45 protein-coding genes, 1 pseudogene and 1 riboswitch (2 of these 47 running past the window's edge) are annotated in these 57,671 nt (G+C 66.4%); of the genes and pseudogenes, 21 read left to right on the forward strand and 25 right to left on the reverse strand.

The annotated features are described in order from the left end of the window. On the reverse strand, window positions 1–3,075 hold the 5' portion of the coding sequence (locus HG421_RS17880; RefSeq protein ID WP_169707526.1) for an efflux RND transporter permease subunit. The gene continues 123 nt to the left of window position 1, outside the view; the window shows 3,075 of its 3,198 coding nt (coding positions 1–3,075); its start codon is at window positions 3,073–3,075; its stop codon lies beyond the left edge, outside the window. Between the two features lie 140 nt (window positions 3,076–3,215). Here HG421_RS17880 and HG421_RS17885 point away from each other — a divergent pair, with 140 nt between their 5' ends. Beyond that, window positions 3,216–3,353, forward strand: coding sequence for a hypothetical protein (locus HG421_RS17885; RefSeq protein ID WP_168968116.1), 138 nt, complete (start codon window positions 3,216–3,218; stop codon window positions 3,351–3,353). Between the two features lie 262 nt (window positions 3,354–3,615). Here HG421_RS17885 and HG421_RS17890 read toward each other — a convergent pair whose 3' ends face one another. The 5 genes from HG421_RS17890 to rsmG all read right to left on the reverse strand — a co-directional run bounded on the left by HG421_RS17890 (window position 3,616) and on the right by rsmG (window position 10,396). After that, entirely contained in the window at window positions 3,616–4,887 is a 1,272-nt protein-coding gene (locus HG421_RS17890) for an efflux RND transporter periplasmic adaptor subunit (RefSeq protein ID WP_169707527.1), read from the reverse strand. Window positions 4,888–5,090: 203 nt separating this feature from the next. Next, window positions 5,091–6,356, reverse strand: coding sequence for a TolC family protein (locus tag HG421_RS17895; RefSeq protein WP_169707528.1), 1,266 nt, complete (start codon window positions 6,354–6,356; stop codon window positions 5,091–5,093). 56 nt (window positions 6,357–6,412) lie between these two features. Then, entirely contained in the window at window positions 6,413–6,796 is a 384-nt protein-coding gene (locus HG421_RS17900; protein ID WP_169707529.1) for a hypothetical protein, read from the reverse strand. Between the two features lie 296 nt (window positions 6,797–7,092). Continuing rightward, window positions 7,093–8,907, reverse strand: a complete 1,815-nt coding sequence (locus HG421_RS17905) for a DUF885 domain-containing protein (RefSeq protein ID WP_169707530.1) — start codon at window positions 8,905–8,907, stop codon at window positions 7,093–7,095. Between the two features lie 850 nt (window positions 8,908–9,757). Then, on the reverse strand, window positions 9,758–10,396 hold the full coding sequence (gene rsmG / locus HG421_RS17910; protein ID WP_169707531.1) for a 16S rRNA (guanine(527)-N(7))-methyltransferase RsmG: 639 nt from the start codon (window positions 10,394–10,396) through the stop codon (window positions 9,758–9,760). Window positions 10,397–10,541: 145 nt separating this feature from the next. Here rsmG and HG421_RS17915 point away from each other — a divergent pair. After that, window positions 10,542–10,730: pseudogene (locus HG421_RS17915) on the forward strand (alkaline phosphatase D family protein); the annotation flags it as partial. Here HG421_RS17915 and HG421_RS17920 read toward each other — a convergent pair. Continuing rightward, the gene (locus tag HG421_RS17920; protein ID WP_266103409.1) at window positions 10,715–11,305 is read right to left on the reverse strand and encodes a 4'-phosphopantetheinyl transferase superfamily protein; all 591 of its coding nucleotides are present in this window, start codon (window positions 11,303–11,305) and stop codon (window positions 10,715–10,717) included. The pseudogene HG421_RS17915 and the gene HG421_RS17920 overlap by 16 nt on opposite strands. Window positions 11,306–11,437: 132 nt before the next feature. Between HG421_RS17920 and HG421_RS17925 the strand changes: the two genes are divergently transcribed. Then, on the forward strand, window positions 11,438–11,689 hold the full coding sequence (locus HG421_RS17925; RefSeq protein WP_169707533.1) for a GlsB/YeaQ/YmgE family stress response membrane protein: 252 nt from the start codon (window positions 11,438–11,440) through the stop codon (window positions 11,687–11,689). A gap of 70 nt (window positions 11,690–11,759) precedes the next feature. Here HG421_RS17925 and HG421_RS17930 read toward each other — a convergent pair whose 3' ends face one another. From HG421_RS17930 to HG421_RS17955, 6 genes are all read right to left on the reverse strand, one after another. Continuing rightward, window positions 11,760–12,197, reverse strand: coding sequence for a GFA family protein (locus HG421_RS17930; RefSeq protein ID WP_169707534.1), 438 nt, complete (start codon window positions 12,195–12,197; stop codon window positions 11,760–11,762). After that, window positions 12,194–12,973, reverse strand: a complete 780-nt coding sequence (gene xth, locus HG421_RS17935) for an exodeoxyribonuclease III (RefSeq protein WP_169707535.1) — start codon at window positions 12,971–12,973, stop codon at window positions 12,194–12,196. Before xth ends, HG421_RS17930 begins: the two co-directional genes overlap by 4 nt. A 79-nt stretch (window positions 12,974–13,052) precedes the next feature. Next, on the reverse strand, window positions 13,053–13,208 hold the full coding sequence (locus tag HG421_RS17940; protein ID WP_169707536.1) for a hypothetical protein: 156 nt from the start codon (window positions 13,206–13,208) through the stop codon (window positions 13,053–13,055). A 178-nt stretch (window positions 13,209–13,386) separates the two neighbouring features. Further along, window positions 13,387–15,114, reverse strand: coding sequence for a cation acetate symporter (locus HG421_RS17945; protein WP_169707537.1), 1,728 nt, complete (start codon window positions 15,112–15,114; stop codon window positions 13,387–13,389). Continuing rightward, entirely contained in the window at window positions 15,111–15,428 is a 318-nt protein-coding gene (locus tag HG421_RS17950; protein WP_169707538.1) for a DUF485 domain-containing protein, read from the reverse strand. Before HG421_RS17950 ends, HG421_RS17945 begins: the two co-directional genes overlap by 4 nt. A gap of 69 nt (window positions 15,429–15,497) precedes the next feature. Further along, a complete protein-coding gene (locus tag HG421_RS17955; RefSeq protein WP_169707539.1) occupies window positions 15,498–16,889 on the reverse strand; it encodes a DcaP family trimeric outer membrane transporter in 1,392 nt (463 codons plus the stop codon). A gap of 295 nt (window positions 16,890–17,184) precedes the next feature. Between HG421_RS17955 and acs the strand changes: the two genes are divergently transcribed. From acs to HG421_RS17980, 5 genes are all read left to right on the forward strand, one after another. Then, complete coding sequence (gene acs / locus HG421_RS17960; RefSeq protein ID WP_169707540.1) at window positions 17,185–19,128, forward strand: acetate--CoA ligase; 1,944 nt, start codon at window positions 17,185–17,187, stop codon at window positions 19,126–19,128. Window positions 19,129–19,386: 258 nt separating this feature from the next. Beyond that, window positions 19,387–19,533: a hypothetical protein gene (locus tag HG421_RS17965; RefSeq protein WP_168968118.1), complete on the forward strand. Its 147-nt coding sequence runs from the start codon at window positions 19,387–19,389 to the stop codon at window positions 19,531–19,533. Between the two features lie 68 nt (window positions 19,534–19,601). Then, window positions 19,602–20,270: a response regulator transcription factor gene (locus HG421_RS17970; RefSeq protein ID WP_104542417.1), complete on the forward strand. Its 669-nt coding sequence runs from the start codon at window positions 19,602–19,604 to the stop codon at window positions 20,268–20,270. Between the two features lie 585 nt (window positions 20,271–20,855). Continuing rightward, window positions 20,856–21,419, forward strand: coding sequence for a peroxiredoxin family protein (locus HG421_RS17975; RefSeq protein WP_211161867.1), 564 nt, complete (start codon window positions 20,856–20,858; stop codon window positions 21,417–21,419). Window positions 21,420–21,422: 3 nt separating this feature from the next. Further along, entirely contained in the window at window positions 21,423–21,626 is a 204-nt protein-coding gene (locus tag HG421_RS17980) for a hypothetical protein (protein ID WP_005922076.1), read from the forward strand. Here the strand turns inward: HG421_RS17980 and HG421_RS21350 are convergent. After that, the gene (locus HG421_RS21350) at window positions 21,611–22,111 is read right to left on the reverse strand and encodes a hypothetical protein (RefSeq protein ID WP_248279407.1); all 501 of its coding nucleotides are present in this window, start codon (window positions 22,109–22,111) and stop codon (window positions 21,611–21,613) included. The genes HG421_RS17980 and HG421_RS21350 overlap by 16 nt on opposite strands. Before the next feature lie 33 nt (window positions 22,112–22,144). After that, window positions 22,145–22,351: a hypothetical protein gene (locus tag HG421_RS17990; protein ID WP_248279408.1), complete on the reverse strand. Its 207-nt coding sequence runs from the start codon at window positions 22,349–22,351 to the stop codon at window positions 22,145–22,147. Window positions 22,352–22,608: 257 nt separating this feature from the next. On the opposite strand from HG421_RS17990, the gene HG421_RS18000 reads away from it, so the two are divergent. From HG421_RS18000 to HG421_RS18020, 5 genes are all read left to right on the forward strand, one after another. Then, window positions 22,609–23,619, forward strand: a complete 1,011-nt coding sequence (locus tag HG421_RS18000) for an aldo/keto reductase (protein WP_169707543.1) — start codon at window positions 22,609–22,611, stop codon at window positions 23,617–23,619. After that, window positions 23,616–24,488, forward strand: coding sequence for an amidohydrolase family protein (locus HG421_RS18005; protein ID WP_169707544.1), 873 nt, complete (start codon window positions 23,616–23,618; stop codon window positions 24,486–24,488). The genes HG421_RS18000 and HG421_RS18005 overlap by 4 nt, the downstream gene beginning before the upstream one ends. Beyond that, window positions 24,485–25,255, forward strand: a complete 771-nt coding sequence (locus tag HG421_RS18010; RefSeq protein ID WP_169707545.1) for an SDR family oxidoreductase — start codon at window positions 24,485–24,487, stop codon at window positions 25,253–25,255. The genes HG421_RS18005 and HG421_RS18010 overlap by 4 nt, the downstream gene beginning before the upstream one ends. A gap of 213 nt (window positions 25,256–25,468) precedes the next feature. After that, entirely contained in the window at window positions 25,469–26,326 is an 858-nt protein-coding gene (locus tag HG421_RS18015; protein ID WP_169707546.1) for a fumarylacetoacetate hydrolase family protein, read from the forward strand. 268 nt (window positions 26,327–26,594) lie between these two features. Then, window positions 26,595–27,917, forward strand: coding sequence for an L-fuconate dehydratase (locus HG421_RS18020; protein ID WP_169707547.1), 1,323 nt, complete (start codon window positions 26,595–26,597; stop codon window positions 27,915–27,917). A 453-nt stretch (window positions 27,918–28,370) separates the two neighbouring features. On the opposite strand, the gene HG421_RS18025 is transcribed toward HG421_RS18020, so the two are convergent. Both HG421_RS18025 and fucP read right to left on the reverse strand, forming a co-directional pair. Further along, the gene (locus tag HG421_RS18025) at window positions 28,371–28,730 is read right to left on the reverse strand and encodes an L-fucose mutarotase (protein WP_169707548.1); all 360 of its coding nucleotides are present in this window, start codon (window positions 28,728–28,730) and stop codon (window positions 28,371–28,373) included. A gap of 2 nt (window positions 28,731–28,732) precedes the next feature. Then, entirely contained in the window at window positions 28,733–30,034 is a 1,302-nt protein-coding gene (gene fucP / locus HG421_RS18030; RefSeq protein WP_169707549.1) for an L-fucose:H+ symporter permease, read from the reverse strand. 178 nt (window positions 30,035–30,212) lie between these two features. Here fucP and HG421_RS18035 point away from each other — a divergent pair, with 178 nt between their 5' ends. After that, a complete protein-coding gene (locus tag HG421_RS18035) occupies window positions 30,213–30,986 on the forward strand; it encodes an IclR family transcriptional regulator (RefSeq protein ID WP_169707550.1) in 774 nt (257 codons plus the stop codon). A 223-nt stretch (window positions 30,987–31,209) separates the two neighbouring features. Continuing rightward, a riboswitch (yybP-ykoY riboswitch) is annotated at window positions 31,210–31,376 on the forward strand. Between the two features lie 6 nt (window positions 31,377–31,382). Further along, on the forward strand, window positions 31,383–31,964 hold the full coding sequence (locus HG421_RS18040; RefSeq protein ID WP_169707551.1) for a manganese efflux pump MntP family protein: 582 nt from the start codon (window positions 31,383–31,385) through the stop codon (window positions 31,962–31,964). Window positions 31,965–32,201: 237 nt separating this feature from the next. On the opposite strand, the gene HG421_RS18045 is transcribed toward HG421_RS18040, so the two are convergent. The 3 genes from HG421_RS18045 to HG421_RS18055 form a co-directional block, all read right to left on the reverse strand. Continuing rightward, window positions 32,202–35,651: a hybrid sensor histidine kinase/response regulator gene (locus HG421_RS18045; protein WP_169707552.1), complete on the reverse strand. Its 3,450-nt coding sequence runs from the start codon at window positions 35,649–35,651 to the stop codon at window positions 32,202–32,204. 319 nt (window positions 35,652–35,970) lie between these two features. Beyond that, a complete protein-coding gene (locus HG421_RS18050) occupies window positions 35,971–38,370 on the reverse strand; it encodes a GH36-type glycosyl hydrolase domain-containing protein (RefSeq protein ID WP_211161745.1) in 2,400 nt (799 codons plus the stop codon). A 2-nt stretch (window positions 38,371–38,372) separates the two neighbouring features. Further along, a complete protein-coding gene (locus HG421_RS18055) occupies window positions 38,373–39,755 on the reverse strand; it encodes an MFS transporter (RefSeq protein WP_169707553.1) in 1,383 nt (460 codons plus the stop codon). A 157-nt stretch (window positions 39,756–39,912) separates the two neighbouring features. On the opposite strand from HG421_RS18055, the gene HG421_RS18060 reads away from it, so the two are divergent. After that, window positions 39,913–40,500, forward strand: coding sequence for a gluconokinase (locus tag HG421_RS18060; protein WP_169707554.1), 588 nt, complete (start codon window positions 39,913–39,915; stop codon window positions 40,498–40,500). A gap of 524 nt (window positions 40,501–41,024) precedes the next feature. Continuing rightward, complete coding sequence (locus HG421_RS18065) at window positions 41,025–42,755, forward strand: PQQ-binding-like beta-propeller repeat protein (RefSeq protein ID WP_169707555.1); 1,731 nt, start codon at window positions 41,025–41,027, stop codon at window positions 42,753–42,755. A 162-nt stretch (window positions 42,756–42,917) separates the two neighbouring features. Here the strand turns inward: HG421_RS18065 and HG421_RS18070 are convergent, their stop codons facing one another. The 3 genes from HG421_RS18070 to HG421_RS18080 are packed head-to-tail and all read right to left on the reverse strand — an operon-like array spanning window position 42,918 to window position 44,014. Next, on the reverse strand, window positions 42,918–43,145 hold the full coding sequence (locus HG421_RS18070) for a hypothetical protein (RefSeq protein WP_169707556.1): 228 nt from the start codon (window positions 43,143–43,145) through the stop codon (window positions 42,918–42,920). Further along, the gene (locus tag HG421_RS18075) at window positions 43,126–43,575 is read right to left on the reverse strand and encodes a 3-dehydroquinate dehydratase (RefSeq protein ID WP_169707557.1); all 450 of its coding nucleotides are present in this window, start codon (window positions 43,573–43,575) and stop codon (window positions 43,126–43,128) included. The genes HG421_RS18070 and HG421_RS18075 overlap by 20 nt, the downstream gene beginning before the upstream one ends. Before the next feature lie 10 nt (window positions 43,576–43,585). Continuing rightward, window positions 43,586–44,014: a hypothetical protein gene (locus tag HG421_RS18080; protein ID WP_169707558.1), complete on the reverse strand. Its 429-nt coding sequence runs from the start codon at window positions 44,012–44,014 to the stop codon at window positions 43,586–43,588. Between the two features lie 247 nt (window positions 44,015–44,261). Here HG421_RS18080 and HG421_RS18085 point away from each other — a divergent pair, with 247 nt between their 5' ends. Genes HG421_RS18085 through HG421_RS18095 form a run of 3 tightly spaced genes read left to right on the forward strand, consistent with a single transcriptional unit; the run spans window position 44,262 to window position 49,190 of the window. Continuing rightward, on the forward strand, window positions 44,262–45,953 hold the full coding sequence (locus HG421_RS18085) for a hypothetical protein (RefSeq protein ID WP_169707559.1): 1,692 nt from the start codon (window positions 44,262–44,264) through the stop codon (window positions 45,951–45,953). A 28-nt stretch (window positions 45,954–45,981) separates the two neighbouring features. Beyond that, on the forward strand, window positions 45,982–47,673 hold the full coding sequence (locus tag HG421_RS18090; RefSeq protein ID WP_169707560.1) for a molecular chaperone HscC: 1,692 nt from the start codon (window positions 45,982–45,984) through the stop codon (window positions 47,671–47,673). Then, on the forward strand, window positions 47,670–49,190 hold the full coding sequence (locus tag HG421_RS18095; RefSeq protein WP_169707561.1) for a hypothetical protein: 1,521 nt from the start codon (window positions 47,670–47,672) through the stop codon (window positions 49,188–49,190). Before HG421_RS18090 ends, HG421_RS18095 begins: the two co-directional genes overlap by 4 nt. Before the next feature lie 175 nt (window positions 49,191–49,365). Here the strand turns inward: HG421_RS18095 and HG421_RS18100 are convergent, their stop codons facing one another. Further along, the gene (locus tag HG421_RS18100; RefSeq protein WP_169707562.1) at window positions 49,366–53,217 is read right to left on the reverse strand and encodes a translocation/assembly module TamB domain-containing protein; all 3,852 of its coding nucleotides are present in this window, start codon (window positions 53,215–53,217) and stop codon (window positions 49,366–49,368) included. Next, complete coding sequence (locus HG421_RS18105; protein WP_169707563.1) at window positions 53,214–54,995, reverse strand: autotransporter assembly complex protein TamA; 1,782 nt, start codon at window positions 54,993–54,995, stop codon at window positions 53,214–53,216. Before HG421_RS18105 ends, HG421_RS18100 begins: the two co-directional genes overlap by 4 nt. Before the next feature lie 174 nt (window positions 54,996–55,169). Between HG421_RS18105 and HG421_RS18110 the strand changes: the two genes are divergently transcribed. Next, a protein-coding gene (locus HG421_RS18110; protein WP_169707564.1) for a TonB-dependent receptor domain-containing protein crosses the window boundary here: on the forward strand, window positions 55,170–57,671 show its 5' portion. It continues 258 nt past the right edge of the window; only the first 2,502 of its 2,760 coding nucleotides appear in the window; its start codon is at window positions 55,170–55,172; its stop codon lies beyond the right edge, outside the window.

Consider the following 57,671-nt stretch of genomic DNA (forward strand, 5'->3'; position numbering starts at 1 on the left):
GGCCAGCGGGCGCTGCACCTCGGCACCGGCGCCGACGTTGAAGGCCATCGGCACGAAGCCCAGCGCGGCGACCAGTGCGGTCACCAGCACCGGCCGCAGGCGGGCGAGCGCGCCTTCGCGCAATGCCTGCTCCAGCGGCATGCCCTCGGCCCGCAGGCTGCGGATAAAGGCGATCATCACCAGGCCGTTGAGCACCGCCACGCCCGACAACGCGATAAAGCCCACGCCGGCCGAGATCGACAGTGCCAATCCGCGCGCGGCCAGGGCCACCACGCCGCCGGTCAGCGCCAGCGGTACGCCGCTGAATACCACCAGCGCATCGCGCAGCGAGCCGAACGACCAATACAGCAGTGCGAAGATCAGCAGCAAGGTGCCCGGCACCACCCAGGCCAGGCGTTGGCTGGCGGAGATCAGTTGCTCGAAGGTGCCGCCGTAGCCGATCCAGTAACCGGTGGGCAATGCGACCTCCGTCTGCACACGCTGGCGCACCTCGGCCACGAAGCTGCCCAGATCGCGCTCGCGCACATTGGCGGTGATCACGATGCGGCGCTTGCCGTCTTCGCGGTTGATCTGGTTCGGGCCGAGCACGGTCTCGATCCTGGCGACCTCACGCAACGGCACGGTGGTCGGCGCGCCGCTACGCCAGCCGGCCACGCGGCTGGATTCGTCGACATCGCCGCGCTCGCCATCGCCACGCAGCGGGATCGGCAGGTCCGCCAAGGCGGCCGGGTCCTGACGCAGGTCCTCGGGTAGCCGTACCACGATGTCGAAACGGCGGTCGCCTTCGAACAATTGCCCGGCCTGCTGCCCGCCCACCGCGGCGGCCACGGTGTCCTGCACCACACCGGGATTGAGCCCATAGCCGGCCAGCGCGGCGCGGTCGGGCACCACCGCCAGCATCGGCAGGCCGGTGGCCTGTTCCAGGCTGACGTCGGCGGCGCCGGGCACCGCACTGGCGATGGCCTGCACGCGTTGGCCCAGTGCGAGCAAGGTGTCCAGATCGTCGCCATAGACCTTGATCGCCACGTCCGCACGCACGCCGGAAATCAGCTCGTTCATGCGCATCTGGATCGGCTGGGTGAACTCGTAGTTGTTGCCGGGTAGTTGCTTCACCGCCTGCGCGATCTCGGCGAGCAATTGCGCCTTGGGCTTGCGTGGATCCGGCCATCGATCACGCGGATGCATGATCAAAAACGTATCGGCCACCGATGGTGGCATCGGGTCGGTCGCCACTTCGGCAGTGCCGAGCTTGCCGAACACATGCGCCACTTCCGGAAACTGCTTGATGCGTTGTTCCAGCGTGGATTGCATGGTGATGGCCTGATCCAGGCTGGTGCCGGGAATGCGCAAGGCATGCAGCGCTACATCGCCTTCGTCCAGGTTGGGGATGAACTCGCTGCCCAGCCGCGTGGCCAGCACGGTGCATAACGCCACCGTCGCAAGGGCCGCAATACCGATCCAGCGTCCGTGGCGCAGCGCGCGATCGAGCAACGGCGCATACACACCGCGCGCCCAGCGCATCGCGCGGTTCTCATGCTCGGCCACCTTGCCGCCGAGCAACAACGCGATCGCCGCCGGCACGAAGGTCAGCGACAGCAGCATCGCACCGCTCAGCGCCAGCACCACGGTGATCGCCATCGGGTGGAACATCTTGCCTTCGATGCCGCTGAGCGCGAACACCGGCAGATACACCGCGGTGATGATGCCCAGGCCGAACAGGCTGGGGCGGATCACCTCGGCGGTGGCCTCGGCCGTCAATTCGAAACGCTCATCGCGCTCGAGCACGCGCCCCAGCCGCAGCTGCGCTTGGCCGAAGCGGCGCAGGCAGTTCTCCACGATGATCACCGCACCATCGACGATCAGGCCGAAATCCAGCGCGCCCAGGCTCATCAGGTTGCCGGACACGCCACCGCGCACCATGCCGGTGAGGGTGAACAGCATCGCCAGCGGAATCACCGCCGCGGTGATCAGGGCCGCACGCACATTGCCCAGCAACAGGAACAACACCACGATCACCAGCAAGGCGCCTTCGATCAGATTCTTGGCGACGGTGACGATGGTGCGGTCCACCAATGCGGTGCGGTCGTACACCGGCGCTGCCTGCACGCCGGCCGGCAGGCTGGCGTTGGCCACTTTCAGGCGCTGCGCAGCGGCCTGCGACACGGTGCGGCTGTTGGCACCGACCAGCATGAACACCGTGCCGAGGACCACTTCGCTGCCGTCCTGCGTGGCCGCCCCGGTGCGCAGCTCGCGCCCTTCGCCGACCAGCGCCACATCGCGCACCCGGATCGGCACGCCTTGGCGGCGATCCAGTACGATCGCGCCGATCTGCGCGATGTCGTCCACCTGCCCTGGTACGCGCACCAGAAACTGCTGCCCGTTGCGTTCGATATAACCGGCACCGATGTTGCGGTTGTTGGCCTCTACCGCCCGCGCCACGTCGTCCAGGGTGAAACCCAGCGCGACCAGCCGCGCAGGATCGGGCGTGATATGGATCTGCCGCGCATAGCCGCCGATGGTGTTGACCTCGGTGACGCCGGGCACATTGCGTAGCTGCGGCCGCACCACCCAATCCTGCAGGGTACGCAGGTCGGTCGCCGTCCACGCGGTGCCATCGGGTTTGCGCGCATTCGGCTTGGCCTCCACGGTGTACATGAAGATCTCGCCCAGGCCGGTGGCAATCGGCCCCAGTTGCGGCTCCAGTTCGGCCGGCAACTGCGATTTGACCTGCTGCAAACGCTCGGCCACCTGCTGCCGCGCAAAGTACAGATCGGTGCCATCGGCAAACACGGCCGTCACCTGCGACAACCCGTAGCGCGACAACGAACGCGTGGACTCCAGCCCCGGCAAGCCCGCCAGCACCGTCTCAAGTGGAAAGGTTACCCGCTGCTCGGATTCCAGCGGCGAATACCCCGGCGCTGCGGTATTGACCTGCACCTGCACATTGGTGATATCCGGCGTCGCATCGATCGGCAAGCGCGAAAAACTCCACGCCCCGATCGCGATCAGCACGCCCGTCAACGCCAGCACCAACCACCGCTGCGCGATCGCAAAGCGAATGATATTGGTCAGCATGACACGCCCCCCCGTGCATACGCGGCAATACAGTGCGCCGGCCGCCCCCCTCGTCGTGACAAGGACAGACAGCGCCGCCGTCCTATCGCGACACGCCGCAACACGCCAAACGAACACCCACACACACACCAGCGCTGCTGTTGTTGTTGTTGTTGCCGTTGCTGCTGTTGCTGTTGCTGTTGCTGTTGCTGTCTGCTTCCGGGGCCCCATACCGCAGCGGCAAGGCCGGCAGATACAACCCGCAGGGCGGCGCGCATGGATGCGCGACGTTTTTGTAAGGGACAGGGATGTCCCTTACAAAAATTTCTGCCGGACTTGCGCACCCGCAGCGCCGCAGGCGCGGAGGGCGCGAGGACGGGGTGTGCTTTCTTTTTGGTTACTTTTTCTTTGCACAAGCAAAGAAAAAGTAACTCGTGCCCGACAGGGCGCGAAAGCCTTTGCCCTAGCCTAAGAAGGCGCGAAAGCCGTGGACGTGGCGCATCCCCCTGCACCCAACAAACGCCCCCACTCGACAACGCAATGCCACCCAAACCAACGCGCTCAATGATCATGCGAGGCCCCCGACTTCTCGATGTCGGCCTTCACCAGATAACTCTGCTCCACCACCACCGTATCGCCCGGCGCCACACCCGACACCACTTCCACCTGCTGCGCATCGCGCGCGCCCAAGGTCACCGGCCGCGCCTCGTACACCTCGCCCACCTGCACGAACACCACGTCCCACTCGCGGAAGCGCTGCAACGCCCCCACCGGCACCACCATCGCTGCCGGCTGCTGCGCCACCGTCACCCGTGCCTTCACCGCCGACCCTGGCCGCCACGACCCGTCGGTATTGCGCAGCACCGCGCGCGCCACCGTGCTCTGGCTGGCGGTGGCCGTGCCCGGCAACACGCGCTCCAGCGTGGTCTGCGCCACCACGCCATCGCTGATGCGCGTCACCGTGACCGGTGCGCCGGCGGCGATATGCCCGGCATCGGCGCCAAAGATGTGCAGATCCACCCACAGGCTCGACAGATCGGCGATCTCGAACAAGGCCTGGCCTTCGCTGGCATTGCTGCCCAGGCTGGCATTACGCGCCAGCACAGTGCCGCTGATCGGTGCGGTGACCGAATAGGTGGTCAGGCTCAGATTGCTTTCCACCGTGGCCAGCACCTGTCCGGCACGCACCTGATCGCCGACGTTGGCGCGCAGGCTGCGCACCGGCCCGGGGAAGCGCGCGGTGACCTGCGCCTGCGCCCCTTCTGCCGGCGTCAGCAGGCCTTGCACTTCGTGCTGATCGGCGATGCTGCCGGCACCGATCGATGCCACGCGGATGCCGGCCTCCTGTGCAATGGTTGCGGCAATCGTGGTACGGCCTTCGTAGCTGGAATAGCTCCAGCGATGCGCCTTGCCCTGCACGCTGGCGCGCACTTCCACATCGAACGAATGCGGCTCGCCTACCTCGCTGGTGGCCAGCAGGCTGCCATCGGTGTGCGCGCGCAATGGATAGGTGTCGACCTTGCCGCCCAGCCGCGTGGTCTTGATCTCCACGCTGCCGGCGCTGGCCGGCAAGGGTTTGCCATCGCGATACAGCCAGGCCTGGAACGTGGGCGGGCCGCCGTCTTCGGCGATTGCAAGCTCCACGCTGTCGCCGTCCTGGCTGAGCAGGCGGCCGCCGTGCGTGCCCTTGGGCGCTTCGTCGGCATGATCGCTGCCGCCCTCTTCGCTGTGTCCTGCCTCGCCGCCCGCGTGGGCATGGCCGTCTTCTTGGGTGCGGCCGCAACCGCCGAGCAGCAGCGCCAGCAACAGCGGCGCAACAATGGAGTGCGTCATCGATGGAACTCCTTTGGAAGGCCGGCGCAAGGCGCCGACCAATGCAGCGAATGGAGAAGGCGCACAGCGCGCGTTGGCGGCCATGCACCCATGGCGGTCACCCCGCGTGTGCAGTGCGACTGCCGCTTGCGTGCCGACCACCCCGGAGGGCAGCAGGAAGTCACCCAGCGCATAGCCATGCGTGGACATCACCGTGCGCGCGCTCATGGCGTTGCCTGCGCGGTGACGACAAACGGTTGGCCGGTGAGGCGCTGGATCTCGATCAAGGCGGTCTGCGCTTCCACTGCCGCAGCGAGCTGCTGCTGGCGTGCATCGCTGCGCTGGGCCTGCAGCTGCGCCCAATCCAGATAACTGGTGGCACCGGCGCGGTAGGCACGTTCGGCCGCCGCATCGGCACGCGCCAACGCCGGCAACACCTCATCGCGCATGCGCGCCACTTCCAGCTGGCCGGCACGGTAACGCCCGTGCGCGTCGGCCAGGGTGGCGTACAGCTGCAATGCCTGCGATTGGCGTTCGATGCCCAGCAGCGACAGCTCGGCCTGCGCAGCGCCGATCTCCGGCTGCGCGCGTGCCGCGCTTCCCAGCGCCAGCGACACGCTGCCGACCAGCGCGGTGGCATCGCTGCCCTGCAGCCGGCGCACGCCCAGTTGCCAGTCCAGATCCGGGCTGGCCTGGCTGCGGGCCAGCTGCAGCCGCGCTTCGCGCAGGCGCTGCTCGCTGTTCAGGCGGGCCAGTTCCGGCGTGCTGTCGAGCAACTGCGCCAGCACCTCGAAGTCCGGGATATCCGGCAGCTGCAGGGCATCGCCGCTGGTGTCGCCGGCGTCGATGCTACGCGCCCCCCACAGCAGCGCCAGTTGCCGACGTGCGGTGCTGAGGTCCAGGTGTGCGCGGTCGCGCTCCAGTTCCGCACGCGCCTGCAATGCCTGTGCGGTGAGCAGCACCGACTCCGGCGAGGCACCGGCCTGCAGCCGCTGGCGCGCGGCGGCGACCGTGCGCTGGCGCTGCGCCAGGGTATCCAGCGCAATGGCGTGGCGCTGGCGTGCGGCGGTGATGGCCAGGTAGCGGCGCGCCACCTCGGCCAGCACGTCCAGGCGCGCCAGTGCGCGTTGCGGCGCCAGCGCGTCGATGCGCGCCTGGGCGAGGGTGCGGCGTGCATCCAGCTTGCCGCCGCGTTCGAGCACGCTGGCCAGGGTGAGCGTGAGCTCGGCCTGGTCCAGCGCGCGGGTGGGCCCGCTGCCGAACACGTTTTCGATCTCTGCGCCCACGCGCAGCGGCGGGCGCAGGACATCGCGCTGCGCCTCGGCGGCGAGCACGGCCTGCTGGCCGTCGGCCAGACGCAGATCCGGGTGCTTGGCGGCGACGCGCGCAATGGCGTCGTCCAGGGTCAGCACGGTTTGGGGCGGTACGTCCTGCGCCATGGCGCTCGGCACGACCGCGAAGGCGGCAAATGCCGCCAGTCGCAACCACATGAGGGTGTCTCCGCGAATCGGGATCGATGGTCAGGCCGGCAGCCGCCGGCAAGGCATCAGGCCGCGATCGGGGGCCGCAACAGGGTCTCGATCAGGTGCGATCGGTAGTCGGTGGTCAGCGCGGCCGGTTGTACCTGCGCGCGCAGCGGCAGTGGACCCCAGGAAATGGCAGGCAGCATCGCCGGGCTATGCCCGTGGCAATAGCCGCTGTGCATCAGGGCATGCAGCAGGCCGGCGCCATCGCGCTCGCCGGCATCGCCTTCGTCGGCACCGTCATGGCCATGCGGTGCGGTGTCGTCCAGGTGTGCCTGGTCATGCGCCAGCGCGTGCACATCGCCCAGCGCACAGGCCACCGGCGCCACCAACACGCCCAGCACCAGCACCGCCAGCGCCATCAGGCGCAGCAGGGGATGCAATCGACGGGCGCGGCGGAGCAGCATGGGCGCAGCGTATCGGGGCCAGGGCAGTTACACAATCGCACGGGAGCGTTGTATTGCCTGGTGTCGTCGGTCGCTCAGGTCAGATGCCTGGTGACCGAGTGCGCGGTGCCCTCGCCGCTCGCGGGACGCGCCGTGAACCCCTCCGTGGGGCTCGATGGCGGCCTCCATGCCGCCAACGGTCCCGCAAGCGGCGAGGACACCGCACCGGACAGTTGGCTGGTCGTTTTGTTGAGAGCAAAGGGCGCCGCACCACAACCCCAAGTCGGCGGGTCGGCCCGGCGGGCGTCAAGTCCGCATCATGGCGCGGCGCGACCGCCCGGCTTGGTGTCTGCCGGGCGCGCCTTGCTCTCGCCGATGAAGGCGCGCACCTGCTGCTCCAGCACCGGCAGCGTGACCGAGCCCTGGCGCAACACCACGTCGTGGAAGGCCTTGATGTCGAAGCGATCGCCCAGTTCCTTCTCGGCTTCGGCGCGCAACTTGACGATGCTGATCTCGCCCAGCTTGTAGCTCAGCGCCTGGCCGGGCCAGGAGATGTAGCGGTCCACTTCGGTGGTGACTTCGTGTTCGCTGAGGGCGGTGCGGTCGCGCAGATAGGCCAGCGCCTGCTCGCGGGTCCAGCCGTCGTGGTGCACGCCGGTGTCGATCACCAGCCGGCAGGCACGCCACATCTCGTAGGTGAGCCGGCCGAACTCTTCGTACGGCGTTTCGTAGATGCCCATCTCCTGGCCGAGCTTTTCGGTATACAGCGCCCAGCCTTCGCCATAGGCGGAGATGTAGTTCTCGCGGCGGAACGCCGGTTGCTCGCCCTGCTCCAGAGCCAGCGAGCCCTGCAGCGAATGACCGGGCGAGGACTCGTGCAGGGTCAGCGCCGGCAGGTTGTACAGCGGCCGCGATGGCAGGTTGTAGGTGTTGACCCAATAGGTCGTCGCGCCGCCGCGGCCAGCGGTCCAGAACGGGGCGATGTCGTCGGGCACCGGCTTGATGGTGAAGCGCCCGCGCGGCAGCGTGCCGATGAACTTGCCCACCTGCCCGTCCACGCGCTTGGAAATCCACGCGGCGCGATCGAGCAATTCCTGCGGGGTCTTGGCGTAGAACTGCGGATCGGTGCGCAGGAAGGTCAAAAATTGCGCGAAGCTGCCCTTGAAACCGACCTGCTGGATGATCGCGTTCATCTGGGTCTGGATACGCGCCACCTCCTCCAGGCCGATCTGGTGGATCTGCTCGGGCGTCAATTCCAGCGTGGTGTATTGGCGGATCTGCTGGCGATAGAACGCCTTGCCATCGGGCAATGCTTCGGCGGCCAGGGTGGTGCGTGCCTTGGGCATGTAGTCGTTGCGGAAGAAGGTCAGCAGCTTGCTGTACGCCGGAAGCACGGCAGTGCGCAGCGCCGCCTTGGCCTGCTCGCGCAGTTGCGCCTGCTCGGCGGCGGGGATCTGCGCAGGCAGTTGCTTGAACGGTGCGTAGAAGGTGGATTCGGTGGGATCCTTGACCTCGGCCACGGTGGCGATGGACACATCGCGCCCATCGAGCACCGCACGCGGCACGCTGAAGCCGCGCGCCAGGCCGCTGCGCATGTTGGCGATCTGCTGGTCGAAGTAACGCGGCACATCGTTCAGGCGCGCGATGTAGGCGCGGTACTCGGCCGCGCCCTTCATCGGCCGCTGCGCCATGAAGCCCAGGTTGGACCAGAACGAACTATCCGAATTGAACGGCATCTCGTAGGCGCGCAGGCGCACTTCGGCGGCCAGGTTCTCCACCTGCGGGCGGTAGATGGCGACGTTGATCTGGTTGGCCGGCGAGAGCTGCTTGGGGTCGATGCCGTCGAGCTGCTTGAGCACGCCGTCCCACACCGCCAGGCGCGCCTGCTGCGCGGCCGGGCCGACGTCGGGCAGATGGGTGTTGTCGCCGGTGGTGTCGGTGTCTTCATCGGCCTGGCCGGTCTCGGCCTGCCGCCACGCCCATTCTTTCTCGTAGATCGCGCGGAAGCGTGCATCGGCGGGTGCTTCGGCGGCCAGCGTGGCCGGAGCCGGCGATGTGGCAGCCTGGGTCGTGGCGGCGAACGAGGTGCCCAACAGGGCAAGCGCGAGGGCGGTGGCGAGCGAAGAGGTCACGTGCGGAAAGCCTGATCTGGAGCGAACGCCCGATGATGGCAGCCTGCGCGTGAGCTGCCATGGGCCGGAAGTCCCAACGCGGGCTGGCGCACGGGTATGGCTGGAGTCTCGGCGCTGCCCCCATCCGCCCTTCGGGCACCTTCCCCCGCAGGCGGGGGAAGGGAGATGGTGTGCTCGTCGAGGGCGGGGGAAGGGGGCTGGTGTGCTTGACCGGGGACGAGATGCGGTGAGCTTGTGGGGGCGATGTTCACTCCCTCTCCCGCCTGCGGGAGAGGGTTGGGGTGAGGGCGCTTTGAGACCGATGGGCTCAGGCCTTGCGCACCACCACCAGGTGCCGCTCGCCCTCTCCCGCCTGCGGGAGAACGCGCGTCGGTGCCCTGGCGTGGCCGGGACTGCCGCCGGCTGCCCCCATCCGCCCTGCGGGCACCTTCCCCCGCAGGCGGGGGAAGGGAGATGGTGTGCTCGTCGAGGGCGGGGGAAGGGGGCTGGTGTGCTTGGCCGGGGACGAGATGCGGTGAGCTTGTGGGGGCGATGTTCACTCCCTCCCCGCCTGCGGGAGAGGGTTGGGGTGAGGGCGCTTTGAGACCGATGGGCTCAGGCCTTGCGCACCACCACCAGGTGCCGCTCGCCCTCTCCCGCCTGCGGGAGAACGCGCGTCGGTGCCCCGGCGTGGCCGGGACTGCCGCCGGCTGCCCCCATCCGCCCTTTGGGCACCTTCCCCCGCAGGCGGGGGAAGGAAGCTGGCCTGCTTGGCCGGCCAAGAGATGCAGTGAGCTTGTGGGGGCGATGTTCACTCCCTCTCCCGCCTGCGGGAGAGGGTTGGGGTGAGGGCGCTTTGAGACCGATTGGCTCAGCCCTTGCGCACCACCACCAGGTGCCGCTCGCCCTCCAGGCCGGGCACCTGCAACGGGTGCACCTGGCTCATCGTCCAGCCGGCGGGCAATGCGGCGATTTCCTCGTACGGGTACACGCCCTTCATCGCCAACAGACTGCCGCCCGGGCGCAGCAGATGGCCGCCGACGTCGATGATGCCGGCCAGCGTATCCAGCGCACGCGCGGTGAGGTGGTCGTAGGCGGCCGGCTCATCGAGGGCTTCGGCGCGCGATTCGGCCACGCGGGCGTTGCGCAGTTCCAGATGGCGTAGCGCCTCGCGCATGAAACGCGCCTTCTTGCCGTTGCTTTCCACCAGGGTCACCTGCAGCTGCGGGCGGGTGATGGCAAGCGGGATGCCGGGCAAGCCGGGGCCGGTGCCCAGGTCGGCCAGGGTGCCGCTGGCGATGTAGGGCTGCATGGCCAGCGAATCGAGCAGATGGCGGGTGACCATCTCGCGCGGGTCGCGCACGGCGGTGAGGTTGTAGGTCTTGTTCCAGCGCACCAGCAGGGCCAGGTAACGCAGCAGCGGGGCGGCAAACGCCGCATCCAGGGATTGGGCCTGCAGGCCGCGTTCGAGCGCGGCGGAGACATCGGGGGCGAGTGCGGCATCGTTCATGCCGCAATTATCGCAGCTGGATGAGCTGCAGGTGCGGGCGTGCCGGGCGCGTTGGCGATGCCCGGCGCTTGGGCAGGACGCTGGCGTGGGTGAACTTGCCAGCACGAACGTCAGGCCTGGCGATGGCATAGTCTCGGTAACCGTGACCGTGGTGTTCCAGAAGGCACCGCCTGCCGCCAATACCTCACCGTTGGCCGGTTACCAGTTCTTCGGCGAAGTGGAAATCGACGGCGCCAGCGGCGTGCTGACGGTGACCTTGCGCGATGTCGACGGCGTGGCGCAGTTCCGGCAGCCGATCCTGCCGGACGGCGCGGCGCCTCACGCGGCGGCGTGAGGGTAGAACGCCAGCGCGGCGCGGCAGCCCGGTGCCGCCCACCATTCGTGCAACTGCCAGTGCGCCGGCTGGCCCAGCGCCGGGTCGCACCATTGCAACTGCAATGCGCCATCGGCGGCCAATGCAAACGTCAGCCGATGCAGCCCGAACGACAGCCCATGCCCGTGCGCCTTGAGCAGGGCCTCCTTCGCGCACCACAGGCGAAAGAACAGTGCCTGCTGCGCATCGGGCGCTTGCCTGCCCAGCAATGCGAGTTCGTCGGGGTGGAAGAAGCGCTGCGCGATCTCCAGCAGACGCGGTCGTAGACGGATCCGTTCCAGGTCCACCCCCAGCCGCACGCCCTGGCCCAATCCCACCAACAGATGCTCGCCGCTGTGGCTCCACCCGGTATCCCACCCGGGCAGGGCTGGCTGCAAGGTCGGGCGCCCGCGCGCATCGCGCAGCACGGGCACCTGCGCCGGATCCAGCCCCAGCGCGTGACCGAGCAGCTGCCGCGCCTGCGGCTCGCCCCGTTCGCCAGGTTGATGCGGCCGCAGCCACAGCTGCACCGGGCCATGCTGCCAGGTTGGCTGCATCGTCACCTGGCCCACACCAAACCGAACGCACGGCCATTGGATGCAGCGTGTTCGACGGCTGCTTCACGGCCGGCTGCGTCCAATTGCGCCCATGCACCGCGTCTGGTGCGACTGAACGAGGAGAGCGGCACCATGGGCATCATCATCTGGTTGATCATCGGCGGCATCGTGGGTTGGCTGGCCAGCCTCATCATGCGGCGCGATGCGCAGCAGGGCATCATTCTCAATGTCGTGGTCGGCATCGTCGGCGCGATGATTGCCGGCTGGTTGTTTGGCGGCGGCATCAACCAGGCAATCACGCTGATAACCTTCGTGTGGTCGCTGGTGGGTGCGGTGATCCTGCTGGCCATCGTCAACCTGTTCACCCGCGGCCGGGTGCGCTGAGGTATCGGCACCACGCGTGTCGTGCGCAACGCCCGGGCCTGCCCGGGCGTTGTCGTGTCAGCCTGGCCCTTCAATCGTGCGCCGCTGCACGATCGGCCGGATGGTTGACGCCATCTTCCACCGGCACCGCAATGGTCAATGCGTACGGGTTGACCCCGTCCAGGCAGCCGACGTTGTAGCCGAATTCGTTGGGATTGGAGCGGCGCCGATGATGGGTATAGATCCCGCAGACGCCGCAGAAGTAATGCGCGGCGGCGCGCGTGTTGAACTGATACAGGCGCAACACCTCCTCGCCCTGCAGCACGTGCAGACCATCGAGCGTGACCGAGGCGACCACCGCGCCGCGCCGGCGGCACATCGAGCAATCGCAGCGGCGTGGATCCAGCAGGCCGTAGGGCAGGTCCAGGTCGATCTGCACCGCACCGCAGTGGCAGCTCAGCCGATGCACCGGCCCCAGCGTGACCTCGCCGATCTTGTGGGTGCTGCGCCGCAGATGCCGTTCGCTCATGCGCCAGCCTCCGCCAGCCGCACCCATGCCGGTGCGTGGTCGCTGGGGCGTTCCCAGGTACGCGGTTCGCGGTCGATGCCCGATTCGGTTGCGCGTGCGCGCAGCGCCTGCGACACCAACGTCAGGTCGATGCGCAGCCCCAGGTTGCGACGGAAGCCGGCCTGACGGTAATCCCACCAGCTGAACTGCCCGGCGTCTTCGTGGTGCAGCCGGAATGCATCGTGCAAGCCCAGCGCCAGCAGCTGATCCAGGGCAGCGCGCTCGGCGGCCGAGGTCAGGATGTGGTGTTCGTTCCACACCGCCGGGTCGTGCACGTCGCGTGCATCCGGGGCGATGTTGAAGTCGCCCAGCACCACCAGCTGCGGATGCCGCTGCAGCTCCTGCGCGATCCACTCCCGCGCGGCCTGGAGCCAGCGCAGCTTGTAGGCGTATTTTTCGGTGCCCACGTCCTGGCCGTTGACCACATACAGATTGATGATGCGCACGCCATCCACGGTGGCGGCGATGACGCGCTGCTGCACGTCATCGAAGCCGGGGATGCCCATCTGCACCTCCAGCGCCGGCGAGCGCGACAGGATCGCCACGCCGTTGTAGGTCTTCTGCCCGCAGAACACGCTGCGGTAGCCGAGCGCGGCCAGCGCCGCATCCGGAAACTTGTGGTCTTCCAGCTTGGTCTCCTGGATCCCCACCACGTCCGGCGCGAAGTCGGTGAGCCACTGTTGCAGGTGCGGCAGGCGCACGTTGAGCGAGTTGACGTTCCAGGAGGCGATTTTCATGGCGCGGGCCGTAACGCAAACCACCAATGGTACCGCGGCTGCGCGGATCGGTCCGGGGCCGCGTCCGGCAGGGGCTGGCTCAGGGCCGCGGCCGCACCGCCCGGTACTGCGTGCGATCGCCGCTGCGCGTGCCGCGCGGGTCGAGGTCGGCGCACAGCTGGTCGCCACACGGCACCACATCGCTGTGGGCCACCGCGCGCAGCACCTGCGCACTGGACACCTGCCAATCAGCCATCTTGCATGGCCTTGAGATGTCCAGGAAACCCCGGGCGTGTCACTCTGATCGGAATGCCTGGCGCAGGCGGCGGAATCGCGGCTGCCGCCGGAATGCGATCGTCAGTGCGCGGGCAAACCGCCCAATGCACAACGCCGGCACAGGGCCGGCGTTGTGTGTACTACGCGACCGCGTTTGCTCAGTGACCAGACGCGCCGCTGGCACCCAGGCCGGTTTCGGCACGGATCTGCTGGGCCTTGAACGCGGCGCGTTCGTTGGCCGCCTGCGGGCTGCGATCCAGGATCGAGAACAGCCAGATGCCCACAAAGCCAATCGTCATCGAGAACAGCGCCGGCGAGGTGTACGGGAACGGCGCCGAGCCGGCCGCGTTGCCCAGCGTATCCACCCACACCGACGGCGACAGCACCGTCAGCACCAGCGAGGAGATCAGGCCGAGGAAGCCGCCGATCACCGCGCCACGGGTGGTGCAGTTCTTCCACAGCAACGACAGGATCAGCACCGGGAAGTTGGCCGAGGCGGCGATGGCGAACGCCAGCGACACCATGAAGGCCACGTTCTGCTTCTCGAACACGATGCCCAGCAGCACCGCGACCGCGCCCAGCACCAGGGTGGTGGCGCGCGAGACCTTCAACTCCGCACCCGGCGCCGGATTGCCCTTCTTGATCACCGTGGCGTACAGGTCATGCGACACCGCCGAGGCGCCGGACAGGGTCAGGCCCGCGACCACCGCCAGGATGGTGGCGAAGGCCACCGCCGAGATGAAGCCCATGAACACGTTGCCGCCGACGGCATTACCGACCAGCACCGCCGCCATGTTGGCCGCACCCTTGCCGCCGTGGATGGTGCCGGTGGTGACATCGGCGAACTGCGGGTTGGTCAGCACCAGCGCAATCGCACCAAAGCCGATGATGAAGATCAGGATGTAGAAGTAGCCGATCCAGGTGGTGGCCCACAGCACCGACTTGCGTGCCTGCTTGGCATCGGGAACGGTGAAAAAGCGCATCAGGATGTGCGGCAGGCCGGCGGTACCGAACATCAGCGCCATGCCGAAGGAGATCGCCGAGATCGGATCTTTCACAAAGCCGCCCGGCCCCATGATCGACAGGCCGGCCTTGGCCGCGTCTTCCGGCGAAGCGCCGCCATTGGCCGCCACCGCGGTCTTCACCCGCACGCCCTCGGCGAACAGCGCCTCGAAGCTGAAGTTGAAGTGCCACATGATGGCCACGGCCATGAAGGTCACGCCGGTCAGCAGCAACACCGCCTTGATGATCTGCACCCAGGTCGTGGCGGTCATGCCACCGAACAGCACGTAGATCATCATCAGCACGCCGACCAGGGTCACCGCCACCCAGTAGTCCAGGCCGAACAGCAACTTGATCAATGCACCTGCACCGACCATCTGCGCGATCAGGTAGAACAGCACCACCACCAGCGTGCCCGATGCCGCAAAGCTGCGGATGGCGGTCGGTGCGAAGCGATAACCGGCCACGTCGGCGAAGGTGTACTTGCCGAGGTTGCGCAGCCGCTCGGCCATCAGGAAGGTCAGGATCGGCCAGCCGACCAGAAAGCCGATCGCATAGATCAGGCCGTCGTAGCCGTTGGCCATCACCGCCGCGGTAATCCCCAGGAACGAGGCTGCCGACATGTAGTCGCCGGCAATGGCCAGGCCGTTCTGGAAACCGGTGATGCCACCGCCGGCGGTGTAGAAGTCGGCGGCCGACTTGGTCTTGGCCGCCGCCCACTTGGTGATCCACAAGGTGCCCAGCACGAAGAAGCCGAACATGCCGATCGCCACCCAATTGGTGGGTTGCTTGTCGACCTGGCCCATGTCGCCGCCGGCCGCCAGCGCAAGGCCTGCCGGCAGCAGGCCGGCCAAAATCAGAAGAAGGCGCGAGGTCTTGCTCATTTGCGGGCGTCCTCCAGGATCTGCGCGGTCAGCTGGTCGTAGGTGTTGTTGGCGCGGCGTACGTAGACGGCGGTGATGGCGATGGTGAACACCATCACCCCGATCGCGATCGGGATGCCGATCGAGGTCACGCCGTCGCCGATGGGCTTGGCCAGGAATGCCTTGTCGAAGGCGATCAGCCCGATGTAGCCGTAGTAGGCCAGCAACATCAACGCGGTGAGGGTCCAGCCCAGCGCGTTGCGCTGGCGCTTGAGCGCGTGGTACTTCGGATTGGCATCGATCTTGGCGATCAGTGCGTCATTCGAGACGGTCATGGTCTGTCTCCTGGAGTGCGGGCGGCACGGCCCGCCCACATGCGTGGCGGGCGGCCGGCGGGATGAACCTTAGAAGCTGTACTTGGTGGTGAACTGCAGGCGCGAGATGTCGCCGGAGTCGCCGTTCTTGGCTTCGCGGCGGCCGTACATCAGCTCTGCGCCCACATCCACCTTGGGCAACGGCGAATAGAACACGTTGGCGCGGATGCTCTGCTGCGACTTGCTGGCAAGCCCGCCGGTATTGGCCAGGCTATGGTCGTAGTCCACCCGCGAATACATGATGGTGCTGCGCAGCTTGGCGCTGTAGTCGTGGCGCCAGGCCAGCCATCCGGCCCAGGTGCTGACGGTGTGGATGTTGCCGTCCACATCGATCTCCACATCCGAACCGTTGCCCAGGCCCAGATAGCGGCCGAGGCCTTCGCCGTAGGCCAGCTGGTAGCGCAGATCGTTGTTGGAATTGATGATCCAGCGCCCGCCACCGGCGATGGCGCCGCCGAAATCGGTATCGTTGGTCAGCGCACTGCGGGTGCGGTACTGGCGTGCGATGGCCGACAGGCCGAAGGTGCCCCAGGTGCCCTTCCAGTTGTAGCGCGCGGTCAGGTCCGGCATCGCGCCATGGTCCGAGGCCAGGATGGTGTTGCCGCCCTGGTACGGCGTGGTCAGGGTTTCGGTGTTTTCTGCCGACACGCTGAAGGCGCCGCGGGTGTAGCGGATCTGGGTCTGACGGCTGAACAATGCGCCGTCGGTCGGCCCGACGATGTCGGCCGCTTCCGGCAGGATGGTGGCGTCGATGAAGTTGGACCAGGTCTGGCCGGCCAGCCAGTTGTTCCAGCTCATGTAGGCATGCCGCAAGGTGCCGCCATACAGATTGTTGACCTGGTTGGCCAGCGCGTTGCCGAAGAAATCCAGTTCGATGAAGCCGGTGAGCTTGTCGCCGTTTTCGGTGACCGTATCCACGCCCAGGTTGAAGCGCGAGAACTTGGCATGGAAGTCGGTATCGGTGCTCGACGCCTGCCCCCCGACAGGCGTCTGCGTCGGGATGTACAGGTAGCGACCCACCGCGCCCTCGGGCAATGCGCCATCGCTGGTGCGGGTGGTCATGAAGTCGGCCTTGATGAAACCACCGTAACGGAACGTTGTCCCCGCCGCTGCGTTCGGTGTGATGCTGGTGACCTGGATCGGCCGCTTACCGGCCGGGACCGCAGGTGCGGGCGCGGGCGCCGGCGTCTGCGCCTGCAAGGTGCGCACCTCGGTGACCTGGCTCTGCGTCTGGGCGATCTGGCCCTGTTGTTGTTGCTGCGCAGTCACCAGCAACTGGACCTGACGCTCGAGCTCGGCAATGCGTGCTTCCAGCGCCTTTTCCTTTGGCGTCTGCGCGAACGCAACGCCCGGCAGGATGCTGGCCACCAACAAGGCAGCCGCCAACGGATGGCGCACCAGCGGTGCAGTACGGTGTTTCATGGAACCCTCTCCCCAATGAAGGCCTCGCGCTTGATGGCGATGCTGTGCGGAGCGTGAGGCAGTCCGCGGTTTGCAGCCTATTCGCCTTTGGTCGTAGCTGCAACGCAGCATTCCGCCAGATGACCGATGGTCGCACCAGGCCTCGCAATGACTGTGCGCTACTGCACTGACTAGGTTACGACCATGGTCTAAGGCAGCGTTGACCGCCGGGACAGAGTGGATACGGCACACTGATTGCCTACCGAGGGCAGCTGCTGAGCCCTCTCCCGACACGTTCTTCGCAAGTGAGGCTGCCATGGCTGATGTTTATCCCGTCGATCCTGCATTCGCCGCCGATGCGCGCGTGACCCGCGAGCAATACGCAGCGCTGTACCGCGAATCGATCGAGCACCCCGACCAGTTCTGGGGCAAGGCCGCGCAGCGGCTGGAGTGGTTCAAGCAACCCACCCAGGTCAAGGACGTCAGCTATGCGCTGGACGACTTCCATATCCGCTGGTTCGGCGATGGCGAGCTCAACGCCAGCGTCAACTGCCTGGACCGCCAGCTGGCCACCCGCGGCGACAAGACCGCGCTGCTGTTCGAGCCCGACAGCCCGGATGCCGCTGCCTACCCGGTGACCTATCGCGAGCTCTATGAGCGCGTGTGCAGGCTCGGCAATGCGCTACGCAACCTGGGCGTCAAGAAGGGCGACCGGGTCACCATCTACCTGCCGATGATCGTCGATGCCGCGGTGGCCATGCTGGCCTGCGCCCGCATCGGCGCGGTGCACTCGGTAGTGTTCGGCGGCTTTGCCGCCAACTCGATCGCCGACCGCGTGATCGACTGCCAGAGCAAGCTGATCATCACCGCCGACGAAGGCCTGCGCGGCGGCAAGAAGATTCCGCTCAAGGCCAATGTCGATGCAGCGCTGAAGATTCCCGGCACCAATACGGTGGAAACCGTGCTGGTGGTGCGTCACACCGGCGGCGCGGTGGAGATGCAGGCACCGCGCGACCGCTGGTTCCACGACGTGGTCGACGGCCAGCCGGCCGAATGCGAGCCCGAGCGTATGAACGCGGAAGACCCGCTGTTCATCCTCTATACCTCCGGTTCCACCGGCAAGCCCAAGGGCGTGCTGCACACCACCGCCGGCTACCTGCTGTTTGCCAGCTACACGCACGAAGTGGTGTTCGACCTGCGCGAGGACGACATCTATTGGTGCACCGCCGACGTGGGTTGGGTCACCGGCCACAGCTACATCGTCTACGGCCCGCTGGCCAATGGCGCCACTGCGCTGATGTTCGAAGGCGTGCCGAATTACCCCAGCGTGTCGCGTTTCTGGGAAGTGATCGACAAGCACCAGGTCACCCTGTTCTACACCGCGCCCACCGCCATCCGCGCACTGATGCGCGACGGCGAGGCGCCGGTCAAGAAGACCTCGCGCAAGAGCCTGCGCCTGCTCGGCAGCGTGGGCGAGCCGATCAATCCGGAAGCCTGGCGCTGGTACTACGAGGTGGTCGGCGACAGCCGCTGCCCGATCGTGGACACCTGGTGGCAGACCGAAACCGGCGGCATTCTGATCTCGCCGCTGGCCGGCGCGGTGGACCTCAAGCCGGGCTCGGCCACGCTGCCGTTCTTCGGCGTGCAGCCGGCACTGGTGGATGCCGAAGGCAAGATCCTGGAAGGCGCCACCGAAGGCAACCTGGTGCTGCTGGATTCGTGGCCGGGCCAGATGCGTAGCGTCTACGGCGACCACCAGCGCTTCATCGACACGTATTTCCGCACCTATCCGGGCAGCTATTTCACCGGCGACGGCTGCCGCCGCGATGCCGATGGCTACTACTGGATCACCGGCCGCGTGGACGACGTGATCAACGTCTCCGGTCACCGCATCGGCACCGCCGAAGTGGAAAGCGCGCTGGTCTCGCACCCCAAGGTGGCCGAAGCGGCCGTGGTCGGCTTCCCGCACGACGTCAAGGGCCAGGGCATCTATGCCTACGTCACCCTGATCGCCGGCGAGAACCCCAGCGACGAACTGCACAAGGAACTGGTGGGCTGGGTGCGCAAGGAGATCGGCCCGATCGCCTCGCCCGACCACCTGCAGTGGGCCCCCGGCCTGCCGAAGACCCGCTCGGGCAAGATCATGCGCCGCATCCTGCGCAAGATCGCCGAAAACGCACCGGACCAACTGGGCGACACCTCCACCCTGGCCGATCCGTCGGTGGTGGATTCGTTGGTCAATGAGCGCTTGGCGCGGTAACGCGCTGGGAATGGGGAATCGGGAGTGGGGAATCGTTGAGGCGGTTCTCTGCGACCGGAGGGAATCGGGAGTCGGGAATGGGGAATCGTTGAAGCGGTTCTCTGCGACCGGAGGGAATCGGGAATCGGGAACGCGGATTCGTTGAAGCGGTTCTCTGCGACCGGGGTGCAGAGGCGGCATGGGGATTGTAAAGACAGTCTCCAGCCCACCTTTGTTAACCGGTGTTTCGCGACCTTCCCGATCCACCATCCGCACCCAATGCATCCATCTCTCACCGCTGTTGCTGTTGCTGTTGCTGTTGCTGTTGCTGTTGCTGTTGCTGTTGCTGTTGCTGTTGCTGTTGCTGTTGCTGTTGCTGTTGCTGTTGCTGTTGCTGTTGCTGTTGCTGTTGCTTTTAGCTGTTGATGTAGCTCTTGGCTTTTGCGTCTGCTCTTGCGATTTCCGATTCCCCACTCCCGATTCCCGGCCCCAAAATGACCACGCTGCTGATTGCCGACGACCATCCCCTGTTCCGTGAAGCCTTGCGCGGGGCGGTGCAGCGCGTGATGCCGGGGGTGCAACTGTTCGAAGCCGACAACGTGGATGCGCTGTACACCCTGGCCGATGCGCAGCCGGATGCGGACCTGTTGCTGATGGATCTCAACATGCCCGGTGCGCAGGGCTTCAGCGCGCTGGTGCACATGCGCTCGCTGCATCCGCAGCTGCCGGTGGTGGTGGTGTCCGCGCGCGAGGAGCCCACGGTGATGCGCCGTGCGATCGACCACGGCGCGTTCGGCTTCATTCCCAAGTCCGCCGACTCGGACACCATCGGCCGCGCCCTGGCCACCGTGCTCGATGGCGAGCGCTGGATCCCGGCCGAAGCGCAGAAACTGCCGCCCACCGACAGCGAAGAACGCGAGGTCGGCCAGCGTCTACGCGATCTCACCCCGCAACAGTTCCGCGTGCTGCAGATGCTGGGTGCCGGCCGCCTCAACAAGCAGATCGCCTACGACCTGGGCGTGTCCGAGGCCACCATCAAGGCGCATGTCACCGCGATCCTGCGCAAGCTTGGCGTCACCAACCGCACCCAGGCGGTGCTGATGGCCGGCAAGCTCGCCATCGACGCCGACGGCATCGTGCTGCCACCGCCGGAAGAGGAGTGAGTCGCGCCGTTGCGCGTGCCCTGCAGTACGCACCCCGCTGAAGCCCATCGCGCCCAGGTGTACTCCGGGAGCGAGGACGCCACCTGATCAAATACCGCCAACGAGTTCCCTTCCCCCGCATGCGGGGGAAGGTGCCCGAAGGGCGGATGGGGGCCACCGGCCAGACCCGCGATCACATGGCGCGACGCAGAAAGCCCGGCAGTCAACCCGCGGTAGCGGCGCAACCGGGCGCGACTGCCCCGCGAAAGCGTCGTCGCGCCAAGGGGCACTCCCACCGGAGCGAGGACGCCACCTGATCAAATACCGTCAACCCACTCCCTTCCCCCGCATGCGGGGGAAGGTGCCCAAAGGGCGGATGGGGGGCGCCGGCTACTCGAGCCCAGCCACGCCTGCGCAAACGCGCGGGAGACTGCAACGGTTCACTGGCAGGCCCAAGCGCACAGGCGTGATCGCATCCACAGCACTGCACCGCGCGCCATCGCAGTTGTCGATATCACCATTGACCATGAGCTGATGCGTGGGCAAGGCTCGGGCATCAAGGACGCTTTCGGAGCTGGCATGGCGCGACGTATTCCCTGGCTCTGGATGGGCCTGCTGGTGGCTTGTGCACTGATTGCGGTGCTGGCCTGGCAGAACAAGCAGCTGCGTGTGCAGCAGCAGTGGTTGCAGACGCGCGTCAGCACGGCGTACGAAGGCATGTACGTGCCGCAGATCGAGGCGACCGACGCCGATGGCCGGCGGCATCTGCTGGGCGCGCCGCAAGGGCAGGCGCAGGTGCTGTTCTTCTTCACCACCACCTGCCCGTATTGCCAGCGTTCGGCACCGACGGTGGTGCGCGCGGCGCGGCAACTGCAGGCCAATCTGCCGGGGCGGCCGCAGCTGCTGGGCGTGTGCCATTGCGATGAGGCGCAGGCGGCGCGCTACGCGCATGTGCATGGTTTCGATTTTCCGGTGGTGACCTTGACCGATCGTCGCGCGCTGATGCTGTTCCGCGCGCGCAACGTGCCACTGCTGTTGGCCATCGATGGGCAGGGGCGCGTGCGCCATTCCCATCATGGCGTTTTCGATACCACGGAGCGGGTGCAGGACCTGGTCGCCGCCTTGCGCCGCACGGATGCGCCAGCGGCTTTTGCAACGTTGAGGGAGTAATGCATGAAAAAGCGTTGGGTAAGCTTGCGCAGTGCGCTGATGGCGGCGACCTTTCTGGCCAGCACCGGCTTCGGTGCGTTCCAGGTGATGGCGGTCGATAACGCACAGCCGAAAGTCGAATCGTGTAGTGCATGGGCCTGCAAGGCCGAGTGTCCGGAGTTCGGCGGCGACCTGGGTCAGGGCAACGTCTGCTACTGCTGCGGTTGACAGCCGGCGACACGGCGACTGCGTCGCTGCCAAACGGAAGCGGCCGGTGGACGGAAGCGGCGTATTGCACGCGCATCTTCGGCTTCTGCGCACCGCCCGCCTCCTGCTGACACTGCACGCACCGTCTTGATCGCCGCTGTTTCGCCTGACGGCGAGGTCCCCCCGGGCCTCGCCGTCTGAAGATGTCGGGGCGTGGCGTGACGCGCCACTCGGCCCAGCGCGCGGTAGCGGAAATCGCGTAACACCACCTCGCCTTGCTGGGCGGCATGCACGCCTAGCTGCAGGCTCAGAAAGCCGCCGAACACGTTGTGATGGAATCCGGACACTTCCGTGCGATGGGGGTGACACGTCCATTGCATGCCGTCGTCGCAGGAGTATTCGAAGCTCACGATATGGCGGTCGTTGCTCAGCCGCACGCGGATGCACCGGTGCGTGTCGGGCGCGCGTGCCCACCCCAGTTCTTCCGAATACTCGTAGGTCGTCATGGTGTCGGCGTAGGGCCGATGCCGATAAAGGCCTTAAGTCATGTAGGAGTCGTCGCCATCCTCGAGGATGGTGGGGTCGGGGTGGTCGCCGGCCCCGATGGGGTTGAGCTGGGTGCCGTTGCCAAGATCGGCCTTGCGCTGCCCCTGCACACCGCGCGCCCACGGCGGGGTGCATGCGCACCGGGCGACGGCGGCCTGCGCTGCCGCGGCCAGCGGCGCGACCAGTGCGCCGGCCGTCATGCCCGCAGCCGCGTATGCGGCGTTCCAGGAACGGGTGATGCCGCTCGCGCATTCGGCGTGGCACTGCGTCTCTGCAGAGGGACCCGCGCTACCACTACCGCCATGCTGCACTGCAGCGTGATCTGTTCATTGATGATTGCCATATTCATATGCGAACAGACCGGCATCTGCCGGCTGGTGGACGTTGCAATGCTCAGCTCTTGCTTTCCAGATCCTTCCAGCGCCTGCGCTGCCGCCCTCGCGACGGAGCGGTGCGCATGAGCGGCGTGGCACGGCGGCGTCTGGGCAGCACCCGGGTGCAGCTGTCGGCGCTGGGCTTTGGCGCCGCGCCGATCGGCAACCTGTACACCGAAGTGGACCAGGCGCACGCGCTGGCTGCGGTAACGGGCGCATTCGAGGCCGGCATCCGCCATTTCGACACCGCGCCCTACTACGGCTATGGCCTGAGCGAGACGCGCCTGGGCCGTGGCCTGGCCGGCGTGCCGCGCGATGCCTACACGCTGTCGACCAAGGTGGGCCGCTGCGTCTACGACGACGCCCAGGCCGTTGCCGGCCGTGACGGCTTTGCCGTGGCCGGTCGGCGCGCCGAGTTCGACTACAGCGCCGATGGCGTGCGCCGCGCGTTCGCCTCCAGCCTGGAGCGCCTGGGCACCGACTACATCGACGTGCTGCTGCTGCACGACATCGGTGCGCTGACCCACGGCGACAACCACGCCCACGTGCTGCGACAGGCCTTGGAGGAGGCCTTGCCGGCGATGGCGGAGTTGAAGGCCTCCGGTGCGTGCGGGGCGATCGGCCTGGGCGTCAACGAGCAGGACGTGGCACTGGAGGTGTTGCCACGCTTTCCGCTCGACTGCGTGATGCTGGCCGGCCGCTACACCCTGCTGGAACAGCACGGCGCACGCGCGCTGCTCGACCAGGCGCAGCGCCAGGGCGTGTCGATCCTGTCGGCCGGGCCATACAGCTCCGGCCTGCTCAGCGATGCACGCGGCCCCGGCGCCACCTACAACTACGCCCCGGTCGATACCGCCACCTTGCAGCATGCGCAGCGCCTGTATGCGGCGTGCGCGGCGTTCGAGGTGGACATCGGCGCGGCAGCGTTGCAATTCCCGCTGGCGCATCCGGCGGTGACCACGGTGGTGGCCGGCATGCGCAGCGTGGCCGAGGTGCACTCGGCTGCCACCCGCCTGCAGGCGCCCATTCCGGCCGCGCTATGGCAGCGCCTGCGCGACGGCGGCCTGTTCGATGCGGACCTGCCCACGCCATGAATCGCGTCGATGCGCATCTGCATTTCTGGCATCTGGCGCGTGGCGACTACGCCTGGCTAACCCCCGAGCTTGCGCCGCTGTATCGCGACTTTGCTCCGCACGATGTCAGTGCTGCGCTGGACGCGGCCGGTGTTGGCAGCGTGGTCGTGGTGCAGGCAGCCGCCACCGAGGCGGAAACCTGCTACCTGTTCGAACTGGCACGCGATGCGCCGCGCATCGCCGGCGTGGTGGGCTGGGTGGATTTCGACGCACCCGATGCCGCAGCACGCATCGGCGCGCTGGTGCGCTCCAGCGGCGGCCTGCTCAAGGGCCTGCGCCCGATGGTGCAGGACATCGCCGATGTGCGGTGGCTGGCAAGCCCTACGCTCGATGCCGCCTTCGACGCCATGCTGGCGCACGACCTGGCCTTCGATGCGCTGATCCGCGCCGTGCACGTGCCGGCGTTGCAGGCACGGCTGCAACGCCATCCATCGCTGCGGGTGGTCGTCGATCATGGCGGCAAACCGGCCATCGCCGCCGGCGAATTCATCGCCTGGGCGAGCGGCATCGACGCGCTGGCGCAGCATCCCAACGTGCATTGCAAACTCTCCGGCCTGCTCACCGAAGCTGCCCGCGGCGCCGGCATCGATACACTGGAGCCGTATGTCGCGCATCTGTTCGCGCGCTTCGGTGCGCAGCGCCTGCTGTGGGGCAGCGACTGGCCGGTGCTGACCTTGCGCGCCGATTACGCGCACTGGCTCGATCTTGCACAGCGGCTCGTCACCCGGCATGCCCCCGACCACGCCGATGCGGTGTTCGGCGACAACGCACGCACGTTTTATCGTCTGCCACGGCCGGCGGCCCCCACCTACGGAACCTCATCGGTATGACTGTCTCGATCCCTTCGACTCCCAACGAGCGCCTGCGCGGCAAGCGCTGCCTGATCACCGCCGCCGGCGCCGGCATCGGCCGCGAAAGCGCGCTGGCCTGCGCACGCGCTGGCGCGCAGGTGATCGCCACCGACATCGACGCCGCTGCCTTGCAGGCGCTGGCCGCCGAATCGGATGCGATCACCACCCAGCTGCTGGACGTCACCGATGCCGCGGCGATTGCTGCGCTGGTCGCGCAGCACGGCCCGTTCGATGTGTTGTTCAACTGCGCCGGCTTCGTGCATCAGGGCAGCATTCTCGATTGCGACGAACCGGCATGGCGCCGTTCGTTTTCGATCAATGTCGATGCGATGTACTACACCTGCAAGGCGGTGTTGCCGGGCATGCTCGAACGCGGCACCGGCAGCATCATCAACATGTCCTCGGTGGCTTCCAGCATCAAGGGCGTGCCGAACCGTTTCGTCTACGGCGTGACCAAGGCGGCGGTGATCGGCCTGAGCAAGGCGATTGCCGCCGACTACGTGGCCCAGGGCGTGCGCTGCAATGCGATCTGCCCCGGCACCATCAAGACACCGTCGCTGGGCCAGCGTGTCAAGGCGCTGGGCGGCGACGAACAGGCGGTGTGGAAGAGCTTCACCGATCGCCAGCCAATGGGCCGCCTGGGCGACCCGCGCGAGATCGCACAGCTGGTGGTGTACCTGGCCTCGGACGAATCTTCGTTCACCACCGGCCAGACCCACATCATCGATGGCGGCTGGTCGAACTGAGCACTGCTGGCGAACGAGCGTGCAGCCACCAGGCGCGCTCCCGCTCGCCAGGGTTCATCGCGCGGTGTGCGCTGACCCAGAAGGGTATCTCACACTTGGCGTCACCGCTGTTTGCAGCATGCATCATCCACATTCCTGTTCGAAGCGCACCTTCCGCACCCGACTGCGACGTGTGATTGGCCGCTCCACTCCTCCCCTGCAAAGGAAGACTGCATGAAACTCGTACGTATTGGCGCCGAAGGCCACGAACGCCCTGGTCTGATCGATAGCGAAGGCCGCATCCGCGACCTCAGCGGTGTGATCGACGATGTTGCCGGTGAGCATCTCACCAATGCCGGCGTGGACAAGCTGCGCGCGCTGGATGTCTCCGCGCTGCCGGTGATCGAAGGCGAACAGCGTTACGGCGCCGCCGTGGGCCGCATCGGCAAGTTCATCTGCGTGGGGCTCAACTACGCCGACCATGCCGCCGAATCGGGCATGGACGTGCCGAAGATGCCGATTCTCTTCATGAAGGCCACCACTGCGGTGTGCGGCCCCAACGACACCGTCATCATCCCGCGCGGCTCGGTCAAGAGCGACTGGGAAGTGGAGCTGGGCGTGGTGATCGGCGATGTGGCGCGCGATGTGTCGGTGGAGCAAGCGCTGAACCACGTGGCCGGCTACGCGGTGATCAACGACCTGTCCGAGCGCGAGTTCCAGCTCGAACACGGCGGCCAGTGGGTCAAGGGCAAGAGCGCCGACACCTTCGGCCCGATCGGCCCGTGGCTGGTCACCCGCGACGACATCGCCGACCCGCAGAACCTGTCGATGTGGCTGGAGGTCAACGGCCACCGTTACCAGAACGGCAGCACCCGCACGATGGTATTCGGCGTGGCCGAACTGGTCAGCCATATCAGCCGCTACATGACGCTGATGCCGGGCGATGTGATCAGCACCGGCACCCCGCCGGGCGTGGGCCTGGGCCAGAAGCCGCCGGTGTATCTGAAGCCGGGCGATGTGATGGAACTGGAGATCGAAGGCCTGGGTCGCCAGCGCCAGCCGGTGGTGGCGCATCCGCGCGATGCGGGTTGAGGCCGCATGCCTGCAGGAGGGGGTTGCGGGATTGAGAGCGTGGTAACGCCTTGCGCTCCACCACCCGAACCCTTCTTTTGCAGCAAACGCCGAACAACAAACGTGGACGTCGCCGAGCAACTCTGGGTGCGCGCGCTGCAGCTCAAGCCCCTCTCCCACCGGGAGAGGGGCTCAAGTGCGCTTCACTGCTGTCGTTTTCTTGATCTTTAGTTCTTCCACCCATCTTCTTCCGCCCGTTTCATTTTCCGCTTCCATCGCCAGGATTTTCATGCGCACCATCATCGCCCTCGACACCCACGACGTCCGCTTCCCCACCTCGCGCGAGCTCGATGGGTCGGACGCGATGAACCCGGATCCGGATTACTCGGCCGCCTATGTGGTGCTGCGTACCAATGCACCCAATAATCTGGCCGGTTACGGCCTGGTATTCACCATCGGCCGCGGCAACGACGTGCAGACCGCTGCGGTGGCTGCCCTGGCCGAGCATGTGATCGGCCTGTCGGTGGACGAAGTCATCGCCGATCTGGGCGCGTTCGCGCGCCGGCTCACCAACGACTCGCAGCTGCGCTGGCTGGGCCCGGAAAAGGGCGTGATGCACATGGCCATCGGCGCGGTGATCAACGCCGCCTGGGACCTGGCCGCACGCGCGGCGAACAAGCCGCTGTGGCGCTATATCGCCGAGCTCACGCCCGAGCAGCTGGTCGACACCATCGACTTCCGCTACCTCACCGATGCGCTCACCCGCGACGAAGCGCTGGCCATCCTGCGCACTGCACAGCCGCAGCGCGCGCAACGCATCGCACAGTTGATCGAGCAAGGCTATCCGGCCTACACCACTTCACCCGGCTGGCTCGGTTACTCGGACGAGAAGCTGGTGCGGCTGGCCAAGGAAGCGGTGGCCGATGGCTTCCGCACCATCAAGCTCAAGGTCGGCGCCAACGTGCAGGACGATATCCGTCGCTGCCGGCTGGCGCGCGAAGCCATCGGCCCGGACATCGCAATGGCGGTGGACGCCAACCAGCGCTGGGACGTGGGCCCGGCGATCGACTGGATGCGCCAGCTGGCCGAATTCGACATCGCCTGGATCGAAGAACCCACCAGCCCGGACGACGTGCTTGGCCACGCAGCGATCCGCCAGGGCATTACCCCGGTGCCGGTGTCTACCGGCGAACACACCCAGAATCGCGTGGTGTTCAAGCAACTGTTGCAGGCCGGCGCAGTGGACCTGATCCAGATCGATGCCGCGCGCGTAGGCGGGGTCAACGAGAATCTCGCCATCCTGCTGCTGGCCGCCAAGTTCAACGTGCGCGTGTTCCCGCATGCCGGCGGCGTGGGCCTGTGCGAACTGGTGCAGCACCTGGCCATGGCCGACTTCGTCGCCATCACCGGCCAGATGGAAGACCGCGCCATCGAATTCGTCGACCACCTGCACCAGCATTTCCTGGATCCGGTGCGCATCCGCCACGGTCGCTATCTCGCCCCGGAAGCCGCGGGATTTTCGGCAGAAATGCACGCTGCCTCGATCGCGGAATTCAGCTATCCGGATGGACGGTTCTGGGTCGAGGACCTGGCGGCCAGCGCGAAGAGCTGAGCCCGCGTTCCCTCATCCGCCCTTCGGGCACCTTCTCCCGCACGCGGGAGAAGGAAGTCGTCGTTCATCCGGGAAGGCGTCGTCGGTCGTCCGGGACGGCGGGGTCACAGGTCTCCGACGTCGCGGACCTTAACAGCTGGCAGCAGCGCACTGCAGATGCCCGGCGGTGGGTCCATGGCACAGCCGTCCCCCGCCACGCCGAGCCATACCGAACCACGCACTTCTCCGGCCTATGCCAGATCACCCCCTTCTCCCGCCTGCGGGAGAAGGTGCCCGCAAGGGCGGATGAGGGCGCGGCCTAGCGCTGCGCGTCGATCGCCTCACTCTGGGCCATGGCGCAGCCGTCCCCACCACGCCCGAGCCAAACCGAACCACGCACTTCTCCGGCCTGTGCCAGATCACCCCCTTCTCCCGCACGCGGGAGAAGGTGCCGCAGGGCGGATGAGGACGCTCCTAGCGCTGCGCTTTAATCGCCTCGCTCAGCGCAAAGATCCGCCCGGCCTTCCGCCACTTCTCGCCCGGCGCACTCCCGGGTAGCGGCTTCTGGAACCGCCACATCAACTGCTCCCATGCCTGGATGCGCGGGTCGGCCGCATCGCGCGCAGCCTTGGCGGCAGGATCGTAGTGTTCACTGACGTCCATCAGCATCACCAGCCGATCGCCGCTGCGAAAGATCTCCAGTTCCTGGATACCGGCCTGCTGCAGCGAGGCCACCACTTCCGGCCACACCTCGGTGGGTTGATGCCAGCGTTCGTACTCGGCGATCAGGTCAGCATCGTCGTGCAGGTCCAGCACATAGCAAAGACGCGGCATGCTCAGGCTCCTGCCACGGCGGGCGCCGCGTGACGCGCGCGCAGCGCGAACACCAAAATCACCGCAAAACACGCGCCCGGGACCACCATGGCCCAGTGGATACCGGCCATATCAGACACCGCGCCCATCAGCGCAGTGAGCAGCGCGCCGCCGATGATGGACATCACCAGCAAGGACGAGCCCAACTTGCGCGCATCGTCATGCATGCCGTCCAGGCCCAGCGCAAAAATGGTGGGGAACATCACCGACATGAACACACTGGCGGCCACCAGGGCGTACAACCCGGTCCAACCCGGCAAGGCGATGGCGATGGCGCACAGCAGCAGATTGATCGTGGCGAAGCTGGCCAGCAGCTTGGCAGGCGCCAGATAGCGCAACAGCGCGGTGCCGATGAAGCGGCCGGCCATGAACAGCACCAGCGAAATGGTGAGATAGGTGGCGGCGGTTTTTTCCGGCGTCCCCGGCACCGCGTCCTGCAGGTAGCGGATCAGGTAACTCCAGATACCGACCTGCGCGCCGACGTAGAAGAACTGCGCCACCACCGAAAACATGAAGCGTCGGTTGCGCAGCAATTGGCCGAAACGCGCACGCTTGGGCGCCTGGCCGGCCACGGCCTCCGGCGCGCCGGTGGGGAAGCGCACCAGCGCGATCAGGATCGCCCACAGCACCACCACCACGCCGATGATCAGGTACGGCGTCTGCACCGCCGCCGATTCGGTGGCAAAGAAGGCCTCGCGCGCGGCCGGCGCCATCGCTGCCAGCTCGGCCGGGGTGTGCTCCACGCCGGAGAAGATGAAGTGCTGGCCCACCAGCACGCCGGTGATCGAGCCCAGCGGGTTGAAGGCCTGCGCAAGGTTCAAACGCCGTGCCGCGCCGTCGGCCGGGCCGAGCACGGTCACCAGCGGATTGGCGGTGGTCTCAAGGAACGCCAGCCCACTGGCAATGACAAATAGCGCCAGCAGGAACAGCCAGTACGTGTGCACCTGCGCGGCCGGATAGAACAGGAACGCCCCGCATGCATACAGCAGCAAGCCGAGCACCACCGCCGCCTTGTAGCTGTAGCGGCGCATGAACATCGCCGCCGGCATCGCGAACACGAAATAACCCATGTAGAAGGCGCTCTGCACCAGCCCGGCCTGCAGGTCGGTCAGCTCGAAGGCCTTCTTGAATTGCTTGATCAGGATGTCGTTGAGGTTGTTGGCCATGCCCCATAGAAAGAACAGGCTGACGATCAACACCAGGGGAACCATGGCGGTACGCGCCAGGTTGCCGCGCGGTGACGCGGCAATGTCACTGTGATGCATGCGACCGTTCCCCTCCCAAGGCTGTGGCGCTTGCGTTGCAATCGAGCGAGCGTACTGCGCGCGCCCACGCCATGCAAATATAAAATCTTTGTTTATATTTGCACGCACAGTCTTCCGCTGACCCCTGCCCGCGTTGCCTGTACCCTGGCGCGCCGCACCTGCCCTGGAACGCAAACGGATGAGCACCGAACCCGCCAAGTACCGCGCGCCGGCCCTGGACAAGGGGCTGGACATCCTGGAGCTGCTGGCCCGCGACGCGCGGCCGATGAGCATGGGCGCGATTTCGCAAGGCGTGGGGCGCTCGCGCGGGGAGATCTTCCGCATGCTGCAGGTGCTGGAAGAACGCGGCTACCTGATGCGCGATGCCGATGGCGACTACGTGCTGACCAACCGGCTGTTCATGCTCGGCATGCAGCAACCGCAGGTGCAAAACGTCACCGAAGCCGCGTTGCCGGTGATGCGCCGACTGGCCGATACGATCTGCCAGCCCTGCCACCTGGTGGCGCCTTCGGGCGACCAGATCGTGGTGATCGCGCAGATGGACGTGCCCAGCGACCTGGGCCTGGTAGTGCGCCCCGGCCACCGCCGCCCGCTGGCCCATTCCACCTCCGGGCTGGTGCTGTTCGCCTTCCAGCAACCCGACGTGCAGGCGCGCTGGCTGGAGGCGCTGGATGCCAGCGAGGTGCCCTACGACCGCACGCAGTTCCTGAAGGACGCGCTGCAGACCCGCAACGATGGCTATGCGATGCATGCCAGCGAGGCGGTGGTGGGCGTGGTCGACCTCACCGCCCCGATCCTGCAACACGGCAGCGCCACGTACACGCTCACAGTGCCCTTCATCGAACGTCGCCCAGAACTGGTGAATCCGCAAGCGGCCTTGCAAGCCCTGTGCGCCGCCACCGCCGAAATCTCCGATGCCTTGATGTACCACCCGCCGCGCGCGTTGGGATAAGCGCCTGGCCGAGGACAGTGCCGCACCTCGATCGGAGACGTCGATGGCGAGCCTGCGGGTTGGACAGCTGCGATCGCACCCGTCTGCACGTATCGCTGAGAGCCACGCGCGCTGCCGAGCGTCGCCCCGACACGCATGCGATAGCCAAGGCTATAAAGATCAGACCGACCTTCGCGTGCAGGCAAAACGCTCGAAAGCCGCGTTTGCGTTGTTACACTGCGCGCCCCTTGGGGAGTAGCCTGCTTTCGTTATCGAAAGCGCCTGCATCAACATACTCGGCCAGTGCGCCGTGGTGCAGGCAACCTTGCGTGGTTCGGCGAGACCAGCGGCATGCGCGTACGACGATGGTTGGCGCGGGCGTATGCCGTTGTGAGCGTGCCCAACCCGAGTGTGTCGATGTCTCCGTATTCGATTGTGTTGATCGGTTTTGCCATGTCCACCGACGCGTTTGCCGCGGCGATCGGCAAGGGCGCAGCCATGCGCAAGCCGCAGTGGCGCGATGCGCTGCGGGCCGGCGTGATCTTTGGCTGCATCGAAGCGATCACCCCGGTGATCGGCTGGTTGCTGGGCCGTGCGGCCTCCAGCCACCTGCAGTCCTTCGATCACTGGATTGCCTTCGGCCTGCTGAGCGTGCTGGGTATGCACATGATCGTCGCCGGCCTGCGCACCGATCCCGATCCAGCCGACGAGCAGGACGCCACTCCGAAGAAAAACGGCCTGCTGGCCCTGGCCGCCACCGGATTTGCCACCAGCATCGACGCGATGGCGGTGGGCGTGAGCCTGGCGTTCCTGGATGTGCATATCGGCGCGGTCGCGGTGGTGGTGGGCCTGTGCACCTTCAGCATGGTCACCGCCGGCATCATGCTGGGTCGTGCGGTTGGCGCGCTGATCGGCAAACGCGCCGAAATCCTCGGCGGCCTGATCCTGGTGATCGTCGGCAGCGTGATCCTCTACCAACACCTGAGCGGCGCCGCGTAAGCGCACAACGGGTCGCATAGGAGCGGACATGGCCGCCTAACAGCGTTATGTCTTCCGACCGATCATCGGAACACATGCAAGAAGCCCATGCGCTCCTTGAGCCTCGAGCTTGTATCGTAGATCGGCTCTGCATCTACGATGGAGGGCGTCGCGCTCCGCGCACACAAGGCATCATGGGAGTTTTCATCGCTGCCGCGTGCAGTACCGCCTGTCGCGCTGATGGCACAGATGCATCCGTCAACGTGTCTTGGCATCGTGATAGGCGCTCAGGAATGCGCGCAGCGACGCCGGTTTGACCGGCTTGGTCAGCAATCGGTACCCACGTTCGCGTGCCAGCTGCTTGAGCTCGTCGCGGCCGTCGGCGGTGAGCAGCGCGCCGGCGATCGGCGACGGTGCGGCGGCCTGCAGCGCATCCAGCGTGTCCAGGCCATCCAGGCGGTCGTGCAGGTGGTAATCCACCAGCATCAGATCCGGTTGCCGGCGCGCGCAGTCCAGCGCCTGGTCGACGGTACTGGCAGTGATCACCTCCACCTGCCAGCGGCCCAGCAGCGCGCGCATGCCGTCGAGAATCTCGCGGTCGTTGTCCACGCACAGCACCCGCAGGCCGGCCAGCGAGTCGTCGCTGGACAGGGCACGCGCGGCCGGTGCCGGCAGCAGCGGCGCCACCGGTACCGGCGCAACGCGCGGCAACAGGATCGAGAACATGCTGCCGCGGCCCACCTGGCTGCGTGCGCTCAGGTCGTGGTCGAGCAGGCGCGAGATGCGCTGGCAGATCGACAGGCCCAATCCCAGCCCCTGCTCGCCCCAGTCGAACGGCTGCTGGTAGCGGCGGAATTCTTCGAAGATCTGCCGCATGTGGTGCTCGGGGATGCCCGGGCCGGTGTCCCACACCTGCAGTTCCACATGGGTACCACGCCCGCGCATGCCCAGCACGATGCGGCCCTGGCGCGTGTAGCGCAGCGCATTGGCCAGGAAGTTCTGCATCACCCGGCGCAGCAGGCGGCGGTCGCTGCGTACCCAGATCGGGCGGCTATGCACCTGCAACCGCAGACCGCGGCTGGCCGCCACCGGCGCGTACTGCGCGGCCAGCTCGTGCATCAGCGCGCTGGCGTCCAAATCCTCCACTGTCGGCCGCAGCCCGCCGGCATCCAGCCGCGAGACGTCGAGCAGGCCGTCGAGCAATTCCTCGGCTGCACGCAGCGAGGCATCCACGCGCTCGGCCAGATGGCGCTGTTCTTCGTTGTTCTGATGGCTCTCGCGCAAGGCCGAGGCGAACAGGCGCGCGGCGTTGAGCGGCTGCAACACGTCGTGGCTGATGGCGGCCAGAAACCGCGTCTTGGATTGCTGCGCAAGCTCGGCCTCGCGCGAGCGGTCGGCCACGCGCTGTTCCAGGTTTTCGTTGGCATCCAGCAGCGCACGCTCGGCACGCTTGTAGTCGGTGATGTCGTTGTAGCTGGTGACGTAGCCGCCACCGGGCAGCGCCTGGCCGCGCATTTCGATCACCTTGCCGTCGCTGCGGGTGCGCTCGAACACATGCGGCGAGCCGGCGCGCATGTGGCGGATACGGCGGTCGATCTGGTCTTCGATATCGCCCTCGCCCAGCTCGCCGCGCTCGGCGTTGTAGCGGATCAGGTCGGCCACCGGGCGGCCCACATACAGCATGCCGTCCGGGTAACCGAACAGCTGCTGGTAGCGCCGATTCCACGCGGTCAGGCGCATTTCCGGGTCGACCACGCTGACCGCGGCGCTGATGTTTTCCAGCGTGGTCGAGAGAATCTCGCGGTTGAAGCGCAGTTCCTGGCCGGCTTCGTCCAGCACCGCCACCACTTCGCCCAGCTCCATGCCCGACCCGCGCAACAGGCTGGTCAGCACCAACCGCGCCGAGGCCGCGCCGATGGACGCTGCCAGCAGGCGCTCGGTGAACTGCACCCAGGCGCGGTCGGCCACTGCCATCGGTTGCAGCTCGCGCTCCAGCAATTGCGCCTGCTCCACGAACGCGCGACGCGCATGCCGCTCGCCCACCACGCGCTCGGCCAGCGCCTGCAGGTCGCCAACCCGTACGTGCCCGGGCCACTCGCCGGCCACTGCCGGACGCTGCGCATACGGGTCCAGGAAGGGTGCGGCACGCAGCCGCTCGTCCACGCCCGGGCGCCAGCGCGCCGACACCAGCATCATCGCGCCGACATTGATCAGCAGCGACCAGAACGTGCCGTGCGCCAGCGGGTCCCAGCCACGCATCCCGAACAGCTGCTGCGGCTGCAGCCACGCAATGCCGAAGGGGCCATCCACCAGCCACTGCGGTTGCAGCCAGCCGGCACGCGTGGCCGCCGGCAGCAACAAGGTATAGATCCAGGTCATGAAGCCCAGCACCATGCCGGTTTCCACGCCCTTGCGGCTGGCTCCACGCCAATACAGCCCGCCGATCACGCCCGGCGCGAACTGCGCCACCGCCGCGAACGCCATCAGGCCATACGCGGCCAGGGTGGTGTCGTTGGCCACGCTGCGGTGGTAGCCATAGGCGACCAGGGCCAGCAGCAGGATGGCCACGCGGCGGATCCACAGCACCCGCGACGCCACGGCTGCGCGCGCGTTCGCGCTGACGCGGCGGCGCAGCAGCACCGGCATCACCAGATCGTTGCTGACCATGGTGGCCAGGGCGATGCTGGCGACGATCACCATGCCGGTGGCTGCGGAAAAGCCGCCCACGTAGGCCACCAGCGCCAGCACTGTGTTGCCCTGGCTCAGCGGCAGCGCCAGCACCATCGCATCGTCGACCACCGCACTGCCCTTGCCGAACAAGGCGATGCCGGCCGAGGCGATCGGCACCACCATCGCCGAAATGATCACCAGGTATGCACCGAACAACCAGCGCGCCCGGCGGATGTCGCCCACGTCGCTGCATTCCACCACCGCCACATGGAACTGGCGCGGCAGGCAGATCACCGCCAGAAAGCTCAGCAGCGTCTGCGAGATGAAGCCGACCGACGGGGTATGTTCGAACAGGGTGCGCGCCGAATCGGCGATATGCAGCTGGTGGTCGCTCAACCACAGCCACGCAAACAGGCCCACCGCCACGATGGCCACCAGCTTGATCACCGACTCCAGCGCGATCGCCAGCATCATGCCGTGGTGATGTTCGGTGGCATCGACCTGGCGGGTGCCGAACAAGGTGGCGAACAAGGCCATCAGCAGCGCCACGTACAGCGCCGGATCGGCAAAAATGCCGCGCCCGGCACTGCTATGCCCGGTCAACACCTCCAGGCTCATCGCCACCGCTTTGTACTGCAGGGCCAGATACGGAACGATGCCGACCAGCGCGATCACCGCCACCAGCGCCGCCAGCCGGCGCGAGCGGCCGTAGCGCGAGGAGATGAAATCGGCGATGGACACGGTGTTTTCGGCGCGCGCGATCAGCGCCAGGCGCTCGATGATGCGCCAGCCGAACAGCAGCAACAGCAGCGGCCCCAGGTAGATCGGCAGATAACCGATGCCGTTGCGCACCGCCGAGCCCACCGCGCCGTAGAACGTCCACGACGAGCAGTACACCGCCAGTGCCAGGCTATAGACCGCCGGCCGCAGCCACGGCCGCTCCGGATACATCGGCCGGCGATCGCCCCACCACGCCACCCCGAACAGCAGCGCGGCATAGCCCACGGAGACCAGCAGCAGGATCCAGCTCGAGACCAAGGGGCGTTCCTAGGAGGCGCGATGCGAGCCTGGGAGTTTACGCAGTGGGATTGGGGATTGGGGATTGGGGATCTTGCCGGAGTGTGTGATGGAGGGTGAGGCTCTTCGGCAGCTTCTGGCGGTGGACATGAGGCCGAAGGTCAAACGCCCCCCATCCGCCCTTCGGGCACCTTCCCCCGCACGCGGGAGAAGGGACCGCGGTTGCGGTGTGTGTGCCACATGCGCCTGTTGCATCGTCGGCGGCGCAGCCGATGTTCGCCCTCCCCTCTCCCGCCTGCGGGAGAGGGTGCCCGAAGGGCGGGTGAGGGCCGCGGACCGCTCAGCCCGGCAGGCGCACCTGCACCCGATACACCTGGCCGGCGGTCACCGCGTGCACGCGCTGGTCGGCGCAGACCACGCCATCCACCAGCACCTCCATCGCCACGCGTCCGGGCTCGCGCTGCAGCTGCACCTCGAACTGCGCGCCGCGGAACTGGCGCGTCACCTGCGCCTGCGGCCAGTGCGACGGCAGCTGCGGGCGGATCGCCAGCGCATCGCCCTCGCCGACCAGGCCGAACAGGCCCTCCAGCACGCAGCGATAGACCCAGGCCACCGTGCCGGTATTGAACAGCTGGCTCGAGCGCCCGGCGGTGCGCGGGTATTGATGCCAGGCGCCACGGTAGTAGTTGGGCAGCGACACCGGCAGATGGCCGCGCTGCAGGACATCCTCGCGGGTCGGGCCGGGCAGCAGCGCGCGCAGAATCTCCCAGGCGCGGTCGGATTCGCCGATCTGGTACAGGCTGTACAGATAGAACGCCGCCGCATGGTTGTACACCGCGCCGTTCTCCGCCGCGCCCGGCCACTTCTGGGTCAGGCGGCCCACGTCGTCGCGCATGTGCGTATAGGCCGGCGCCAGCATCACCGGGCCGTACGGCGTGTGCAACTGCTCGCGCACCGCCTCCAGCAGCGCTGCGCGTTGCTGCGCATCGGCAGTGCCGGCCAGCAACGCGAAGCTCTGCGGGTTGAGGTAGATGCGGCCCTCCACGTCATCGGCGATACCGAACCGCACGCCGTCGTCGGTGATGCCGCGCGCATACCAGTTGCCGTCCCACAGCTCGCGGTTGGCATCGGCGTTGACGGTGCCGACCGCTTCGCCGAAGGTCTGTGCCTGCGCGCTGCGGCCATGCGCAGCGCAAATGTCCGACCACAGCCGCAACGCATAGGCAGTGGCCACGGTCAGCCAGCCGGACACGCCCTTGCCGCGCCAGCCCACCATGTTCATCGGGTCGTTCCAGTCGCCTTGCGCGATGAAACTCAGGCCGCGCGCGTCGCGTGCATCCAGCAGCCACTGCATCGCCGCATCCAGCCGCTCGGCCACACGCAGACGCTGCCCGTCATGGGTCTGCACGATCGCATCCAGGATGCTGGCATCGCCGGTTTCGGCCAGGTACGCGCTCAGGAACATCGGTAACCACACGCAGTGGTCGGTATGCGGCACCTGGTTGATGTATTTCAGCTCGGCACCTTCCACCAGCAGGATGCCGTCCGGCATCGCGCCGCTGGGCTCCTGCTGCGACAAGGCATGCAGCAGCGCCGCTCGCGCGGTGGCCGGCTGCAGATAGGCCATGCCCATGTGGTCCTGCAGATAATTGCGGGTCTGCGGATCGGTGGTCAGGCGGTTGACGTCGCCGTGGTAGAACACCTGCCGCGGCAACCAGTGGTTGACCAGGTTGTCCAGCGCCGCATCCGGCGTGGCGATCTGGATGCAGCCGCGCCCGCCCTGCATGTACTGCGCGTAATCGCGCGCAGCGGCGGCAAAGCCGTCCTGGGACAGATAGCGCGCGCGCAGCGCGGCGATCTCCGCATCGTCCTTGGCCGGCCCGAACGCGAAGCGGTACACGCTGGCTGCCTCCGGCTCCAGCTGCAGGCGATATTGCAGCGCAGCCGCAGGCGTTTCGTAATGCGCCTCGTGGTTGCCCAGCTGCTCGGCCTGGATCGCCGACGGCGCATGCAACCCGCCCTCGCCTTCGAAGGCCAGCTGCTGCGCCTCCCAGGCCACCGGTGGCTGTTCGTGCAGCAGGAAGGTGCAGTCCTTGAAATCGCGCTGGCGAAAGTAGTCGTCGATCTTCTGGTACGGCGCCACGCTGCGGCAGACGACGCCGCCCAGCGCCGGCTCGTAGCCGCCGGCCTGGTGCATCCACGACATGTAGCCGACCGGGAAGTACGCATACAGGCTCAAGCGCCGCGCGCGCCCGGAGACGTTATGCACGCGGCATTCCCACAACTCCACCGCATCGTCGGTGGGCAGGGCCACGCACAGTTCCACCACGATGCCGTCATGGCGCACGCGCCACCGCACATCGTGCTTGCCGGCGGAGAATTCGAACGCCTGCGGCTGCGCGCGCACCGGTTCGTGCGGCACCGAATACAGCGCCCCGCTGTCTTCGTCCTTGAGATAGAAGAAACGCCCGGGATGGTGCGCGTAATACGGCTGCTCCGGCATCATGAAGTTGCGCGCTTCCAGCATCGGTGCATGCGCATACTTCGATGGCTCCGGCTGCATGAACTGGCCGGTGGCGTAGCCGCGGCAGGTGAGCTGCAGCATCATGCGGCGGTTCCACAGGAACCCGCCGGCATTGGGCATGGCGGTGGGGCTGTAGAGCGCGTAGCGCGCGCCGTCGGCGCTGGGTGCCAGCAAGGTGGACAGATCGTCGGAAGCAGCAAGAGGCATTGCAGACACGGTCAGAGGTGCTCCTGTTCGTCGCGCTTGCGCGCGGCCAGTTCATGCTGGATGCGACGCAGCAACGCCTCGTCCAGCGGATAAAAACGCATGGTCCATGCCGCCAGCAGGGCGATGACACCGGGAATCACCGTCAGCAGCAGCACGATGCCGGTCAACGACCCGCTGGACTGCGCACTGTTGGCGACATAGCCCATGCCGGCCAGCACCCAGGCGATGCCGGCCGAGGCGAGCGCGCCACCCAGCTTTTGCGAAAATGTCGCCGCCGCGAATGTCATCGCGGTCGCACGCCGGCCGGTGCGCCACTCGGTGTAGTCGGCGCTGTCGGCATACATCGAAAACGCCAGCGGCGACTTCGGCCCCAGTGCCAGCCCGATCAAGATGTTCAACACGAAGATGGCCCACACCGCATCGGCAGGCACGAAGAACATCGCACAGCTCAGCAGGCCAACAATGGCCATCAGCCCGCACATCAGCTGGCGCTTGTCCCAGTGCCGTGTCAGCAGCGGCGTGATTGCTGCGCCAACACCCAGCGCCACCGAATAGCAGCCCAGGAACAAGCCGACCAGATCCGGCCGTTGCACGTAATACTTGAGGTAGTACACCCCCGCACCGCCGCGCATGGTGATGGTGATCATGATGATCAGCGACAGCACGAACAGCACGCACCACGGCTTGTTCTGCAGCAGATCGGCGATGTCGCGGCGCACCGGCGTGCGCTGTTGCGGCGGCGGCTGCACGCGCTCGCGCGTGGTCAGGGCCACGCTGACAAACAGCGCCACCGCAATGGCGCCATACAGCATCATCGTGCGCTGCCATCCCAGCGCATCGTTGCCGTCGCCGAACCAGCGCACCAGATCCATCGTGAAGTAATTGACCAGCGTGGTCCCTGCAAACGCGCCGATGAAACGCAGGCTGATCAGACCGGTGCGCTGCTTGCTGTCGGCGGTGATCACGCCCGAGAGCGCCGAATAGGGAATGCTCACCACGGTGTAGGCCAGCATCATCACCAGGAAGCTGAGCGTGGCCCACCACATGCGCCCGTGTTGATCCAGGTCCGGGGTGGTGTAGGCCACCACTCCCGTCACCGCCATCGGCACCGCACCCCACAGCAGATACGGGCGGAATTTGCCCCAGCGGCTGCGCGTGCGGTCGGCGATCGCCCCCATCGCCGGGTCGGCGATCGCATCGGCGATCTTGGTCAGCAGGATCATCGTGCCCACGGCCGCGGCCGGCAGATGCATGGTGTCGGTATAGAAGATCAGCAGGAACGCGGAGATGTTGGCCCAATACAGATTCAGGCCCAGATCGCCGGCGCCGTAGCCCAGCTTTTCGCGCCAGCGCAGGCGTGCCGAGGCAGGAGACGGTGCGGGTGTTGACGTCATCGGGTGACCTTCGGATGCGTTGTACCCGGCCGGTCGCGCCGTTACGCTGGGCGCCCGCTCACCTGGCAAGGAGCGCCGACGCTACACCACGCATCGGCTGCCGCCAACGTGAAATCCGCTCAAATGCCGAATCGATCCGGAGATATAACCTGACGTGATGGACACCGCCGTCCCCACCACGCCCGCGTCCGCTTCGCCCCTGGCCATCGTGGTGATGGGCGTGTCGGGCAGCGGCAAGACCACCATCGCGCAGGCACTGGCCGCACACTACGGCTTCCGTTTCCTGGATGCCGACGACTATCACAGCGTAGCCGCGCGCGCGCAGATGGCCGCCGGCCAGCCGCTCACCGACGCCATGCGGGTGCCGTGGGTGGAACTGCTGGCCGCCACCCTGCGCGCGTGCGTGCAGGCCGGCGAATCGGTGGTGCTGGCGTTCTCCGGATTGCGCCACACCCATCGCCAATTGCTGCGCAGCAGCGGCGTGCCGATGCGCTTCGTGTTCCTGCATGCCGCGCCGCACGTCATCGCTGCACGCCTGGGGGCGCGTGCCGGCCACTTCATGCCCCCGAGCCTGCTCGACAGCCAGCTGCAGACGCTGGAACTGCCGCTGGACGAAGCAGACGTGGTGTCGGTGGACGTGGATGCCAGCGTGCCCGAGGTGGTGCACGATGCGATCGCGCAACTGGCGCTGATCGACACGGCAGCAGCCAACGCCGGCACACCCTCGTTGCCTAGCGCGCCCTAGCGGCGCCGCCATGGCAGCGCAATCGCCAGCACGCTCACCACCAGTCACGCAGCACGCGCCGATAGCGTGTCGCGGCGCGCGTGCGGCAACGGCGCCTCGCCAGCACTGTCGGGCAAGGCATGTGCACCGGTTTCCAGGTCGGCCAATCGGCACGGGCCTGCGCCCGTGGCGGGCCTCCTGCAAAGATATGGGCGGCACTGCATCGCCGATACCACACAAGGTGGCGCAAAATGTCCTGGTTACTTTTTGCAAACCCATGATTTGCGCCGAAATCAGCCGCGTTCTGGCTGAATCATTTTTCCTATCGCGCCAACGCCAGATAGTGATGGATCATCACGATTTGCGCGATTAACGCACATGCTGAACGCAAATTTTTCGACTTGGTCATACCAGATCCAGGCGGACCCAACCGCTCTCTGAATGCAGGCGCGCACCGATGTTGCAGGGTCATTCTGATCGGCGATCTTCGCTACGCAGATCTCGGGGGGGATCCAGCGCTTCCTTCCATCAATGGATACGCCGTGATGACCAACTCCAATCGCCGTTTACGGTTACGCAGTTTGACGCTCATTCCTTGCCTGCTCGCCAGCGCAGTGGCCTTTGCCCAGTCTGGCGCCACCAGCGCGCAGGCGCCGGTGTCGTCCCTGGACGCCCAGGCGTTCGCGCGCTCCGGCCAGGTCTGGCGCAGCTTCGGCAACGCCCTGCCCTTCGCCAGCCCTACCAACTGGCCGATCGCCGGCGGTGGCTATCTGAATCAGCGCTTCGCGCCGGGCGAGTGGAAGATCAACCGCAGCACCGTCAGCACCCTCAAGCCGGCCTGGACCCTGACCACCACCGGCGACATCTCGGCCACGCCCAGCATCGAGGGCGGCACGCTGTACGTGCCCGACTGGGGCGGCACGCTGTATAGCGTGGACACCCAGACCGGCAAGCCCAATTGGCAGGCCAAGCTGTCCGATTACACCGGCAAGAGCACCTCGCTCTCGCGTACCACCCCTGCCATCACTGCCAACAGCATCATCGTGGGCGACATGGCCGGCGGCACCGTGCTGGCCCTGGACAAGAAGACCGGCAAGCTGCTGTGGAAGAGCGAGGTCGAAACCAATCCGCAGGCCCAGATCACCTCCTCGCCGGTGGTCTACGGCAACCGCGTGTACCTGGGCGTGTCGTCCAGGGACTATGAAAGTCTTGATCCGACCCATCGGTTCTCGTTCCGCGGCAGCGTGGTGGCGCTGGATCTGAACACCGGCAAGAAGGTGTGGCAGTTCTACAACGCGCCCGAGGGCTATACCGGCGCCTCGACCTGGGGCCAGGTTGCCGTCGATCCCATCGCCCGCCGCATCTATTTCGGCACCGGCAACAACTACAACGTTCCCGCCAGCGTGGGGACCTGCGTGTCCAACGCACGCGCCTACCGCGGCAGCGAGTTGACCGTGCAGGATGAGCTCAACTGCATGGCGCCGGACAACTACGTCGACTCGGTGATCTCGCTGAATCTGGACACCGGCAAGCTGGTCTGGGCCAACCGCAATCAGGGCTACGATGCCTGGAACCTGTCCTGCATCCTCGCTCCCGACAATGGCCTGTGCCCCAACACCCAGGCGAGCAATCTGACCGGGCCCGATTACGACTTCGGCGGCGCAGGCATCAACCTGTTCTCCGTGCAGCGCGAGGGCAAGCTGCAGCAATTGGTGGGTGCCGGCCAGAAGAGCGGCATCTACTGGGCCTTCGACGCCAAGACCGGCGCCAGGGTGTGGTCCACGCAGGTCGGCCCGGGCGGCACCACCGGCGGCATCGAGTGGGGCGCGGCATTCGACCCCTACAAGTCGCGCGTGTATGTGGGCATCAACAACAATTTGAATACCCCGTACACACTGGCGCCGGGCAATACCGTCAGCCATAACGGCGGCTCGTGGGCAGCATTGGATGCGGCCACCGGCCGGATCCTGTGGCAGGTCAAGGCGCCGGGCATCAACCCGGTCAACCCGGCCGTACCGGCTGGTGCCCAGGGACCGATCAGCGTGTCGCCCAACCTGCTGTTTGCCGGCTCCATGGCAGGCAACATGGTGGCCCTGGACAGCGATACCGGCGCCACGGTCTGGAACTACAAGGCCACCGGCTCGGTGATGAGCGCGCCTTCGATCGTCGACGGTGCGCTGTACTGGGGCTCGGGCTATGCACGCAACAACTTCGGCGTTGCAGCCACGGCCAACCAGTTGATCAAGTTCGTGCCCGACACCGCTGCGGGCAAGTAGCGCTCACCCCATGTGATCTGCGTGCCGCATGACGCGCAGCCACAGCATCACGCGACGCCACCTTCCGGTGGCGTCGTCGTGTCTGCGGTAGTCCTTCCGTTGTGCACACGCACGCGCGGCTCGTCATCGCCCCCGCTGCTTGGCGCTTTGCGATAGCGGCTGTTATAGACGCGTCACCTGGCACAGCCGGATCTGTCCGGCCTCCAGTCCATGCGCCTCAGCCGCACGGCGGCGCAAGGCCCAGACCAGGTCCGCCGCATCCAGCGCGCCATCGGCGGGCACTTCCACGCTGTGGGCCAGTTGCCCCCACAGCACCGGCCGACCATCGCAATACCCCTCGTAGTCGGCGAAGTAATGCAGCTGGCGCCGCTCAGGTACCGACGTGGACATCGCCCTGGATCTCCGTGCAGCCCAGATGTTCCAACGCGATTTCCAGCCCGAGCAGATAGCTCTGCGCGCAATAGCCGCGCACCGTGGCCACCCGCTGCTTAAAGCCATCCGGCAGGCAGCGTTCCGGCCGGTCCACGCTGTCATCGTGGGCCTCCACGAACGGATACGGCAATGCGCCGAGCACACGATGCAGGCGCGGGCTGTCCACGCAGCTGCCCGGATCGATCAGCGCGATCTCCATCCGCGCCTGACCGGCCACGCGCAAGGCATCCAGCAATTCCTGCTCCGAGCCACAGGCCCGCAGCGCCACCGTCTTGCCTGCATCGCCGGCGCATTGCACCAGCTGGCGGATCACCGCCCGCGGCAACGGCCGCGGCCCACGCACCAACGGCAGCGATGCCTCCGGCCCACGCACGATCATGATCGACATGGCGGCGTCCTCAGGCGGCCACGCGCAACGGCGCGTGCAACGACGGCAGGCAACGCGCGGCAATGCTCAGCGACATCGCATACGCACGCGGCGCATCGTGCGGGGCAATCACCACCGCCAACGGCGCATGCTGCGGATGCAGCCACGGCTCCAACTCCTGCGCCGCATCGGCATGCAGCTCGATATACGGCGTGGGCAACGCATCCACCGCCGCGCGCAGGGCCCGGGCGCAGCTGCGCTCGGACAACGGCAGATCGCCCGAATCCAGCAGCACCAGCTCCACCTCCGCATCGCCACCGGCTGCATGCAATTCGGCGATCAAGCTATCCACATCGGCACACGCCAGCGTGCGCAACGCGCGCCCGGCACACTCGGGCAACTGCATCGGCACCAACGGCGCCGGATCGGCCTGAGGACCTCGCAAAATCAGGATACACATCGTGTTTGGCTCAACGCACCCCTGTGCGGGAGTGCCAAGGTAGGCCTGGAGGGCATAAAGGAGCTATTCGCGCGCCAGGGGGCGGCATAAAGAGTGCGTAATGGCTGCACTTGCCAATTCATTCAACCTATCTGCCCTATGGCAGCACCGTAAAGTCTGGAAGCCCCTGGCCGATAATGCGTGACTAGGTCCAGGAGCAGGTCAGGATGGAACGCGATCACGCCATCGAAGCAGCGGGATTGCAACGATGAGCTGGGCAATGGAGGCGCTGGGTCTCACAGCCGATGCCGATGCGCGCGCGATCAAGCGCGCGTACGCAGCACGCCTGAAAGCCACCCGCCCGGATGATGATCCGGCGGCATTCCAGCACCTGCACGAAACCTACCAGGCCGCATTGGCTTACGCAGCAAGCACCGAACGAGCCGACGAAGGCGGCGCTGACGATGCGCGGGTGGGCGCGCAGACCGCCACATCGACGGCACAAGCTCCACCAGGAAGCCCGCCTCCAAGCAATCCAGCACCGCGTTCGCTGGCCACATATATCCAGGACCCCGCCCTTGAGGCAGAAATCGAGCGCTGGCGGGATGGCACGCATGTGCAGGACTGCGCGGCGCGCATCCTGGCCGCAGCACATGACATGCCCGACCAGCGCTTTTCCGCATGGTTGAGCGAACTACCGGAATGGTGGTCGCTGGAGCTGCGTCCGCAGATTGGCCAGGCTCTCGCAGCCCTCATGAAAAACCGTTGCTTATCGGTCACCGATGCGACTTTCGATCTGCTGATCACGAGTTTCGGAGATGATCCCGAGGCCGATGCCTCCCATGCGCTGTGGTCGGCGCGCTTGCTCGGTGTGGCGCTGGAACAGTCGCCAGACTCCTTCGAACACTGGATGCAGAGCCATGCTGACACGTGGTCAGACTATCAGCGCTTCATGATCGGCCTCCACGTATCGCACGCGCTCGGTACGCAGCGCCCATCGCTACGCTTGGCGACCATCGATATGCTGATGAAGGCCTTCGGTTGGCAGGCGCAGGAGGAAGGTGACAACCTCGCCTGGCTTCACGCAGCACGCAGGACTGCGCGCAAACAGGAACTAGCGCTAAGGCGGGAGTCGGCGCTGGCACTCGATGGCGATGCTGAAATCCTGGCCTACGAGTTGGGAGCGGCTGGATGGGATGCGATGACGCCGCAATGGGCGGCCGCGCTGCGTTCACGACTAGCACGGCCACCCTCGCCATGGCGCTCGCTGACGACCGCGCTGCTACCGGCACGGCCTACCTGGATGTACCGCTTTTGCGCCATCGTGCAGCAGTGGTTTCCGCAGCAGTTGCCCGAATCGGTGCATGCGGAGAATCTGCGGTTCTGGACACAGATCGGCAACCCTCAGCGCCCGCATGGACGCCAGCTGGGCCTGGGACTGGCGCGAGGACTTTGCGTTGCCGCCCTGCTTGCCATCGGCGCTGGCGTGCTGGCCATCCTTTCGACCATTCATCCCGACACTGAGAGCGCTGCCTGGGCGTTCCGGGACATTGGACGGGGGTTGTTGAGCTGGATTGCGTTGGTACTCGTCCAGCTGGGTGCACATTGGCAGGCGCGTAGACTCACGCCAGGCACGCCCAAGCGCACCGCGCACCGTTGGCTATTGCCTGTGGCCATGACCGCAGGCATCGCCTGCACAGTGGGTGGATGGGGTACTGGCGTGGTGGGTGCAGCCATGGGCACTGCCTTGGTGCACATGGCGATGTACCGCGTCCTGGGGCGCATGGTTCCGCCACCGGCAGTCAAGGCGCCACAATCGCTCCTCATCTCGGGGATGATCGGGCTGGCATCGGCAGCCATGGGCGCAAGCCTGTGGCCCGGGTTGGCCGTCGCCCTAATACTCTGGCTCGTGTCGCTGGTCCAAGACGCGCAACACGACGATCTGTCCATCCTCAATTGAAGTTTCGTAGACGCCAAAGGATTTCGTCATGATCGTAGGTATCGACCTCGGCACCACACACTCGCTGATCGGCGTGCACGATACCGAGGGTGGTCGGTTGTTCGCCAATCCGCACGGCAGTGTGTTGACGCCGTCGGTGATCAGCATCGGCGATGACGGTAGCCTGTTGGTGGGTCAATCCGCCCGGGAGCGGCTGGTAACGCATCCACAGCACAGCGTGGCGGCGTTCAAACGTTGGATGGGGAGCCCGCGCGAGACCAAGCTGGGTGAGCGCAGCTTTCGTCCGGAAGAATTATCGGCACTGATCCTGCGCTCGTTGATCGCCGATGCCGAAGCGGCACTCGGCAGCAAGATCGAAGAAGCCGTCATCAGCGTGCCGGCGTACTTTTCCGATGCACAGCGCAAGGCCACGCGCGTGGCCGGCGAGCTGGCCGGCATCCGCGTCGAACGGCTGATCAACGAGCCTACCGCTGCCGCCCTGGCCTACGGGCTGCAGGAACGTGGAGGCGAGGGCCGGGTGCTGGTGCTGGACCTGGGCGGTGGCACGTTCGATGTGTCGCTGCTGGAAATGTTCGATGGCGTGGTCGAAGTGCACGCCAGTGCCGGCGACAATTTTCTCGGCGGCGAGGATTTTCTCGAGGCACTGGTGGAAGGATTCTGTGCCGAGCATCGCCTCGATGCAGCCAAGCTTGCGCCGGGTGACAGCGCGCAGCTGCGCCGCCGTCTGGAACAGCTCAAGCGCGAGCTGAGTACGCAGGCGCAAGCTGCCATCACCCTGAGCATTGCCGGACAAAGCTATGCCTGGGAGATCGACGAAGCGCGCTTTGCGCAGCTGGCCGAGCCGCTGTTGCAGCGGATGCGCACTCCGATCGAGCGCGCCTTGCGCGACGCCAAACTCAAACCGTCGGAGCTGGACGATATCGTGCTGGTCGGCGGTGCGGTGCGCATGCCGATGATCAGCCGCCTGGCCACGCGCATGCTTGGTCGCCTACCGCTGCGTCACGTCAACCCGGATCACGCCATCGCGTTGGGGGCGGTGGTCGCCGCGGGCCTGAAGAGCCGCCACGAAAGCCTGCGCGAAGTGGTGCTCACCGATGTCTGCCCATACACACTCGGCACGCAGGTCGCACGTCAGGGCAACGACGGCCAGGTGCGCTCCGGCTACTTCCATCCGATCATCCCGCGCAACAGCGTGGTGCCGGTGAGCCGCGAGGACCGCTTCTACCCGATCAACGAGCAGCAGAGCCAGGTCACCATCGATGTCTACCAGGGTGAAAATCCCATGGTGGAAAAGAACATCAAACTGGGCGAAATACGCGTCCCCCTGGACCCCAAGCGCGCACGCAGCGAGCAAGGCGTACTCACCCGCTTTACCTATGATGTCGATGGGCTGTTACAGGTGGAGGTGATCGAAGATGCCACCGGCAGGCGCCACGAACTGGTACTGGAACAGAACCCCGGACTGCTCGATCGCGAAGAAATCGCCCGCCGGCTGCAGGCCCTGGAGGCTCTGAAGGTACATCCACGCGACCAGCAGCAAAACATCGCACTGATGGCACGTAGCGAGCGTGTCTACGAGGAATACATCGACGCGCGGCATCTGGTGCAACAGTGGATGGTGCAATTCCGTGAGGTGCTTGAGAGTCAGGATCTGCAACGTATCGAGCGCCACCGCGACGAACTCGCGCAGGCATTGGACGAACTGGAGGCGCGTGCATGAACTGGGCGCTGGAGGCGCTGGGGTTGGATGACGATGCAGACACGCGTGCGATCAAGCGCGCGTACGCAGCGCGCCTGAAGCTCACCCGCCCGGATGACGATCCGGCCGGGTTTCAACGATTGCATGAAACCTATCAGGCCGCACTCGCCTGGTCGCGTTACCGCGCGGAGACAGAGGCGGCCGAGCAAGCCGCGAAGCCGCATGACGACGGCATGTCCGATGCTGGCGTGGGCAGTGGCCAACCCGCCGCGTCACCGCAGGCCGCATACGCTCCCTCAGCGGACGTCCAGCCCGCTGACCCGCGTTGGTCTGAATCCGCGCAGCCGGACGCAATGCCCCAGCCGGTCCCGGCAATTTCTGCCGACTGGATCGCGCCGCCACGCGTCCGGCAGCCAGATGTCGACGTGGAGCAAGTGCAGCGACGCATCCTGCAGCACGCCGGCGCGGTGGATGCGCAGAACCTGCAGCAATGGCTGGTGAGCCAACCGGAACTATGGTCATTGGAACTCAAGCCACAGATCGGTAGCGCTTTACAGCGCTCTCTGCTGGCCGAAAGTCACGCGCTCATCGCAGACAACTACGATGTGCTGGCAGAGTTCTTCGACTGGCAACAGGCGCTGGATGCGCCCGACCCCTATCTGGTCGAACAGGCGCGTACATGCATGCATCGTCGGTGGTTGCTACAGCCTGCCGGCCACGCCCGACTGGCCAGGCAGCTGCAGCGCTGCGGCGATGCCTCCGCATCCGTGCCTCAGGTACGCAGGATGCTGGGATGGCTGGCGCCAGCAGAGTCGGAAGGTACTGCCCTGGCCACGATGCTCTGGCCCGGACGCGCCAGCCGGGTCCGCCGCCTGCTCGATCTGATCGGTTACCTCCCGGGCGACAGCAAGCCGCCATCGCCACTGGATCGGGAGAGTGCGCTGCGCTGGTACATGGCCAGCCAGCGTGACGCGTTCAGCCCGATGATCGCCGCGCTGGGGTTGGTGCGCAGTGCGATCGTCGGTATGGCGTTCCTGCTGCTGTGCCTGCTGTTGGCAATGGTCGACCACAATCCGACACCGGGCATGTCGCCGGTCTTGAAGGTCGGGCTCTGGGGCGCAGTGATCAGTGTCGGCGGCTGGGCCGCGTGGTACGCCCTGACCTGCCTCCAGCGCTGGCAGTGCCGGCCGGAGAGCGATCCTCGGGTAGAGCACCCCTGGCTGCAACGTCTGTTCATTCCTGCCATCGGCGTGCTTGCGGGGACGTTGATCGTCGTCGGCCTGAAGCAGGCCGCAACCTTCATCGCCCTGCCCTTGCTGTTGATCGCACTGCTGCGCTGGATACGCCGCGACAGAGCGACCTTCCAGTTTCAATGGAGCTGGGGATGGGCATGGGCGGCACTTCTCTGCACCAAGGCCGCCTTCATGGGATTCGGTTATCTGGTTCTCTACCCCCAAGCCGCCCTGCTGGGGACTGCAATCGCCTGGAGTGCGGACCTGATCTCCCACTGGAGTGCGCGCAGGACCGCGGCGCATTGACGGGCACTGCCGTGCATCGATGAGATGCCTGCCTTCTTAGACGGCAGGCGGGGCGGCGTCGATGCTTGCGCTGGCGCCGCTTCGCATCAGGCAATCAATGGTCTGCGCACCATGCCGGCGGCAGTGCGCCGGGGCTTGGGCGCATGCTACTGCCGCGATAGTGCGTACGGGCCGTCTACTTCTCCCGCCGCCAATTCACCGACCCCTTGGTCTCCACCGTGCTGGATTCGGCTTCGATATCGAAGCCACGGCTGAGCAGGTATTTGAGCGTCAGCACCGAGCCGCTGCCGACCATCGAGACGCCGTAGCCGACGTAGAGTTTCGGCGAGAGGTACTTGCCGAAGCCCACGACCGAGCCGACGGTGCTGGATTCGCTCACCCCCGCTTCGTCCAGGCCGAGCTTGGCGCCGATCTGCGAGGCGATCAGGCTGCTGCCGGCCGATAGTGCGGCCGATGCGGCGCTGACCTGCTGGGTTTCGTCGCTGCTGGCGGTGGACAGGCCGCGGCCGAGCACCAGATAGGACAGCGCTTCGGATTGCGACATCGCCGGTTCGGACCATACGTCGGCACGTGGGGATTCGGCGCGGCCGCTGACGTCGATGCCGGCGGTGACGTCGCCGACCTTGCGTTCGGCGCGCAGGCTCACGCGCGGGTCGGAGACGATGTTGTTGTTCCAGGTCAGCTGGCCGCGGCTGATGGTCAGGTCCTGGCCATAGGCCTTGTAGCGGCCGCGCACGTCCAGCCCGCCGTTGGCGGTCATTTCGCGGCCCGGGCGCGCGCGGATCTGCATCTGCCCGCTCAACCCGCCCTTCAGGCCGAAGCCGCTCATGTTGACCTTGTCGCCGAGCACGATGGCCAGGTCCATATCCAGCGGCGAGGCCGGAGCTTCTTCCGGATCCACCGGGTCCAGCACCACCACGTCCTCGGACACAGAAGTGCCGCGGTCCAGGCGCTCCAGGTCGATGTCGGCCTCGGGCACGGTGACCTTGCCGCGCAGCTGCATGGTGTTGTCGGCGATGCCGAACTGCATGTCCGGGTTGGCGATGATGCGCAGCTCGCTGGTGTTGTAGGCCAACACGTTTTCGCCACGGATATTGAGCAGCAGCGGCGTGCTGGTGCCGAACCACGACAGCCCGCCGTCGATGGTGAGCGTGCCCTCGCCGGACTTGGCCGAGGCGGTGATCTTGGCCGAGCCATCCGGCAACGCGTCGAAGCGGCCCTTGCCCTCGCTCAACGTCAAACCCATCGACGGGTATTCGGCGGTGAAATCGCTCAGGGTGGCGTCGCCGCCCAGCAGCGGTTTGTCGCGGGTTCCGCGCAGGCTCACGTGGCCTTCGACCAGGCCCTTGGGCCGCACCACATCGGCCACCACCAGCTCCAGCCAGTACAGCCGCGACATATTGAGATACAGCTCGCCGTTAAGCGGGGCATAGGCATCCCAGCCGGTGGTGAACTTGGCATCCACAAAGCCGGCGCCCTGGAAGCCGATACCCAGCTTGGCCTGGATCTGCTGCTGGGTGAAATCGGCCTGCATGCTGAACTGGTCGTAGCGCAGCAGTTCGCCGCGATTGGGATTGCCGGCCACTGCCGCATAGCGGGTCTCGCCCAGGCGGATGCCACCTTCGGGCGAGGCGATGCGCAGGCTGCCTTCCCAGGCGTTGCCGCGCGGCTTGAAGCTGCCATCCAGCGACAGCTCGCCACGCAGGTAGATCTGCCGGCCTTCCTGCTTGGGCAGCCACGGCTGCACCAGCGCCAGCGGCAGCGCGTCGCCATGCACCACCATGCCCTCGCGCGGCCAGTTGGCGCTGGCGCACAGCGCGCCACCGGTGGCTGCGCCCAGGCAGGTGTCTGACAGCGTAAACGCGGCGCCATCGGTGCTGAACTGCGCCGGCTGACGTAGCGCCCAGGCATCGCCCTTGGACGGTGCGATGCGCAATGTGGCGACCTGGCCCTGCCAGCGCTCGCCATTGCGGCGCATATCGCCCTGCAAGGCGACATTGGCCATGCTGTTGGCGATGTCGGCATCCAGACGCAGCGCTTCCACTGCGCCGCGTGCCTGCACGCGCACGCTGTCCAGCACCACACCGGCTTCGATGGCAGTGCCTTGCAATGCGAGCTGCCCATCGCTGCCGCGCCACGGCAGCCGGCCGCGCAGGCTGAGGCTCTGCGCACTGTAGGTGTCCCAGCGCAGGCCGCTGCCGGCGATGTCGGCGGTGATGTCCGGCGCATCGCGCTTGCCGCTGACCTGCAGCTGCCCGCGCACCACGCCGGTGGCGCCAGGCAGTACATCGTCCAGCTGCAACGGCTGCAGTTGCGCGGCGATGTCCAGCTGGTCGCCCACCTTGCCCTTGGCGGTGATGCGGCTGGCGCCCAGCGCCAGTTGCAGCTCGCCCTCGCCCTGTTCGCCACGCAGGGCGAACTTGCCATTGGCCGACAGCGCGCGTTGGCGCAGCTGGCCGGTCAGGCTGGGGATGTCTGCGGTGGCCTCGAAGCCCGGCGACACGCCACCGGCCGGCGCCGGCAGCTGACGGCCCTTGGAGGCGATCTTGCCGGACAGGTTGCCGTTCCAGCCCGGGACGAAATAGCCCGGGTCGAACTTGGCAAGTTGCGCGGTGACGTCCCACTGCAGCTCCGGCGTCCAGCCCACCTCGCCGGTCAGATCCAGCGAACCGCCCGGCGTTTTCGCCTGCACCTGCTTGAGCTGCGCGCGCTGATCGTTGCCGCGCGTGTCGAACACCAGGTTGGCCTGCTGCCCGTCGCGCTCCACCGTGGCGCGGCCGATCGCCGCCCACGCCTTCAAGGTGCCGGCCACGCCCAACCGCGCCTCGCGCAGTTCCACCGGCACCAGCGGCGCATCCGGCGTGGCCGGATCCGGAGTGGGAGTGAAGCGCAGGCCGCTGGCATTGACCGCAAAGCGGAAGCTCGGGTTCTGGGAGTCGCGGAAATCGGCGGTGCCGCGCAGCTGGGTACGGCCGTCGAAGGTGTCGACCACCAGCGGCTCGACGGTCAGCACCTGATCGACCAGGCTGATATGCGAGGGCTGCAAGGTCGCGCTCAACTCGCCCTGTTTGACGCTGCCTTGCAGGTCGGCCTTGCCGCCCTTGCCGGAGGCCTGCAGGTTCAGTGCGATCGGCGTGGCCGGGGCGGCATACTGCCCGTTGCTGGCCGGCATCAGCAGCGAGGTATCCAGCGCCTCGGTGACCGCCTTGAACGCCCAGGTCGGGTCGTCACGGCCGGTGAACACCAGGCTGGCCTGCAGCGGCGCCGGTGCACGGCCGGCGATGGCCACTTCCATCTTGTCCAGGTCCCCGCGCGCCACCAGCCCCAGGCTGGCCGGGGTACGGCCGCGTGCGGCCGGCAGCACCGCAGTGGCGGTGAGATCGGCGCGGTAATCGTCGTTGGGAAGGTAGTCGCCATGCAGGCGGAAGTCGCCCATGTCGGTGTCGATGACCAGATCGCGCGTGCGCAGCTCGCCGGTGGCCACTTCCAGGCCGCCCTGCACGGTGTGCAGCACGATCATCGGCTGCTGCAGCTGGGTGATGCGCAGGTTCTGCACATCGATCTTGTCGGCCTGGATCGCCAGCGGCACGGTGATCTGCGGCAGCGATTCGGGCCAGCTGGGGAGCTTGAACGGTTCCTCGCTCTTGCCCAGGTTCAACGTGGCGTTGCTGACCTGCACCGCATCCAGCTGCAGCTTGCGTCCCAATAGCGGGCGCAGGTCCGGCTCCAGATACACGCGCTCGGCGGTGAAGTGGATGTCCTGATAGTTGAAGTCGACATTGCGCAGGGTCAGCGGGCCGGCGATCGGGCCTTCGACGCTGCCATAGGTAAAGCTGGCGCCAACCGGCAGGCGCGCGACCACTTGCGCCAGCAACACGTCACGCCCGGCCACGGTCTGCAGCAGCCAGTAGATGGCGATCAGGGCCAACAGCACCAGCCCCAGCACGGTCAGGCCCGAGCCCACCCAGAAGCGGCGCCGGCGATAGAAACGTGGGCGCGCGGCGGGCGGCGGCGTGGGCGTGCTCACAGGTTGGCCCCGATATCGATGTACAGCTGGAACTGCGAGTCGGGGTCGTTCAACCCATGCGCGATGTCCACCCGCACCGGTCCCACCGGCGAGCGCCAGCGCAGACCGAAGCCGATGCCGGTGTGCCAGTCCGGGCGGTCGTCGAAGGCGCTACCGCCATCGACGAACACCGCCCCGCCCCAGGGGCCGCCCTTGAGGTAATGCTCGTATTCGGCACTGGCGGTGACCACGTTCTTGGCGCCGAGCGCGAATTCGTCCGGCTTGGGCGTGCGCGGACCGACTTCGCGGAAGGCATAGCCGCGGATGCTGTTGGCGCCGCCGGCAAAGAACCGCAGGCTGGGCGGCATCGCCACCAGGTCGCTGGTCCAGGTGGTGCCGCCTTCGCCGCGCAGGATCAGCCGGCCGTTGTCGCCGGCGCCCAGGAACCAGCGCAGTTGCCCGTATAGCTGGCCGAAGTTGGTGTCCGAGCCGGCCCCTTCGGCGCCACCGCGGATGAACATCTGCCCGGACACCCCGCTGCGCGGAAACAGCCGGTCGTCGACGTTGACGTAGTTGGCCTGCAGCTGCGGGTAGACCAGGGTGGAGGTCTCGTACACCGCGCCTTCGAAGTCGTCGCCGCTGCTGAAGCGCCAGCGCTCACGCAAGGCATTGATCGAGGCGATGGCGCTCCAGCGCTCGTTGATCTGGCCGCTGCGGCTGCCGGTGAGTTTGACGTTACGCAGGTCGATGTACTCGGTCTGTTCGTCGTACAACCGCGCCGAGGCGGTATACCAGCCGTCCAGCCAGCGGAACGCCGGCACCCGGTAGCTGGTGGTCAGGCTCTTGCGGTTCTGCGCATAGTCCAGCTGCGTGTCCATCTTGTGGCCGCGCGAATTGACATAGCGCCGCTCCACCCCGCCGCGCACACCGGCGCCGCTCTCGCTGCCGTAGCTCAGGCCGGAGGTGTAGATGGTGCGCTTGGCGCGGGTGAGCTTGACGTCCACCGGCACGCGGCCATCGGCATCGGCTTCTTCGGGCTTGGGCTGGATATCGATGGTGCTGAAGTAATCCAGCTTGGTCAGCGACTCGCGCAATCGGTCCAGCTTGCCCTCGTGGTAGTAGCTGCCCTCGTCCCAGTAGACCAGGGGGTCGAACAGGCCATCACGGAAGTAGTCGTAGTCGAAACGCACCTTGCCCATGTCGTAGCGGCGGCCGCTATCCCAGTTCAGATCGATGTCGGCAGCATGTTCGGCGCGCGTCACCGCCACCCGTCGCTGGGTGAAATCGGCATCGAAATACCCGCGCTCGGCCAACCGCCGGGTGATGCGCACCTTGCTGGCCTCGTACTGCGGATGGCTGAAGACCTGGCCTTCGCGTGGCTCGAACTGCTTGAGATCCTGGCCCAGGTAGCGGTCCTGCTCGGCCCAGCCGGTGATGGAGATATGCGAGGTGCGCACCCGCACTGGCTCGCCGCGGTTCACCGTGATCACCACCGTCACCCGGTCGCCGCTGCGCGGTGCGGCCAGTTCGATGGTCGGCGAGTAATAACCGAACGGCTCCAGCGCCTCGCGCGTTTGCCGCTCCGCCTGTGCCAGCAGGTACTCCAACCGCGACTCGCCCTGCTCCTTGCCCACGGCCTCATACAGAGACAACGAGACCTGGATGTTCTCGATCATCTCGGCATCGTCGCCCTCGTCCAAACCCTTGATCTCGATCTTGTCGATGGTCGCCCGGGCAACCGCTGGTAGCGGCACGAACACGGTACACAGCAGGGAGAGAGCAAACGCGACTTTAAGCATCGGCCAAGGATACCCAGCCCTGCTGTGAAGGGACAAAAAATCTGAGCAAACGCGACTATACGGCGCGCGATGGAGTGGCTAGAGTCGGCAGGTTGTTAATGTTTCGTTGACACCCGTTGCGCAGCCATCCCCCGATTGCCGCGCCCGTTCGACACCTTTGGAGAGAGGTCTTTCATGAAGCGTCATCTGCTGGTGACTGCGGTTTGCACTGCCCTGGCGTTGCCGTCGCTTGCGGCGGCACAGGATCAAGGGGAAGTGACGCAATTGGACAAGGTCACTGTGACAGGTTCATTGATTCCACGTTCCCAGATCGAGACAGCCACGCCGGTGTTCTCGATCACCGCTCAGGACATCCAGCGCCGCGGCTTCAAGGACGTCTACGACGTGCTGCGCTCGCAGCCGATGGCCACCGGCGCGGTGCAGGATGGCCAGTTCAGCAACGGCTTCACCGCCGGCGCCAAGTCGCTGAGCCTGCTCGGCCTGGATCCGGGCTTCACCCTGGTGCTGATCGATGGTCGCCCGATGGCCGACTATCCACTGCTCTACAACGGGCAGAGCAACTTCGTCGATCTGGCCAGCGTGCCGGTGGGCATGGTCGAGCGCATCGACGTCGCACCTGGCAACCAGTCCTCGATCTACGGCTCCAGCGCGATTGCCGGTGTGGTCAACATCATCCTGAAAAAGCGCATGGACGGCGTGCAGATGAATTACCGCATGGGCACCTACGACGGTGGCGGCGGCAACAACCAGCGCTTCCAGCTCACCGGCGGCAACGAGATCGGCGGCGCCAATATCGTGTGGGGCCTGCAGCTCAACAATCAGGACCCGATCTACGGCTACCAGCGCCGCGATTTCGATTCTACCAACGACAATCCGGACCCGACGCTGCGTTATGGTTCACGCATTGCGCTGCATAACCTCCCCGGCCCCCCGGCCAGCTATGTCGACCCAGGGGCAGACAACTGCGCCGCGTTGGGCGGGCTGTTCAACGGTTCGGTGCAGTACGACAACCGTGCCAACCGCGGCAACTTCTGCAGCAGCCGCGCAGTACCAGGGTATGCCAGCATCCTCAACAAGGAACGCAGCGCCAGCGGCTATGCCAACCTGAGCTATGCGTTCAACGACAACGCCGAGCTGTATTCGACCCTGCTGCTCAACCGGACCAAGGTCGAGGTCAATAGCGGACCCCGCTTCTGGCAGAGTTCTGTCGATACCGGCGGTTTGTTCTACAACGGGGACAGCCAGCAGCTCGAAAGCTATCAACGCATTTTTGCACCGGAAGAAACCGGCGACAACGATTTCAACAACGACCGCCAGACTGCCGACTCCTACAACATCGCACTCGGCCTGAAAGGCGGCCTGGGTGCCAGCAACTGGACCTACGATGCGTACTACGCACGCTCGGAATATCGCATCGACAGCCGCCAGCAATGGCCGCTGGCCGACCGCATCGAAGATTTCTTCCGCGAACAGTTCCTCGGCGCGCCGCAGGGCGAGTATTACGGCTACCCAATCTATTCGCCCAACGATGCCAACTTCTACCGCGCGTTGACGCCGGCGCAGTACCGCAGCTTCAACGATGAGATCCGTACCAAGTCCAGGACCTGGACCCAGAACGTCAACCTGCAACTGACCAATACCGAGTTGTTCAACCTGCCGGCCGGTGCGGTCGGCATCGCCGGCGTGTTGCAGGCAGGGAATCAGTACTGGACCAACCCGACCGACCAACGCGTGATTGCTGGCGACTTCTACCAGCTGACCGGCACCCAGGGCAGCGGCAAACGCGAGAACTGGGCGGCGGCCTTGGAAATGCGCGTACCAATCCTGAGCACTCTCACGGCCAATCTGTCCGGCCGCTACGACGACTACAAGAACCAGGGCGGCGGTAGCGATTCCAAGTTCACCTACAAGGCCGCTCTGGAGTTTCGCCCGATCGATGCGTTGCTGTTCCGCGGCAACTACGCCACTGCGTTCAAGGCACCGGACATGGCGTTCTCGTTCGCTGGCGACAGCGGCTTCTTCCAGAACGTCAACGACTATTACCGTTGCGCGGTCGAAGAACCCGGCGTGCCGATCTCCGACTGCACCTATGGCGGCACCAGCATCCAGGGCCGCCGGTCCGGCAATGCGGATCTGAAGTCGATCACGGCCAAATCCTGGGGCGCAGGCGTGGTGTGGTCGCCGAGCGCACGCTTCAGCGTCAATGCCGATTACTACAACATCAAGATCGACGACAAGGTCAGCGACCTGAGCACCGATGCGTTGTTGCAGAACGAATCGGCCTGCCGGCTGGGCGCCCTGGACATCAATTCGCCAACCTGCGTGGACGCGCTGTCGCGCATCGACCGCACGGCCGCCGATGCGCCGGTGCCCAATCGCCTGAGCAACATCCGCATCAACCCGGTCAATATCTCCAACGAAGAAATCTCCGGCGTGCTGACCAAGGCGACCTACAATCTGGCGACCGAGTCGTGGGGCCTGTTCGTGTTGGACGCGCAGTACAACCTGACGCTCAAGCACGAAAGCCAGCAGTTCCCGCAGGATCCGGTGCGCGACCTGCTGAACGAGCCGTTCTTCTCGTCCGAGTTCCGCAGCATCACCAATGCCTCGATCACCTGGCAGAAGGATGCCTGGACCACCACGGTGTTCGGCCAGCGTTACGGCCGTACGCCCAAC

It is taken from the genome of Xanthomonas campestris pv. badrii, from assembly GCF_012848175.1.
GTDB lineage: Bacteria > Pseudomonadota > Gammaproteobacteria > Xanthomonadales > Xanthomonadaceae > Xanthomonas > Xanthomonas campestris_C.

Bases quoted from the DNA above. Each gene is read 5' to 3' on its own strand.
- HG421_RS18095 (WP_169707561.1), top strand. From the start codon at position 47,670: ATGAACTGGGCGCTGGAGGCGCTGGGGTTGGATGACGATGCAGACACG.
- HG421_RS17990 (WP_248279408.1), bottom strand. From the start codon at position 22,351: ATGACGGCCGGCGCACTGGTCGCGCCGCTGGCCGCGGCAGCGCAGGCC.
- HG421_RS17890 (WP_169707527.1), bottom strand. From the start codon at position 4,887: ATGACGCACTCCATTGTTGCGCCGCTGTTGCTGGCGCTGCTGCTCGGC.
- HG421_RS18025 (WP_169707548.1), bottom strand. From the start codon at position 28,730: ATGCCGCGTCTTTGCTATGTGCTGGACCTGCACGACGATGCTGACCTG.
- HG421_RS17950 (WP_169707538.1), bottom strand. From the start codon at position 15,428: ATGACCGTCTCGAATGACGCACTGATCGCCAAGATCGATGCCAATCCG.
- rsmG (WP_169707531.1), bottom strand. From the start codon at position 10,396: ATGAACGATGCCGCACTCGCCCCCGATGTCTCCGCCGCGCTCGAACGC.
- HG421_RS17925 (WP_169707533.1), top strand. From the start codon at position 11,438: ATGGGCATCATCATCTGGTTGATCATCGGCGGCATCGTGGGTTGGCTG.
- HG421_RS18055 (WP_169707553.1), bottom strand. From the start codon at position 39,755: ATGACGTCAACACCCGCACCGTCTCCTGCCTCGGCACGCCTGCGCTGG.
- HG421_RS18020 (WP_169707547.1), top strand. From the start codon at position 26,595: ATGCGCACCATCATCGCCCTCGACACCCACGACGTCCGCTTCCCCACC.
- fucP (WP_169707549.1), bottom strand. From the start codon at position 30,034: ATGCATCACAGTGACATTGCCGCGTCACCGCGCGGCAACCTGGCGCGT.
- HG421_RS17900 (WP_169707529.1), bottom strand. From the start codon at position 6,796: ATGCTGCTCCGCCGCGCCCGTCGATTGCATCCCCTGCTGCGCCTGATG.
- HG421_RS17975 (WP_211161867.1), top strand. From the start codon at position 20,856: ATGGGCCTGCTGGTGGCTTGTGCACTGATTGCGGTGCTGGCCTGGCAG.
- HG421_RS17955 (WP_169707539.1), bottom strand. From the start codon at position 16,889: ATGAAACACCGTACTGCACCGCTGGTGCGCCATCCGTTGGCGGCTGCC.
- HG421_RS17945 (WP_169707537.1), bottom strand. From the start codon at position 15,114: ATGAGCAAGACCTCGCGCCTTCTTCTGATTTTGGCCGGCCTGCTGCCG.
- HG421_RS18105 (WP_169707563.1), bottom strand. From the start codon at position 54,995: ATGCTTAAAGTCGCGTTTGCTCTCTCCCTGCTGTGTACCGTGTTCGTG.
- xth (WP_169707535.1), bottom strand. From the start codon at position 12,973: ATGAAAATCGCCTCCTGGAACGTCAACTCGCTCAACGTGCGCCTGCCG.
- HG421_RS18065 (WP_169707555.1), top strand. From the start codon at position 41,025: ATGACCAACTCCAATCGCCGTTTACGGTTACGCAGTTTGACGCTCATT.
- acs (WP_169707540.1), top strand. From the start codon at position 17,185: ATGGCTGATGTTTATCCCGTCGATCCTGCATTCGCCGCCGATGCGCGC.
- HG421_RS18075 (WP_169707557.1), bottom strand. From the start codon at position 43,575: ATGTCGATCATGATCGTGCGTGGGCCGGAGGCATCGCTGCCGTTGGTG.
- HG421_RS17940 (WP_169707536.1), bottom strand. From the start codon at position 13,208: ATGGCTGATTGGCAGGTGTCCAGTGCGCAGGTGCTGCGCGCGGTGGCC.
- HG421_RS18060 (WP_169707554.1), top strand. From the start codon at position 39,913: ATGGACACCGCCGTCCCCACCACGCCCGCGTCCGCTTCGCCCCTGGCC.
- HG421_RS18015 (WP_169707546.1), top strand. From the start codon at position 25,469: ATGAAACTCGTACGTATTGGCGCCGAAGGCCACGAACGCCCTGGTCTG.
- HG421_RS21350 (WP_248279407.1), bottom strand. From the start codon at position 22,111: ATGACGACCTACGAGTATTCGGAAGAACTGGGGTGGGCACGCGCGCCC.
- HG421_RS18000 (WP_169707543.1), top strand. From the start codon at position 22,609: ATGAGCGGCGTGGCACGGCGGCGTCTGGGCAGCACCCGGGTGCAGCTG.
- HG421_RS17930 (WP_169707534.1), bottom strand. From the start codon at position 12,197: ATGAGCGAACGGCATCTGCGGCGCAGCACCCACAAGATCGGCGAGGTC.
- HG421_RS18080 (WP_169707558.1), bottom strand. From the start codon at position 44,014: ATGTGTATCCTGATTTTGCGAGGTCCTCAGGCCGATCCGGCGCCGTTG.
- HG421_RS17965 (WP_168968118.1), top strand. From the start codon at position 19,387: ATGCATCCATCTCTCACCGCTGTTGCTGTTGCTGTTGCTGTTGCTGTT.
- HG421_RS18090 (WP_169707560.1), top strand. From the start codon at position 45,982: ATGATCGTAGGTATCGACCTCGGCACCACACACTCGCTGATCGGCGTG.
- HG421_RS17895 (WP_169707528.1), bottom strand. From the start codon at position 6,356: ATGTGGTTGCGACTGGCGGCATTTGCCGCCTTCGCGGTCGTGCCGAGC.
- HG421_RS18005 (WP_169707544.1), top strand. From the start codon at position 23,616: ATGAATCGCGTCGATGCGCATCTGCATTTCTGGCATCTGGCGCGTGGC.
- HG421_RS18035 (WP_169707550.1), top strand. From the start codon at position 30,213: ATGAGCACCGAACCCGCCAAGTACCGCGCGCCGGCCCTGGACAAGGGG.
- HG421_RS17980 (WP_005922076.1), top strand. From the start codon at position 21,423: ATGAAAAAGCGTTGGGTAAGCTTGCGCAGTGCGCTGATGGCGGCGACC.
- HG421_RS18010 (WP_169707545.1), top strand. From the start codon at position 24,485: ATGACTGTCTCGATCCCTTCGACTCCCAACGAGCGCCTGCGCGGCAAG.
- HG421_RS17920 (WP_266103409.1), bottom strand. From the start codon at position 11,305: ATGCAGCCAACCTGGCAGCATGGCCCGGTGCAGCTGTGGCTGCGGCCG.
- HG421_RS18070 (WP_169707556.1), bottom strand. From the start codon at position 43,145: ATGTCCACGTCGGTACCTGAGCGGCGCCAGCTGCATTACTTCGCCGAC.
- HG421_RS18040 (WP_169707551.1), top strand. From the start codon at position 31,383: ATGTCTCCGTATTCGATTGTGTTGATCGGTTTTGCCATGTCCACCGAC.
- HG421_RS18085 (WP_169707559.1), top strand. From the start codon at position 44,262: ATGAGCTGGGCAATGGAGGCGCTGGGTCTCACAGCCGATGCCGATGCG.
- HG421_RS17970 (WP_104542417.1), top strand. From the start codon at position 19,602: ATGACCACGCTGCTGATTGCCGACGACCATCCCCTGTTCCGTGAAGCC.